Annotated in this window: 48 protein-coding genes and 1 pseudogene (1 of these 49 running past the window's edge); 20 read left to right on the forward strand and 29 right to left on the reverse strand. The window is 71.1% G+C overall.

Going from position 1 to position 57,671, the window contains the following annotated elements:
• A pseudogene (locus tag H291_RS34060) lies at nt 1-265 on the forward strand (hydrolase); the annotation flags it as partial.
• Between the two features lie 148 nt (nt 266-413).
• Here the strand turns inward: H291_RS34060 and H291_RS0103090 are convergent.
• Together H291_RS0103090 and H291_RS0103095 are read right to left on the reverse strand one after the other, a co-directional pair.
• Complete coding sequence (locus H291_RS0103090; protein ID WP_020013517.1) at nt 414-605, reverse strand: YbdD/YjiX family protein; 192 nt, start codon at nt 603-605, stop codon at nt 414-416.
• Nucleotides 602-2,785 carry a carbon starvation CstA family protein gene (locus tag H291_RS0103095; protein WP_084467694.1) on the reverse strand — a complete coding sequence of 728 codons (2,184 nt, stop codon included), beginning with the start codon at nt 2,783-2,785 and terminating at the stop codon, nt 602-604. The genes H291_RS0103090 and H291_RS0103095 overlap by 4 nt, the downstream gene beginning before the upstream one ends.
• A gap of 267 nt (nt 2,786-3,052) precedes the next feature.
• On the opposite strand from H291_RS0103095, the gene H291_RS0103100 reads away from it, so the two are divergent.
• Entirely contained in the window at nt 3,053-3,871 is an 819-nt protein-coding gene (locus H291_RS0103100) for a CPBP family glutamic-type intramembrane protease (protein WP_020013519.1), read from the forward strand.
• A 51-nt stretch (nt 3,872-3,922) separates the two neighbouring features.
• On the opposite strand, the gene H291_RS0103105 is transcribed toward H291_RS0103100, so the two are convergent.
• Nucleotides 3,923-4,702, reverse strand: a complete 780-nt coding sequence (locus H291_RS0103105) for a DUF305 domain-containing protein (RefSeq protein WP_020013520.1) — start codon at nt 4,700-4,702, stop codon at nt 3,923-3,925.
• Nucleotides 4,703-4,939: 237 nt separating this feature from the next.
• Nucleotides 4,940-6,313 carry an LVIVD repeat-containing protein gene (locus H291_RS0103110; protein ID WP_020013521.1) on the reverse strand — a complete coding sequence of 458 codons (1,374 nt, stop codon included), beginning with the start codon at nt 6,311-6,313 and terminating at the stop codon, nt 4,940-4,942.
• Between the two features lie 281 nt (nt 6,314-6,594).
• Between H291_RS0103110 and H291_RS0103115 the strand changes: the two genes are divergently transcribed.
• Complete coding sequence (locus H291_RS0103115) at nt 6,595-7,311, forward strand: DUF305 domain-containing protein (protein WP_020013522.1); 717 nt, start codon at nt 6,595-6,597, stop codon at nt 7,309-7,311.
• Between the two features lie 132 nt (nt 7,312-7,443).
• Here the strand turns inward: H291_RS0103115 and H291_RS0103120 are convergent, their stop codons facing one another.
• From H291_RS0103120 to H291_RS0103145, 5 genes are all read right to left on the reverse strand, one after another.
• Nucleotides 7,444-9,378, reverse strand: a complete 1,935-nt coding sequence (locus tag H291_RS0103120; RefSeq protein WP_020013523.1) for a hypothetical protein — start codon at nt 9,376-9,378, stop codon at nt 7,444-7,446.
• 299 nt (nt 9,379-9,677) lie between these two features.
• Nucleotides 9,678-10,832, reverse strand: a complete 1,155-nt coding sequence (locus H291_RS0103130; protein WP_020013525.1) for an ROK family transcriptional regulator — start codon at nt 10,830-10,832, stop codon at nt 9,678-9,680.
• A gap of 53 nt (nt 10,833-10,885) precedes the next feature.
• Entirely contained in the window at nt 10,886-11,752 is an 867-nt protein-coding gene (locus H291_RS0103135; protein WP_020013526.1) for a carbohydrate ABC transporter permease, read from the reverse strand.
• Nucleotides 11,749-12,651, reverse strand: coding sequence for a carbohydrate ABC transporter permease (locus tag H291_RS0103140; protein ID WP_232215977.1), 903 nt, complete (start codon nt 12,649-12,651; stop codon nt 11,749-11,751). Before H291_RS0103140 ends, H291_RS0103135 begins: the two co-directional genes overlap by 4 nt.
• Before the next feature lie 45 nt (nt 12,652-12,696).
• Nucleotides 12,697-14,109 carry an ABC transporter substrate-binding protein gene (locus H291_RS0103145; RefSeq protein ID WP_020013528.1) on the reverse strand — a complete coding sequence of 471 codons (1,413 nt, stop codon included), beginning with the start codon at nt 14,107-14,109 and terminating at the stop codon, nt 12,697-12,699.
• 60 nt (nt 14,110-14,169) lie between these two features.
• Here H291_RS0103145 and H291_RS28420 point away from each other — a divergent pair, with 60 nt between their 5' ends.
• On the forward strand, nt 14,170-15,555 hold the full coding sequence (locus H291_RS28420) for an MGH1-like glycoside hydrolase domain-containing protein (RefSeq protein WP_020013529.1): 1,386 nt from the start codon (nt 14,170-14,172) through the stop codon (nt 15,553-15,555).
• 36 nt (nt 15,556-15,591) lie between these two features.
• On the opposite strand, the gene H291_RS0103155 is transcribed toward H291_RS28420, so the two are convergent.
• From H291_RS0103155 to H291_RS28430, 7 genes are all read right to left on the reverse strand, one after another.
• Nucleotides 15,592-16,011 (reverse strand): hypothetical protein, encoded by a 420-nt coding sequence (locus tag H291_RS0103155; protein WP_157236688.1) that lies wholly within the window; start codon nt 16,009-16,011, stop codon nt 15,592-15,594.
• Between the two features lie 280 nt (nt 16,012-16,291).
• Nucleotides 16,292-16,741: a 50S ribosomal protein L9 gene (gene rplI, locus H291_RS0103160; protein WP_020013531.1), complete on the reverse strand. Its 450-nt coding sequence runs from the start codon at nt 16,739-16,741 to the stop codon at nt 16,292-16,294.
• A gap of 17 nt (nt 16,742-16,758) precedes the next feature.
• On the reverse strand, nt 16,759-16,995 hold the full coding sequence (rpsR, locus tag H291_RS0103165; RefSeq protein ID WP_020013532.1) for a 30S ribosomal protein S18: 237 nt from the start codon (nt 16,993-16,995) through the stop codon (nt 16,759-16,761).
• A gap of 79 nt (nt 16,996-17,074) precedes the next feature.
• Nucleotides 17,075-17,623 carry a single-stranded DNA-binding protein gene (locus H291_RS0103170; protein ID WP_020013533.1) on the reverse strand — a complete coding sequence of 183 codons (549 nt, stop codon included), beginning with the start codon at nt 17,621-17,623 and terminating at the stop codon, nt 17,075-17,077.
• A 110-nt stretch (nt 17,624-17,733) separates the two neighbouring features.
• Nucleotides 17,734-18,024 carry a 30S ribosomal protein S6 gene (rpsF, locus tag H291_RS0103175; protein WP_020013534.1) on the reverse strand — a complete coding sequence of 97 codons (291 nt, stop codon included), beginning with the start codon at nt 18,022-18,024 and terminating at the stop codon, nt 17,734-17,736.
• Nucleotides 18,025-18,238: 214 nt separating this feature from the next.
• Nucleotides 18,239-20,701 carry a transglycosylase domain-containing protein gene (locus tag H291_RS28425; protein ID WP_051109372.1) on the reverse strand — a complete coding sequence of 821 codons (2,463 nt, stop codon included), beginning with the start codon at nt 20,699-20,701 and terminating at the stop codon, nt 18,239-18,241.
• A gap of 327 nt (nt 20,702-21,028) precedes the next feature.
• A complete protein-coding gene (locus H291_RS28430) occupies nt 21,029-23,482 on the reverse strand; it encodes a transglycosylase domain-containing protein (protein WP_157236689.1) in 2,454 nt (817 codons plus the stop codon).
• 447 nt (nt 23,483-23,929) lie between these two features.
• On the opposite strand from H291_RS28430, the gene H291_RS0103190 reads away from it, so the two are divergent.
• Nucleotides 23,930-24,577: a PadR family transcriptional regulator gene (locus H291_RS0103190; protein WP_026365346.1), complete on the forward strand. Its 648-nt coding sequence runs from the start codon at nt 23,930-23,932 to the stop codon at nt 24,575-24,577.
• Nucleotides 24,574-25,665 (forward strand): inositol-3-phosphate synthase, encoded by a 1,092-nt coding sequence (locus H291_RS0103195; protein ID WP_020013536.1) that lies wholly within the window; start codon nt 24,574-24,576, stop codon nt 25,663-25,665. The genes H291_RS0103190 and H291_RS0103195 overlap by 4 nt, the downstream gene beginning before the upstream one ends.
• Before the next feature lie 108 nt (nt 25,666-25,773).
• On the opposite strand, the gene H291_RS0103200 is transcribed toward H291_RS0103195, so the two are convergent.
• Nucleotides 25,774-29,784, reverse strand: a complete 4,011-nt coding sequence (locus H291_RS0103200; RefSeq protein ID WP_020013537.1) for a carboxypeptidase regulatory-like domain-containing protein — start codon at nt 29,782-29,784, stop codon at nt 25,774-25,776.
• A 479-nt stretch (nt 29,785-30,263) separates the two neighbouring features.
• Here H291_RS0103200 and H291_RS32190 point away from each other — a divergent pair, with 479 nt between their 5' ends.
• The gene (locus tag H291_RS32190; RefSeq protein WP_020013538.1) at nt 30,264-31,049 is read left to right on the forward strand and encodes a winged helix-turn-helix domain-containing protein; all 786 of its coding nucleotides are present in this window, start codon (nt 30,264-30,266) and stop codon (nt 31,047-31,049) included.
• Nucleotide 31,050: 1 nt separating this feature from the next.
• Here H291_RS32190 and H291_RS0103210 read toward each other — a convergent pair whose 3' ends face one another.
• Nucleotides 31,051-32,394: an MATE family efflux transporter gene (locus tag H291_RS0103210; RefSeq protein ID WP_020013539.1), complete on the reverse strand. Its 1,344-nt coding sequence runs from the start codon at nt 32,392-32,394 to the stop codon at nt 31,051-31,053.
• A gap of 373 nt (nt 32,395-32,767) precedes the next feature.
• Between H291_RS0103210 and dnaB the strand changes: the two genes are divergently transcribed.
• Both dnaB and H291_RS0103225 read left to right on the forward strand, forming a co-directional pair.
• A complete protein-coding gene (dnaB, locus tag H291_RS0103215) occupies nt 32,768-34,132 on the forward strand; it encodes a replicative DNA helicase (protein WP_020013540.1) in 1,365 nt (454 codons plus the stop codon).
• 232 nt (nt 34,133-34,364) lie between these two features.
• On the forward strand, nt 34,365-35,525 hold the full coding sequence (locus tag H291_RS0103225; protein ID WP_020013542.1) for an AI-2E family transporter: 1,161 nt from the start codon (nt 34,365-34,367) through the stop codon (nt 35,523-35,525).
• 148 nt (nt 35,526-35,673) lie between these two features.
• Here the strand turns inward: H291_RS0103225 and H291_RS0103230 are convergent, their stop codons facing one another.
• Nucleotides 35,674-36,612: an alpha/beta hydrolase gene (locus H291_RS0103230; protein WP_020013543.1), complete on the reverse strand. Its 939-nt coding sequence runs from the start codon at nt 36,610-36,612 to the stop codon at nt 35,674-35,676.
• 104 nt (nt 36,613-36,716) lie between these two features.
• Between H291_RS0103230 and H291_RS0103235 the strand changes: the two genes are divergently transcribed.
• On the forward strand, nt 36,717-37,604 hold the full coding sequence (locus tag H291_RS0103235) for a helix-turn-helix domain-containing protein (protein ID WP_026365347.1): 888 nt from the start codon (nt 36,717-36,719) through the stop codon (nt 37,602-37,604).
• Nucleotides 37,601-37,960 (forward strand): DUF2255 family protein, encoded by a 360-nt coding sequence (locus tag H291_RS0103240; RefSeq protein WP_020013545.1) that lies wholly within the window; start codon nt 37,601-37,603, stop codon nt 37,958-37,960. Before H291_RS0103235 ends, H291_RS0103240 begins: the two co-directional genes overlap by 4 nt.
• A gap of 49 nt (nt 37,961-38,009) precedes the next feature.
• Here H291_RS0103240 and H291_RS0103245 read toward each other — a convergent pair whose 3' ends face one another.
• The 6 genes from H291_RS0103245 to H291_RS0103270 all read right to left on the reverse strand — a co-directional run bounded on the left by H291_RS0103245 (nt 38,010) and on the right by H291_RS0103270 (nt 45,535).
• The gene (locus tag H291_RS0103245; RefSeq protein WP_020013546.1) at nt 38,010-38,882 is read right to left on the reverse strand and encodes an alpha/beta fold hydrolase; all 873 of its coding nucleotides are present in this window, start codon (nt 38,880-38,882) and stop codon (nt 38,010-38,012) included.
• A 29-nt stretch (nt 38,883-38,911) separates the two neighbouring features.
• Nucleotides 38,912-39,328, reverse strand: a complete 417-nt coding sequence (locus tag H291_RS0103250; protein ID WP_020013547.1) for a VOC family protein — start codon at nt 39,326-39,328, stop codon at nt 38,912-38,914.
• A gap of 161 nt (nt 39,329-39,489) precedes the next feature.
• Entirely contained in the window at nt 39,490-40,098 is a 609-nt protein-coding gene (locus tag H291_RS0103255) for a DinB family protein (protein ID WP_020013548.1), read from the reverse strand.
• Nucleotides 40,099-40,153: 55 nt separating this feature from the next.
• Complete coding sequence (locus H291_RS32195; RefSeq protein ID WP_020013549.1) at nt 40,154-41,284, reverse strand: RDD family protein; 1,131 nt, start codon at nt 41,282-41,284, stop codon at nt 40,154-40,156.
• Between the two features lie 39 nt (nt 41,285-41,323).
• A complete protein-coding gene (locus H291_RS0103265) occupies nt 41,324-42,439 on the reverse strand; it encodes a mannonate dehydratase (protein WP_232215979.1) in 1,116 nt (371 codons plus the stop codon).
• 111 nt (nt 42,440-42,550) lie between these two features.
• Nucleotides 42,551-45,535, reverse strand: coding sequence for a glycoside hydrolase family 2 TIM barrel-domain containing protein (locus tag H291_RS0103270; protein WP_020013551.1), 2,985 nt, complete (start codon nt 45,533-45,535; stop codon nt 42,551-42,553).
• Nucleotides 45,536-45,715: 180 nt separating this feature from the next.
• On the opposite strand from H291_RS0103270, the gene arfA reads away from it, so the two are divergent.
• Nucleotides 45,716-47,227, forward strand: a complete 1,512-nt coding sequence (gene arfA, locus H291_RS0103275; RefSeq protein WP_020013552.1) for an arabinosylfuranosidase ArfA — start codon at nt 45,716-45,718, stop codon at nt 47,225-47,227.
• A gap of 202 nt (nt 47,228-47,429) precedes the next feature.
• On the opposite strand, the gene H291_RS28445 is transcribed toward arfA, so the two are convergent.
• The 3 genes from H291_RS28445 to H291_RS0103290 form a co-directional block, all read right to left on the reverse strand.
• The gene (locus tag H291_RS28445) at nt 47,430-48,740 is read right to left on the reverse strand and encodes an ABC transporter substrate-binding protein (protein WP_020013553.1); all 1,311 of its coding nucleotides are present in this window, start codon (nt 48,738-48,740) and stop codon (nt 47,430-47,432) included.
• Nucleotides 48,741-48,802: 62 nt separating this feature from the next.
• Entirely contained in the window at nt 48,803-49,603 is an 801-nt protein-coding gene (locus tag H291_RS0103285; RefSeq protein ID WP_020013554.1) for a carbohydrate ABC transporter permease, read from the reverse strand.
• Between the two features lie 4 nt (nt 49,604-49,607).
• Entirely contained in the window at nt 49,608-50,477 is an 870-nt protein-coding gene (locus H291_RS0103290) for a carbohydrate ABC transporter permease (protein ID WP_020013555.1), read from the reverse strand.
• Nucleotides 50,478-50,722: 245 nt separating this feature from the next.
• Between H291_RS0103290 and H291_RS28450 the strand changes: the two genes are divergently transcribed.
• The 3 genes from H291_RS28450 to H291_RS0103305 are packed head-to-tail and all read left to right on the forward strand — an operon-like array spanning nt 50,723 to nt 52,585.
• On the forward strand, nt 50,723-51,712 hold the full coding sequence (locus tag H291_RS28450) for a LacI family DNA-binding transcriptional regulator (protein ID WP_033325605.1): 990 nt from the start codon (nt 50,723-50,725) through the stop codon (nt 51,710-51,712).
• A 41-nt stretch (nt 51,713-51,753) separates the two neighbouring features.
• The gene (locus H291_RS0103300) at nt 51,754-52,245 is read left to right on the forward strand and encodes a nitroreductase family deazaflavin-dependent oxidoreductase (RefSeq protein ID WP_020013557.1); all 492 of its coding nucleotides are present in this window, start codon (nt 51,754-51,756) and stop codon (nt 52,243-52,245) included.
• 10 nt (nt 52,246-52,255) lie between these two features.
• Nucleotides 52,256-52,585 carry a TfoX/Sxy family protein gene (locus H291_RS0103305; protein WP_020013558.1) on the forward strand — a complete coding sequence of 110 codons (330 nt, stop codon included), beginning with the start codon at nt 52,256-52,258 and terminating at the stop codon, nt 52,583-52,585.
• Between the two features lie 4 nt (nt 52,586-52,589).
• Here H291_RS0103305 and H291_RS0103310 read toward each other — a convergent pair whose 3' ends face one another.
• Entirely contained in the window at nt 52,590-54,002 is a 1,413-nt protein-coding gene (locus H291_RS0103310) for an aminotransferase-like domain-containing protein (RefSeq protein WP_020013559.1), read from the reverse strand.
• Between H291_RS0103310 and H291_RS0103315 the strand changes: the two genes are divergently transcribed.
• The 5 genes from H291_RS0103315 to H291_RS0103335 all read left to right on the forward strand — a co-directional run.
• Nucleotides 54,001-54,930, forward strand: a complete 930-nt coding sequence (locus H291_RS0103315) for a DMT family transporter (RefSeq protein WP_033325607.1) — start codon at nt 54,001-54,003, stop codon at nt 54,928-54,930. The genes H291_RS0103310 and H291_RS0103315 overlap by 2 nt on opposite strands.
• A 64-nt stretch (nt 54,931-54,994) precedes the next feature.
• Nucleotides 54,995-55,357: a DUF3817 domain-containing protein gene (locus H291_RS0103320; RefSeq protein ID WP_020013561.1), complete on the forward strand. Its 363-nt coding sequence runs from the start codon at nt 54,995-54,997 to the stop codon at nt 55,355-55,357.
• A gap of 59 nt (nt 55,358-55,416) precedes the next feature.
• Nucleotides 55,417-55,923, forward strand: coding sequence for a hypothetical protein (locus H291_RS0103325; protein ID WP_020013562.1), 507 nt, complete (start codon nt 55,417-55,419; stop codon nt 55,921-55,923).
• A gap of 22 nt (nt 55,924-55,945) precedes the next feature.
• Complete coding sequence (locus H291_RS0103330; protein ID WP_020013563.1) at nt 55,946-56,764, forward strand: MerR family transcriptional regulator; 819 nt, start codon at nt 55,946-55,948, stop codon at nt 56,762-56,764.
• A gap of 426 nt (nt 56,765-57,190) precedes the next feature.
• Nucleotides 57,191-57,671 carry the 5' portion of an FBP domain-containing protein gene (locus H291_RS0103335; protein WP_020013564.1) on the forward strand. Its footprint extends 26 nt past the window's final position, so only the first 481 of its 507 coding nucleotides appear in the window; the start codon lies at nt 57,191-57,193; its stop codon lies off the right edge, out of view.

Genomic DNA, 57,671 nt, shown 5'->3' on the forward strand with positions numbered 1-57,671 from the left:
GGGCAGGGGCGTGCTGCTCAGCGGCGACACGATCTTCGCGAACCCGGACCGGACGTCGGTGTCGTTCATGCGCAGCTACCCGAACCGGATCCCGCTGTCGGGGCCCGTGGTGCAGCGGGTCGCGAACCACGTGGCGCGGTTCGAGTTCGACCGGCTCTACAACAACTTCCGGGGCGTGATCCCGGTGGACGCCCGGGCGATCGTGCTGCGCTCCGCGGACCGGCACGCGGCCTGGACGAGCGGCGCCAACGACCACCTGACGTAGGCGGGGCAGGGGCGGGCGGTAAGGCGTGATCAGGGTGGTCGGTAGAAAGTCAGGTGGTCGGCAACCCGGGTTGCCGACCACCTGACTTTCTACCGATCACTCGCCCGCCGGCGGAGCCAGCCGCTCGCACGGCCGGCCGCTCACCGGCTCAGCAGCAGCGGGCGCCCGGGTTCGCGTCCTGGGCCGCGTACCGGTCCCGCCAGAACTCCCGGACGGTCGGCACCGCGGCGTCCGGGTGCACACGGCGCAGGTGCGCCACGTACCGCTGGTAGTCGCTCTCGCCCAGCACGCCGGTGACGTACCAGGTCAGGGCGCGCCAGCCCCGGCGGAGCGAGCTCACGCGTGCGTCCCCGTCCTGAGCTTGTCCGGGTTCTCCTCGTAGTAGGCGGTCCACTGGGCCGCCACCTCCTTCTCGGCGTCGGACGAGATCAGGCCCGACGGCGCGAACGTCGCCGACTTCGCGTCCGGTTCCTCGGTGGTCGGCAGGCCGCCCGCCCGGATCGCCTTGACGCACACCCACAGCGCCACGAGGGCGACGACCAGCACGAGCACCGCGAAGACGATCGACAGCGTGCCCTGCAGGAACGTGTTGCGGATGACGGCGTCCATGGCGGCCGGGTCGGCCGCTGTGCCGAACGACGTCTCGCCCGCGGCGCGCGCCTCGCGGAACGCGTTGTGCTGCGCCCAGTACCCCAGGCTCGGCTCGGGCGAGAAGATCTTCTGGTACGACGCCGTCATGGTCACCGCGAGGTCCCACAGCAGTGGCACCGCGGGGATCCAGGCCCACTTGAGGTAGCCCTTCTTGACCACGACCACGGTCACCAGGGCGAGCGCCATGGCGGCGAGGAGCTGGTTGGCGATGCCGAACAGCGGGAACAGCGTGTTGATGCCGCCCAGCGGGTCGGTCACGCCCATCAGCAGGATGGCGCCCCAGAGGCCGCAGACCACGATCGAGCAGATCCACGCCCCCACGCGCCACGACGGGTCGCGGAACTTCTTGAGCGGGCCGCCGAGGTTGCCCAGCGTGTCCGAGAGCATGAAGCGGGCCACGCGCGTACCGGCGTCGACCGTGGTGAGGATGAACAGCGCCTCGAACATGATCGCGAAGTGGTACCAGAACGCCGTCATCGCGGAGCCGCCGAGGAACGAGCCCAGGATCTGCGCCATGCCGAACGCGAGGGTGGGCGCGCCGCCGGTGCGGGACACGATGGACTCCTCGCCCACGCTGTCGGCGGCCGCCTGGATCTCCTGGCCCGTGACGGGCGGGCCGGCGAGGCCCAGGCCGTTCACGTAGTCGGCCGCCGAGCCCGGCTCGCCGCCGGTCAGGGTGGCCGGCGCGTTCAGCGTGAAGTACAGGTGCTGGTCGATGGAGATGGCCGTGACCAGCGCCATGATCGCCACGAACGACTCGGTGAGCATGCCGCCGTAGCCGATGAGCCGGAGCTGGCTCTCCTTCTCGACCAGCTTGGGCGTGGTGCCCGACGAGATCAGCGCGTGGAAGCCGGACAGGGCGCCGCACGCGATGGTGATGAACAGGAACGGGAACAGCGAGCCGGCGAACGCCGGGCCGTTGCCCTCGATGGCGAAGCTGGAGATGGCCGGCGCCTGGACGGCGGGCTGCGCCACGATCACGCCCACGGCGAGCAGGATGATCGTGCCCACCTTCATGAACGTGGACAGGTAGTCGCGCGGCGCGAGCAGCAGCCACACCGGCAGCACGGAGGCCAGGAACCCGTAGCCGACGATCAGCCAGGCGACGGTGACCGGCTCCAGCGTGAACGTCTCGGCACCCCAGGGGGTGTCCGCCACCCAGCCGCCCGCGACGATCGCGAGCACGAGCAGCACCACACCGATGATGGATACCTCGGACACCCTGCCGGGGCGGATGTAGCGCAGGTAGACGCCCATGAACAGGGCGATCGGGATGGTCATGCCCACGGAGAACACGCCCCACGGCGACTCGGCCAGGGCGTTGACCACCACGAGGGCGAGGACCGCCAGGATGATGATCATGATGACGAAGACGCCGATCAGGCCTGCCGCGCCGCCGATGGAGCCCATCTCGTCGCGGATCATCTGGCCCAGCGAGCGGCCGCGGCGGCGGGTGGACAGCCACAGGACGAGGTAGTCCTGGACGCAGCCGGCCAGCACGGCGCCGATGATGATCCAGATGGTGCCCGGCAGGTAGCCCATCTGGGCCGCGAGCACCGGGCCGACCAGCGGGCCGGCGCCCGCGATGGCCGCGAAGTGGTGGCCGAACAGGACCCGGCGGTCGGTCGGGGCGTAGTCCTGACCGTTCTCGTGCTCCTCGCCCGGCGTCGCGCGGTCGTCCCGCGGGCGCACCACCTTGTACTCGATCAGGCGGGCGTAGAAGCGGTACGCGACCACGTAGGTGCCGACGGCCGCGACCACGAAGTACGCGCCGTTGACCGACTCCCCGCGCACGAACGCGACCAGCGCCCACGCGACCGCCGCGACGACGCCGATCGCGGCGAAGATCAGCTTCTTGCCTGTGGTCATGGGTCTGCGGTCGATGACCGCGACCGGGGGGAGGTCCGGATCGTTCCGGACCAGCTCAACGTGCTCGGGTGAGCGCACGGCGGCCTCCTTGCCGGGGTGGCCGGCCCATGGCGGGCCGGATGCTGGGTGAAACCTGACTGCGCACCGACTCTAGTTCCCCCGCATCAAGAAGAACCAGGCCCGATCCCCCGGACTTGACGTGCCAGACGTACAGATCCCTCCTGTGACCTGTAGGTCTGACACGTGAGGTGTGGGAGTGTCATCCCCGTGACCCTCACCCTGCCCGCCCCGCTCCTCGGCCCGGCGCGGCTCACGGCCGCCTTCCTCGTGTCCGCGTCCGCGATCCTGCTGTTCGCGATCCACATCCGACCGATCGCGTACCTGCCGCTGGTGCTGGGTATCGCGCTGGGCCTGTGGGCCGACCGGGCGCTGGGCCGCGACCTGGCGCTGATCGGCGTGGGCATGGGGATCATCTCGCTGATCTCGCTGAAGGCCGACCTGTCCGACGCCGGGATGCTCCGCTTCACGCTCGCGCTCGGCGGGTCGGTGCTGGTGCCGTGGGCGCTGTCCCGGTTCGTGTTCAAGCAGGACACGATCCGGTTCCCCGTGGCGACCGGCCAGCGCTGGACCCGCGGGCAGTGGGTCTACCTCGCCCTCGTGGTGCTCATCGGCTACCTCGTGCTGCCGTTCTACTTCCTCGGCTCGGGCGCGTACCTGAACTGGCCCGACCTGGACGGGACGCAGGACATCTGGCGGCTGTTCGTGGGCGTGAACGCCGTGGGCATCTGGGACGAGCTGTTCTTCATCTGCGTCGTGTTCGCCCTGTACTGCAAGCACTTCCCGATGTGGCAGGCCAACGTCCTGCAGTCGATGATCTTCGTGTCGTTCCTGTGGGAGCTCGGCTACCGCGAGTGGGGGCCGCTGCTCACGGTGCCGTTCGCGCTGGTCCAGGGCTGGATCTTCGCGAAGTTCAAGTCGCTCAGCTACGTCGTGGCGGTGCACCTGCTGTTCGACGCCGTGGTGTTCGCCGTGCTGGTGCACGGGCACCACCCGGAGCTGTTCGACATCTTCGTCACGGCGCCCTGACCGGGGGACGGCGCCGCTGCCGGCCCGGCCGGGCGCCGCGGCGCCGTCCGGCTAGCTCGTCTGGTCGTTCGTCTGGCCCGGTCCGCCGACGGCGGCCAGCAGGTCGCGCACGTCCTCGACCTCGACCCGGATCGCGTCCGCCTCGGACTGCGCGAGCGCCATGGCCTCGGCGTCCGTGCCGCCCTCGATCTCCTTGTCGGCCGGCTGCAGCCCGCCGTAGTGGTGCTCGACGAGCGCCGCGAGCAGCGCGATGTCGAACTCCGAACCGTCGAGCCGAGCCATGGCGTCGATCTGCTCGTCGGTGAGCATGCCGTGGTTGCCGCCCTCGTGCGAGTGCGCGGTGGCACCGGCCCGGGGCCCGCTGCCGTCGTCGGGCACCTCGGTCTTGAGACCGCCCGCGGCGAGTGCCAGGGCCTCCCGGCCCGCCGCGGGGACCGGGATGTCCCGGGCTTCCAGCCAGGCGGCGAGCTCGTCGACCCGGCCCGCGGACGCCTCGCCGACCTCGACGGCGAGGGCGAGCACGTCGTCGTCGGTGGACCGGCCCGGGGCGAGCGCCGCGAGCTGCACGGCCTGCGCGTTGTGCTCGATCGCGACGGCGGCGTAGCCGGAGTCGGCCTCGGAGTACCCGGCGGCCTCCTGCTTGGCAGGGACGAGCACGCCGAGCCAGAGCAGCAACGCGAGCACGACGGCGAGGCCGCCCGCGAGCACGGCGCCCATGATCCGCAGTCGTCGCCCCAGCCCGTAGGCCGACGACGGCGTCGTCGGCTCCTGGTCGGAGACCTCGCCCGACGGCGGGGCGGTGTCCTCGGTCGTCGAGTCCTGGGGCGTCATGTCCGGGAGGTTCCCATACAAACCACCGTACGCGCCATCACGGAAAACCCTCATGCGGTCAGTCACCAGCAACGACCGGGCCTGATACTCCCCTTCGAGGCCTAAGTTTCTTCGCTCTGAGCCGACCGAAAGCGAAGAAACTTAGGCCTCGAAAGAGGACCCCGGGACGGCCGAGGCCCACCAGCAACGATGTGCCGGTGGGCCTCGGGGTGTCAGACGTCGGAGACGGCTGTCGGGTCAGCGCCCGAACGACTCCTGCATCTGCGGGTTGAGCGACTTCTGCTTGACCCGCTCGGCCTTGCCGTCGATCGAGTCGTCGATGTCGAACGTGTCGAAACCGATGCCGAGGTCGTTCGAGTAGGCGTAGCCGTTGTAGTAGTACGTCGACCAGGTGCCGCCGCTGCTGACGCCCTCGCCGCGGTCGAACCAGGCGAGCTCACGCGGACGCTCCGAGTTGGTGAAGTCGAACACCGACACACCACCCTGGTACCAGGACTGGACCATGATGTCCTTGCCCTTGACTGGGATCAGCGAGCCGTTGTGCGCCACGCAGTTCTCGTCGGCCGTGTTGATGCGCGGGATCTTGTAGTACGACTTGAGCTCGAGCTCCTTCTTGCCGTGGCGCCCGCGCTCGATGTCGTAGATGCCGTTGGCGCCCAGCTCCGGCGCGTACTCGCCGGTGCAGGTCGCGAGACCGCCGCCGCCGAGCTCGTCGGTGAAGACCACCTTGGTGGCGTCGTTGTTGAACGTGGCCGAGTGCCAGAACGCGAAGTTCTCCGTGTCCCGCACCTGGCTGATCACCTTCGGACGCTCACGGTCCTTGATGTCCATGAGGATGCCGTCACCCATGCACGCACCGGCGGCCAGGTCGTACTTGGCGTAGGTGGTGATGTCGTGGCAGCCGCTCGTGGTGGAGGCGCTGCGGCTCGGGTCGCCGGGGTAGCCACCGTCCGGGAAGAGGACCGGCGTGGCGACGACCTTGGCCGACGTCGGCTTCTTCACCGGGATCTTCACGATCGAGATGAAGTCGTGCGGCGGCTGGCAGTCCGGGAACGTCGCGTTGGGCGAGTAGGACGACACGTAGGCGTAGAGGTCCTTGCCGTTCTTGGACGGCGCCAGCGAGTGGGTGTGCGAGCCGCAGGAGGTCTCGACCGACTTGATGTACTTCGGGGACAGCGGGTTCGAGATGTCCCAGATCTTGATGCCCTCCCATGCCGCCTTCTCGGTGGCGGGCAGGGACGTCGAGGCACAGGAGTCGTCGCTGCGGGACGAGTCCGTGGACAGCACCAGGATGTCCTTGTAGACCGAGACGTCGTTCTGCGAGCCGGGGCAGTAGACCTGCACGACCTGCTCCGGGTTCTCCTTGTCGGAGAGGTCGTACACGGTGAAGCCGTCGTAGTTGCCGGCGAACGCGTACTTGCCCTGGAACGCGATGTCCGAGCCGGTGCCCTGGAGCGCGCCGTTCTTGGGCTGGTTGCTCAGGTGGGTCATGTTCTCGGACGCGGTCTCGCCCGGCGGGACGTCCGGAGCTGCGACGTCCGCGGCGACGGGCGCCGCGAAGGCCGTGGCCGCGATCATCGCGGCCAGGGCGGCGCCGGCGGCGCCCCGCACACGAGGTCGGGTAAAGGTTGGACGACGCACGGGCGTCACACCTCCTAGGTCGGTTGTGGGCAGTGTTGCTCACAGGGACCTCTCAGGACCAGGAGTTTCGGGATCTTTAACATGGTGGTGACAAAGCGCCACCTAGCGGCGCGGAAGCGACATCAGGCTTGGTGTCCGCATGTGATGACCTGTTGGTAGATTCCGGCGCCAACGTCCTCCGATGGTCTGCGGCCACCCAGCGCATGACCGAACGATGACGCGGACTTCAGCCCGTACGAGAGGATCCGCCCGTGAAGACGCTGACAGGTGCCGGACGACGATCGCGCGTCCGGACGGTCGCGATCGGCCTGGCCGTGCTGGCGCCGGCCCTTGTGCTGTCCGCCTGCGGGCCCGACGAGGAGCCCGAGGAGGTCTCGAAGCCGAGCTCCGTGGTGGTGCAGCCCGGCAAGCCGGGGGAGGCGGCCCAGACCATCGCGCCCGAGGACTACGAGGGGGCGCCCAACGCCGAGGCGCCGTTCTCGAAGGCGGACGCCGAGTTCCTCACCGACATGATCTGGCACCACGGGCAGGCCATCGACATGTCGGTGCTGGCGCCGGAGCGCGCGGAGTCCGAGCAGATCAAGACCTTCGCCACCCGCATCGACGTGGTGCAGGGCAGCGAGATCAAGCTGATGTCCGACTGGCTGGAGGAGAACGACTACCCCGTCCCGGTGACCGCCGAGAGCGGTGACGGCTCAGGTCCGCGAGCGCCGGAGCACGGGCACGACGCCGACATGCCCGGCATGCTGAGCGAGGCCGAGATGGCCGAGATGGAGGACGCGTCCGGGACCGAGTTCGACCGGCTGTACCTCGAGGGCATGATCAAGCACCACGAGGGTGCGCTGGCCATGTGCAAGGACGTCGCCGCGGCGGGCAGCGAGGAGCGGGTCCTGGAGCTGGCGAACAACATCGCCGCCGACCAGATGGCGGAGATCGACCGGCTGGACCAGATGCTCGACGCGCTGTGACGCGCTGACCCGGCTCGCCGGCCCGTGACACGACGACCTGGGACATGACGATCGCCGGGAACGGAGCAGGCGCTCCGTCTCCCGGCGATCAAGGGTGATCGGCGTCGGCCCCACCAGGCCGCCGCCGACCGGTCAGATGCGGCGCCGACCCAGCAGGATCAGGCCGGCGACGGCCAGGAGCACACCGAGTGCCGCCGCGATGATCACGCCGACACCGATCGCACCCGCCGGCGCACCGTCCACGCTGGTGCGGAGCACGCCGGTGCCGTCCGACAGCTGCGCCGTACCGGACGCGACGTCGGACGTGCCCGCGGCGAGCTTCACCGAACCGTCGGCGAGCTGCTGCGTGCCGTCGGCCAGTGTGACCGCGCCCGCGGCCAGGGTGTGCGTACCGTCGTCGAGGGCACCCGTGCCGTCGTTGAGGTCGCGTGCACCGTCGCGGGCGTCCTCCAGGCCGTCGCGCACCTTGACCGAGCCGTCGGCCAGCTTCTGCGACTTCTCGACCTTGGGGACGACGCGGTCGCGCACCTCGATGATGCCGTCGAGGAGCTGGCCGGAGCCGTTGTGGAGCCGGCCGACACCGGTGACGAGCGCCGGCGTCTGGCCCGCCAGCGTGGCGTTGCCGTCGGCGAGCCGGTTCGCGCCGGAGACGAGCTTGGGCACCCCACTCTTGAGCGCGTCAGCACCGGCAGCGAGCTCAGCGCTGCCAGCCGCCGCACGCTCAGCGCCTCCGACGAGCCGGGCGCTTCCCGCGTAGGCCGAACCGACGCCCGCCACATACTGCTGAATTCCGGGAACGAGCTTTCCGGTGCCAGCATGCAGATCTGCCGCACCACCCTTGAGCTGCTCCGAACCCGCTGCAACACGAGCCGCGCCCACGGCGAGCGGCTCGAGCCCATCCGACACCAGCTGAACACCGCCGGATACCTGCGCAGCGCCCGCGGCCACGGACTGAGCGCCGTTGGATACGCCCGTCGCCCCCGCAGACAGGGTGCCGAGAGACGCGGCGAGACCGCCCGCGCCGTCACGAGCCTGCGCCGCTCCGGCGCTCACCTGCCCTGCACCGTCAGCCAGGCTGTCCGACGACGCAGCGAGCGCCTCGAGCTGCGCCTTCAGGGTCGGGTCGTCAGTGGCGCCGGCAAGCTGCGTCAGCTTCTGCTGCAGAGCTCGGTTGCCACCCTGGACCTGGTCCGCCCCGGAGACGAGGCCACCGATCTTCGTCGAGAGAGTACCAGCACCGCCCTGCGCAGCAGCAACGCCTCCGGCTACCGCGGCCGCGCCGTCTGCCACGCTCTTTGCTCCTGCCGCCGTGTCGCCAGCGCCTTTGACGAGCGCGGGGGCGCCCGCCTTTAGCTGCTGAACGCCCGCGGCCACCTGGTCCGCTCCCTCGTCCAGAGCCACAGCACCCGTCGCGAGGGCACCTGCTCCTTCCTGGACCGAACTCGTCCCGCCAAGAATCGCCTTGTTGTTGGCGGCAAGCTGCGACAGCCCGGAGTTGAGCTCCTTGTTGCCGCCGTAGAGCTGGGCGTTCCCATCGGCGAGCCGGTTCGCCCCGTCGATCAGCTTGGGCGTCCTGCCGCTCAGCGTCATCAGGCCGGTCTGCAGCTCCGCGGACCCGTCCGCAAGCCGCTCCGCACCTTCAGCCAGCGCCGGCGCCTTGGTGTTGAGCTCGCCGAGCCCGTCGTTCAGCTTCGTCTGACCGGCAGTCAGCCGCAGCGACGCGTCCGCCAGGTCCGCGACATCCGACGCGGTCTCGGCCGTACCGTCCGCGATCTGCTTGGACCCGTCGTGCAGCTTGATCACGCCCGCGCGCAGCTTCGCGGAGCCCGCGTCGAGCTCCGCGGTTCCGGCGGCGAGCTTCTCCGCGCCCGGCACCACGTCGTTCTGCACACCGTTGTTGAGCTCGGTGGCACCGGCGCTCAGGTCGCCGACACCCGAGACCAGCTCGGCCTGGACGCCGTCGTTCAGCGTGCTCGCGCCGTCGTCGAGCCGGACCGCGCCGTCCGCGACGCTGCCCTGGAACAAGAGCATGAAGGCCGTTGCCACGATGGCACCGACCAGCAGCATGGCTACGCCTACCGCCGCGAGGATCGTCGGCCCGGGTCCTGATCGTGGTCTCGGTGATGCATGAAGCTGCGTCATCGGTTCGCCTCTCGTTCTGCGGGCTTCGTCGCCCCGCGGAAGTTGTCGGACCGGCGCCCCTGCCCGCCGGGCTCGCCGCCGTTGGCGAGCACGAAGCCCGTGGTGGTGGGCATCTGCGCAGAAGTTACCCGGGCGTTCAGTCCTGCGGAACGCTTTTACTGATCACAACTCAGTAAAGGAGAGAAGATCACCCGCTCGCCCGAAACGGTTCTACTGACCCGAAGTCAGCCGAGCCGGGCGTCGACCGCCTCGGCCGAGAACCGGTCGTCGACGGCGACCCGCGCCAGCCCGACGAGCACGGCGTCCGGCCCCAGCGCGGCGGCCCGGATCCGCAGCCGAGCGGTCGCCCGCGGCTGCGCGCCCGCGTACACACCGGCCCGGATGCCGGCGATCACCGCCGGCACGGCCAGCTCGCCGGCCACGACCAGGTCGGCCGGGTTGAGCACCCCGATAACCACGGCCAGCACGCGCCCGATCAGCCCGGCGGCCCGCTCGAGCTCGGCCGTCACGAGCGGGTCGCCGCGCTCGGCGAGCGCCCGCAGCCCGGCCAGCGAGCCGACGTCGGACCCTGCCTCCCCGAGCCGGCGCAGCAGCGCCGTGCCGCCCGCCTCCGCGGCGAGGCAGCCCCGGCGACCGCAGCGGCAGACGGCGTCGCCGCCGACGTCGACGTGACCGATGTCGCCCGCCCCGCCGTCGGTCCCGCGGTAGGTGCGGCCGTCGATGACGAGCCCTGCCCCGAGGAACCGCGACACCTTGACCAGCACGAACGGCTCCGGCTGGCCCTCCCGGCCGGAGCCGAGCTCGGTGAACTCGCCGTACGCCGTCGCGTCGGCGTCGTTCTCCAGGTGCACCGGCACGTCGAACCGGGCGCGCACGGCCTCGACCACGGGCCACGCACCCCAGCCGGGCATGACCGGCGGGTCGGACAACCGGTGGTCGTGCGGGTCCACGGGGCCGGGCACCGACAGCGCGACCCCGCCGACGGAGGCCGGCTTGATCCCGGCGTCGGCCAGCAGCGTGTCGAAGCCGTCCAGCAGCTCGGGCAGCACCGTCTCCGGCCCGGCGGCAAGGTCGACGGCCAGCGGCATCCGTGCCAGCAGCGTCCCGTGCGGGTCGACGACGGCGAGCTCCCCTCCTTCGAGCTCCAGCGCCGCCACGAGCACCAGCGAGTCTGTCGGGTCGAACACGAACCGCTCCGAGCGCCGTCCGCCGGTCGCGCCCGCGTCGCCCTGGGCGCGGACGATGCCCGCCGCCACCAGCGCGTCCATGCGCTGCGCCACGGTGACCCGCGACAGCCCCGTCGCCTCCAGCACCTGGATGCGCGTCGTCGCCCGTCCGCTCCGGATGAGCTGCAGGATCTCGCCCGCGCCTGCTGCCACGTTCTTCCTCAGTTCTTTCCCGGGCCGACCAGCCCTCGCTCTTCCCGGGCGGATCAGCCCTTGTCGGCCCCCGCGGTGAGTCCCTCGGTGAGGGCGCGCTCGGCCACTCCATACAAAATCACGATCGGCACGGTGAGGAGCACGCTGCCCGCCATGAGAACCGTCTTCGACACCTCCTGACCGTCCGCGAGGCGGGTGAGGCCGAGGGAGACCGTCCACAGATCCTGCTTGGCCGAGAGGAACAGCAGCGCGAAGAGGAACTCGTTCCAGGCGATCATGAACGAGTACAGCGCGGTCGACATGATGGTCGGCATCGCGAGCGGCACGGTGATGCGGGTCAGGATCTGGAAACGGGAGGCGCCGTCGATCACTGCCGCCTCGTCGATCGACTCGGGGATGCCCGCGAGGTAGTTGCGCAGCATGTGCACCGAGACGGGCACCGTCAGCGCGATGTACGCGATGACCAGCCCCACCAGCGACGACCCGAGGCCCAGCACCTGGAAGCCGACGAACACGGGCACCGCGATGATGATCGTCGGGAACAGGTACACGGCCAGGAACAGCCACGAGACCTGCGAGCGCCCGGCGAACCGCAGCCGGGTGAGCGCGTACGACGCCGGCACCACCAGCGCCACGGTCAGCGCCGACGCCGCCACGGCGACTATCGCGGAGTTCCGCATGAACCGGCCGAACCCGTACCCGCCGTCCTCCTCGGAGGCCAGGACCGCGCGGTAGGTCTCCGTGGTGATCCGGTCGAGCTGCGGCAGCACCCGCAGCGGGTCGCGCAGCAGATCGTCGATGCGCACGAAGCTGAGGCTCAGCATGTAGACGAACGGCAGCACGGTGGCCGCGACGAGGGCGACGATCACCACGACGCGCAGCACCCGCAGCACGCTGCTCTGCACGGACACCGCGCTCATCGGTTCTCCTCCCGCTGCCGGGCCGTCAGGCGCAGATAGATCGCCAGCGCGACCCCCAGGAACACGGCCATCACCGCGGCGGTCGCGCTGGCGCCGCCGATGTCGCTCGACCCGGTGAGCTGCTCGAACACCCGCACCGAGGCCACCTGCGTGCCCGCGGCGCCGCCGGTGAGCAGGTAGACGTCGTCGAACTCGTTGAAGGCCATGACCATGCGGAACAGCACCAGCAGGGCGATCGTGGGCAGCAGCTGGGGCAGCACCACGAACCAGAACTTCTGCAGCGGTGTGGCGCCGTCGACCACGGCAGCCTCCTCGATCTCCTTGCTGAGGCCCGTCAGCGCCGCCCCGAGGAAGAGGAACGCGAACGGGAAGTACCGCCAGATGTCGTAGACGATCACGGTGCCGAGCGCCGTGGGCGCGGCCGAGAGGAAGTTGACCGGGTGCTCCCAGCCGAGCACCTGCGTGCCGAACGCGTTGACCACGCCGTACTGCGGGTTCAGCGCGACCTGCCACACGAACGTGGTGGCCACGACCGGCGCCACGTACGGCAGGAGCATGACGGCGCGCAAGGGCGCGCGGAACCGGAACCGGTCCCGGAACGCGAGCGCCGCCACGAGGCCCACGGTGATCGACCCAACGGTGGTCGCCACCGAGTACTGGACCGTGGTGACCAGCGCCTGCCAGAACGCGGGCGACGTGAGCACGTCGGCGTAGTTGTCGAGCGTGAGCTCGTTGAACAGGCCGTTGCGCGCCACGTCCACGTAGCGCGCGTCCTGGAACGACAGCACCACGGTCCAGACGATCGGCACCACGATGATCGCGGCCACGACCAGCACCACCGGCGCGACGAGGGTGATCCCGTCGCGGTTCTCCCGCCCGCGCAGCTTCGAGGTCGGCACACCCGGCACCGGGCGGAGCCGGCCCTCTCTGACCCGCGCCACGGGTCAGTCCCGGCCGGCGATCTCGGCCACCGCTTCCTGCATGGCCGCCTGCGCCTGCGCGGCGTCGACGCTGCCCGAACCGAGGTCGGCCGCGGCCTTGGCGAGCGGCAGCTCGCTCGTGATGGGGCCCAGGATGGCGCCCTGCCCCTGCGGCAGCGCCCAGCGGTCGGCGGACGCCGGGGCGGCGGCGAGGGTGTCGGTCACCTCGGCGGGCCAGACGTCGGAGAACGTCTGCCGGGAGTCGATGCCGATCTCCAGCCCGGACCACGCGTCCGTGTACTCGGTGGGGCTCTCCGCCGTGCCGGTGCGCACCGGCACCTTGCCCTCGGGCGCCATGGCCAGCCAGTCCACGTAGGCGTCGGACATCATGTACTCGACGAAGTCCGCGGTCTCGGGGTCCGCCCCGTCGGTGATGCCCCAGGACACGAACTCGACGTAGCCGGCGGCGTTCCCGCCGTCGCCGCCCGCCGACGGCCCCTCCACCACGGGGACCACGCCGGTGTTCTCGGCGAGCCAGCCCGGGTCGTCCGCGCACTCGTCGCACGACGGCGTGAACTCCTCCCGCAGGCCGGCCATCTCGTCCAGCAGGAACGACGACCACACGGTCATGGCCGCCTGCCCGGCGAAGTACGACGCGCGGGTGGACTCGACGCCCTGCGAGCCCTCCGGCGAGAAGTCGGCGGCCAGGGCCCCGTACAGGTCGATCGTCTCGGTGCACGCGGGGCTGTCGAGGGTGGCCTCCCCGGCGTCGTCCACGAGCTCGCAGCCGTTGCCCTGCGCCAGGAACTCCAGCGTCTGCTGCGTGAACGGGTCGGCCGCGTCCGTGGACAGCGTGATCCCGTACCGGCCGTCGGCCGACAGCTCCTCGGCCGCCGCGCGCAGGTCGTCGTACGTGGCGGGCGGCTCCAGGCCCGCCTCCTCGAACAGGTCGGTGCGGTAGTAGACCATCATCGGCCAGGCGTCGGACGGGACGGCGAGCAGCTCGTCGCCGTCGCTGGTCAGCTCCAGGGCCTCGGGCGTGAAGGTGTCGGCACCCAGCGCGTCGACCACCTCGGCGGCCGCGTCCCGGTCGAGGTAGCCGTCCCGGTCGAAGGACCGGACCAGCCCCGGGCTGATCGCGTTGACGACGTCGGGCATGTCCTCGCCGGAGAGTGCCGCGGCGGACAGGAGCTGGGAGACCTGGTCCTCCTCGACCGGCACCAGCTCGGTCTCCAGGCCGGAGTCCTCGGCCCAGGCGTCCATCGCGGCCTGCTGGATCGCGAGGCGCTCGGGCTGGGTCTCGACCGTCCAGACGGTGACCGTCCCGTCCGACTCGGGACCGCCGCTGCCGCAGGCGGTGAGCGTGAGGAACGCTGCCACGGCGGTGCCCGCCGCGATCGTGAGGCGGGCCGTGGCCGCGCGGTGGTGCCGGAGCATGACTTCTCCTCGTCATCGAGTGAGTAGATCTGGCACTTATGTCTAACCTACTGTCGAAAGATGCACAAGGACTTTGAGGAAGATGCGGTCGACGCCGCCGCCCGCGTCCTGGACAGGAACTGGACCGGCCGGCACACCGTCCCGGCGACCGGGCTGTACCCCCACCAGTGGAGCTGGGACTCGGCGTTCGTCGCGATCGGGACGCGGCACCAGGAGCCGGTACGCGCCCGGGCCGAGCTGCTCGCCCTGCTCGACGCCCAGTGGGCCGACGGGCGGGTGCCGCAGATCGTCTACGACGTGAGCCGCGACGACGACTACGCGCCCGGGGCAGCCTTCTGGGGTGCGGCGACCTCCGGGCTGGTGCAGCCGCCCGTGCACGCCTGGGCCGCGTGGCTGGTGCACTGCGCGGACCCGGCCGGCTCCGCGCGGGAGGGATTCCTCGCGCGGGTGTACCCCCGGCTCGCGCGCTGGCACGGGTACCTGCACGGTCCCCGCGCGGGCGGCGTCGGGCTGCCGGTGGCCAAGCACCCGTGGGAGACCGGGACCGACAACTCGCCCCTGTGGGATACCGCGCTCGAACGGGTGCCGCCGCAGGCGCGCACGCCCGTGCGGAGGCCCGACCTGCGGCACGCCGGGTCCGGCGAGCGCCCCGGAAGCCGGGACTACCGCCGCTACTACCGGCTCGCCGAGACTTACCACGACGCAGGCTGCGCTGATGACGTGCCGGTCGGGTTCGCCATGGTCTGCCCGCTGTTCAGCACGCTGCTGGCGGTCTCGGAGATTGCCCTGGCAAGGATGGCGGAGGCGCTGCCCGACGGCGGCGGCGACGCGCGAGCCGGCGCGCACGAGGCAGCCGCGGCCCGTGTGATCGCCGCGATGGACGAGCATCTCTGGGACGACGACCTGGGCCTGTACGTCGCGCTGGACGACACGACGGGGCAAACGGTCCCGCGGGCGACCGTCAACGGTCTGGTCCCGCTGCTGCTCGCCGGCGTTTCGACGCGCACCGGTGCCAGCACGACGACAGGTGCAACTGCGGACAGGAGGGCGGGCACCGCCGCGGGCGGACGGGCGGGCCTGGCGCCGGGCCGCAGCGAACGGCTGCTCGCGACGCTCGCCGCACCGGGGTTCCTCGGCGGGGGACCGTACCTGCCGAGCACCTCGCGCGACGACCCCGCGTTCGACCCAGCCCTGTACTGGCGGGGGCCAGCGTGGTTCAACACGTCGTGGGTGCTCCTGCGCGCCGTGCAGGCTCTGGGCCAGGACGAGCCAACAGCCCGCCTGCGCGAGCACTTCGCTGTGGCCGCGCCCGGGAAGTTTCCCGAGTACGTGGACCCCGACACAGGGGCCGGCCGCGGGACGCGCCAGTTCTCCTGGACCGCGGCGCTGACCCTGGACGTGCTGCTCTCGGACGAGTCGACCGTGCTCCCGGGGCCGGGATGCTGATTCGTCGCAGGGGCACGACGTAGCCGGACCGCTACCTCACTGGTCGCGGCATTCCTCGGGAATCTTCAGCGAGTCCGGCGAGGCACCTCCGAACGGAGACAGCTCGTAGGTGTGGCACGGGTCGTAACCGTCGGGGGCTTCGAGATGGACGACTATCCGGTACCCCTCGCCGAACTCCCCTCCCCACTCGACCGACAACGTATCGCCGAATATCGCGTCTATCTCCGACCGGTCCAGACGGCCCTGTCCCGCGCGTTCCTCCAGCTCGTACTCGAACGCGTCGACCTGGTGCTCGTAGTACTGCACGTTGACCCCGCCGCTGGGGTCCATGAGCCCTGAACCTGGCATGAGCCGTAAGAAGAGCGCCACCCCCAGAGCAACCAGCAGGGCGAGCGAAAGGAGCACCACGATCGCCCATACCGGCCAGCCAAGCCTCATCGCACGACGACGGGTCACGGCACCACACTCTCCAGGGATTCGATCGAAGACGCCGGTCCAGAGCGCGATGCTCCGCTCACGTTCGGAGACCGGGCTCGATCGCACACGCTATACCTGGCCGCCGGTGGGACATCTACCCAGCGATTGCGCCCGAAAACAGCCGTGTTTCGGGCCTAATCGCTGGGTAGAAGCGCACCTTCGTGCGACGGAGCCGAGCCGCCCCGGCACAGCAGAAAGCCCCGGCTCCCACAGGGGAACCGGGGCCTTCTCGCGATCAGGCGATCAGCCGAGCCGAAGCTCAGCCGGCGACGACCTGGACGCCGATCTTGGCCGACACCTCGGGGTGCAGGCGGATCGACACCGTGTAGTCACCGGTCGTCTTGATGGACTGACCGATCTCGATCTTGCGCTTGTCGACCGACGGGCCACCGGCAGCGGCAACCGCACCGGCGATGTCCGCCGTGGTCACCGCGCCGAACAGACGGCCACCGGGGCCGGCGTTCGCCGTGACGACGACCGGCTTCGCGGACAGCGAGGAGGCCAGGGCCTTCGCGTCGTCCAGCGAGGCGATCTCGCGGGTCTTGCGAGCCTTGCGGATCGCGTTGATGTCGGACTCGGCGCCCTTGGTCCAAGGGGTCGCCAGCGAACGCGGGATGAGGAAGTTACGGGCGTACCCGTCCTTCACCTCAACAACGTCGCCGGGCTCGCCCAGGCCGGTCACCTCGTGGGTCAGGATCAGCTTTGCCATTGTTCTCGATCCCTTCCTCAGCGAGCCGTCGACGTGTACGGCAGCAGGGCCATCTCGCGGGCGTTCTTCACGGCCTTCGCGATCTGGCGCTGCTCCTGGACGGAGACGCCGGTGACGCGACGGGCACGGATCTTTCCGCGGTCGGAGATGAACTTGCGCAGCAGCGCCGTGTCCTTGTAGTCGATGTTGGCGATCTTCGCGGACTTCAGCGGGTTGATCTTCTTCTTGGGCTTGCGCACCACAGGCTTCGCCATGGTGTTGCTCCTTCGTCAGGTGCTGCTCACTTCGCCTGGCGGGCTGCATGAGCACAAAAGGTGAACTGGGGGGTGCCGATCAGAACGGCGGGTCGTCCGAGAACGAGCCGCCCGACGACGCCGGGCCTGCCGTGGCCCACGGGTCGTCATTGCTCTGACCGCCACCGGAAGAGCTGAATCCTCCGCCGGAGCCGCCGCCCTGCTGGCCGCCGCCTCCGTTGTAGCCACCACCGCCGCCGCCACCGAAGCCGCCGCCACCGGACCGCTGGGCCCGGGTGACCTTGGCCGTGGCGTAGCGCAGGGACGGACCGATCTCGTCCACCTGCAGCTCCACGACGGTGCGCTTCTCGCCCTCACGGGTCTCGTACGAGCGCTGGACCAGGCGACCCTGCGCGATGACGCGCGTGCCCTTGGTCAGCGACTCCGCGACACTCTCCGCGGCCTCGCGCCAGATCGAGCAGCGCATGAACAGGGTCTCCCCGTCCTTCCACTCGTTGCTCTGGCGGTCGAAGGTCCGCGGGGTCGACGCCACCGTGAAGTTGGCGACCGCCGCACCGGAAGGGGTGAAGCGCAGCTCCGGGTCCCCGGTGAGGTTCCCGATCACTGTGATGACAGTTTCACCAGCCATGCCAATTCCTCGATTCAGTCGACGTTCCGTACGCGTTGTCCGGGCTCGCGGTGAATGCAACCACGAACCACTGACACTCGCGCGGGCGTTGGAGGTTCAGATCCGACGACTTACTTGTCGCCGGTGCGCAGGATCTTGGTACGGAGGACGACCTCGTTGAGGCCGAGCTGCCGGTCCAGCTCCTTGGCGGTGTCCGACGTCGAGGTGAAGTCGACGACGGCGTAGATGCCCTCGGACTTCTTCGCGATGTCGAACGCGAGGCGGCGACGGCCCCAGATGTCCACCTTGTCGACGGAGCCACCCTCGGTCGAGATGACCGACAGGTACTTGTCGAGCGACGGGGCAACGGTGCGCTCCTCGACCTCCGGGTCCAGGATCACCATCAGTTCGTACTGACGCATGTGTATACCCACCTCCTCTGGTCTCAGCGGTCACGGTCGTTCCGTGACAGGAGGGTTCACAGCAAGGGTCAAGCCTACCTGGCATGTGCGCGACGACGGAAACGAGCGCGGGAGACCCCTCTCACACCTCCGCGGGGCCGGTGCCGGGCCCCGGGAACGCCCGAGGGGCCGCCTCCCGCAGGAGACGACCCCTCGACCATCGGCAGCCGGACGGCTACGGGCTGCTGTTCCCGTTGCCGCCACCGCCGCCACCACCGCCGCCGCCTCCGCCACCGCCGGTCGGCTCGCCGGTCGGGAGACCGACGTCCGGACCCGACGAGACGATCAGCTGCACCGGGCTGCCCGACTCCACCTGCGTGCCCTCGCCGGGGCTGACGTCGATGACGGTGCCCTGCCGGACGTCGTCGGACGGCTGGTACTGGACGACCGGTTCGAGGCCGGCGCCCTGGAGCTTGCCGCGGGCGCTGCCCTCGCTGCTGCCGATCAGGCCGCCCGGCACATTGGTGGCCTCGGGCTGCTCAGGTCCGGTCGAGACCTCGACCCGGATGCCCGAGCCGCGCGGCACCTCCTGCCCCTCCTTCTCCACGGAGAGCACGGTGCTCGGCGGCTGGTCGCTCGGGACCTCCACGAGCTGCGGGTTCAGCCCGGCGCCGGAGATTGCGGCCGCGGCGGCCGCGAACTGCTGGCCCACGAGCCCGGTCGGGACCATCACCATCTGGTCCTCCGAAGGCGTCGGCGACGGGGTCGGCGTGGGCGACGGCTTGGGGGCCGGCGGCACGTAGGGCGGGAACTCCTCGACCTCCATGCCCTTCGTGATCTCCTGCATGTACTGCGTCCAGGCTGTGACCGGCCAGGTACCACCGGTCAGGCTGCCGCCGGCCCACTGGCCGAACGGCGTGATGGTCTCCTCGCCGCCCTTCTCGCTGGTCTGGTAGAGACCCACCACCGTCGCGAGCTGCGGGATGTAGCCCGCGAACCAGGCCGACCTGTTGTTGTTCGTGGAGCCGGTCTTGCCGGCGACGGGGCGCTGCTTCCCGTCCGGGCCGAGCAGCTCCTTCGCGGGGACTCCGGAGCCCTCGTTGACGACCTGCTCCATCGCATAGGTGGCCTTGGCCATCACGACGGGGTCGATGATGTCCTTCTTGGTGTTCTCGCCGCTGAACTGCCAGACGTCCTCCTCGCCCCGCTTCACCGACGTCAGGATGTGCGTCTCGTGCCGTGTGCCCTGCGCCGCGAACGTGGCGTAGGCGCCCGCCAGATCCACCGGGCGCACGTTGGACGTACCGAGCACGTTGGACAGCTCGTCGTTGGTCGCTTCCTTGGGGATGCCCGCCCGGATCGCGACGTCCTGCGACTTCTTCGCCCCGATCTCGACGTTGAGCTGCGCGTAGACGGTGTTCACGGAGTTCGCCGTGGCGTCGACCAGGTCGATGTCGCCGTACGACTCACCGCCTGATCCGGCGGGACCAAAGTTGGTGAGCTCCTTCTCCGTCTCGACCCCGTCCACCTGCTCGGTCCAGCCCGGGATCTGCATCGGGCTGTTGCCGTTGTAGTACTCGTTGAGCTCGTGATCCTCCTCGAGCGCGCCGATGAGGGTGAACGGCTTGAACGTCGAGCCACCCTGCGCCTTGCCGTCCGTGGCGGAGTTGAACTGGACCTCCTCGTAGTTCTTGCCGCCGTACAGGGCGCGGATCGCGCCGTCCTTCGGGTCGATCGACACGATCGAGACGCCCAGCCGCTTGGAGGCGGCACCCTCGCCCTTGTACGGGATGGTGTTCGCGGCCTTGACCGCGGCCTTCTGGAACTTCGAGTTGATCGTCGTGTGGATCTCATAACCGTTGGTCATGAGCTCCTCCTCGCTGATGTTCGCCCCGTCGGGGTCGGCGAGCTCCTTGCGGACCTCCTCGAGCAGGTAGCCCACCTGGCCGGCGCGCGAGGCCGGCTTGTACTCGATGGGCTCGGGGAAGGTGGCGGACTTGCGCTCCTCCTGCGTGATGTAGCCCATGTCGGCCATGTTCCGCAGCACACGGGCCCACTTCTGCTCCGCGACGGCCTTCGACTCCTCGCCGAAGCGCGGGTCCCAGTACGACGGCGACGGGATGATGCCCACCAGCATCGCGGTCTCCGAGACGGTGAGCTCGGCCGCCGGCTTGTTGAAGTACGCCTTCGCCGCGGCCTCGAACCCGTAGGCGCCGCGGCCCAGGTAGATGCTGTTGACGTAGCCCTCGAGGATCTCGTCCTTCGTCTTCTCCTGGTCCACCTTCAGGGCCAGGATGATCTCGCGGAACTTGTCCGCGTAGGAGGACTGGCCCGGCTCGTAGTACGTGTTCTCCACGTACTGCTGCGTCAGCGTCGACGCGCCCTGGCGGCCGCCGCCGGTCACGTTGCTGATGGCCGCGCGGACGATACCCAGCGGGTCGACGCCCATGTGGTCCTCGAAGCCCTGGTCCTCGGACGCGATGACGGCCTGGCCGACGTACGGGGGCAGCTCGTCGAGCTTGCGGATCGTGCGGTCGACCGCCGCGAACTTCCCCATCACCTTGTTGTCGGCGTAGTAGACCGTGGTGGTCTGCGAGCCGATCGACGCGCGCGCGTCGGGCACCGGCCAGCCGATCCAGCCGGCGGTGAACACACCGACCCCGAGCGACAGCAGGGTCAGCCCGGTGCCGACGACCACGCGCCACGACGGGATCCACGCGCGCAGGCCCGTGCGATGCGGCCGCGGGTAGTTCCAGATGCCACGCCGGCGTCGGGGCGTCTGCGGCCAGATCGGAATCGGAGAGGGACTCCTGTTCGCCACGTCTTCCTCGTTCCTCGAATCAGTTCAGTGGGCGCACTGAACCGTCGAAACGATAGAGGATCGATGTTCGTAGCAAGTAGCACAAACGCGGTTTCTCTGTGTACGGCCCGTGTCCGCGACACGGGTCACAAAGGCTGCTGCCGGCGCCGATCGGGCCTTTTCACCCGGTATTTCACCCGACGCCGGCGGCGCCCCCGGAGACCGCTATCCGAAGATCCCGCCGCCGTCCTCAGACGGGTCGTCGGTCGGGTCTTCGCCGGGTCCCGTGGACACCACGAGGGTCACGTCACTGCCCTTCGGCACCTCCGTACCCTCGCCCGGGTCCACCGAGATCACCGAGCCCTCCGGCACGGTGTCCGACGGCGCCTCCTGCACGACCGGGTTGAGCCCGGCGTCCTGGAGCGCCTGCTCGGCGTCGCCCTGATCCTGGTTGGTCAGGCCCCACGGCACCGACGTGGTCTCCTCCTCCGCGCCGGAGCCGTTCGAGACCTGGACCTGGATGCTGGTGTTCCGCTCGACCTCCTCGCCGGCGCGGTCGACGGCGAGGACCGTGCCCGGGGGCTCGGGGCTGTCCACGTCGACCTGCACCGCGACGAGCTGGAGGTTCGCGAGCGTGGCGGAGGCATCCGTGAACTGCTGGCCCACCAGGTTGTCGGGCACCACGACCATCTCCTCGGCCTCCTCGGAGGGGCTCTCGGACGGCGTCGGCGAGATGGAAGGCTCGGGGACCGGCATCTCGTAGGGCGGGAACTCGACGACGTCCATGCCCTCGGTGGCCTTGGCCATGTACTCGGCCCAGGCCGTCACGGGCCAGGTACCGCCGGTCAGCCCGGTGAGGCCCATCTCCTTCCACTCCCCGAAGGGCGTGATCTGCTGGTACTCACCCTTGCCGTCGCGGGCCTCGCGGTCGTACTGGTACAGGCCGACGACGGTGGCGAGCTGCGGCACGTAGCCCGCGAACCAGGCCGACCTGTTGCTGTTCGACGTGCCGGTCTTGCCCGCGACCGGGCGGGGCGTGACGCCGTCGGGGCCCACGAGGTGCGAGGCCGGCTCGCCGGAGCCCTCCTGGACCACCTGGGTCAGGGCGTAGGTGGTGGCCGCCATCACCTCGGGCTCGAACTCCGTCTCGGAGGGGCCGCTCCACTGGTGAAGCGTCATGTCGCCGTCCTTGACCTCGGCCACAAGGTGGGGGGTCGTCCGGGTGCCCTGCGACGCGAAGGTCGAGTAGGCGCGGGCGATGTCGATGTTGTGCACGCTCGCGGTGCCGAGCACGTTGGCGAGGTTGGGGGCGACGATCTCGTTGCCCGCGGCGTCCGTCTCGGGGATGCCCGCGCGGGTGGCGACGTCCTTCGTCTTCGCCGGGCCCACCTCGACGTTGAGATGCACGTAGGCCGTGTTGACCGAGTTCGCCGTGGCGTCGAGCAGGGACACGTTCGGGTAGCTCTCGCCGTAGGGCGGCTGGCCGAAGTTGGTGAGGACCGCCTGCTCCTCCTCACCGGTCTCGGCATTCCGGTTGTTGTAGCCCTCGATCTCCTGCGGGGACGTGCCGTCGTAGGTCTTGGTCAGCGGGATGCCCTGCTCGAGGGCCGCGACCAGGGTGAAGGGTTTGAACGTAGAACCCGCCTGGGCGATGTCCTGCGTCGCCGAGTTCGTGGGGTAGGTGCCGTAGTCCGGGCCGCCGTAGAGCGCCCTGATCGCGCCCGAGGACGGGTCGATCGAGGTGAGCGACGCGCGCGTGTTCTCGTCGGCGTCCTTGGGCAGCGCCATCGTCTCGGCCGCGGCCGCCTGCATCTTGCGGTCGATCGTGGTCTTGATGGAGAACCCGCCGGTGGTGAGCTGGGCCTCCTGGATGTTCGCCCCGTCCGGATCCGCGAGCTCCTTGGCGACCGCTTCCAGCAGGTACGCGGTCTGCGGGTTGCCCGAGCCCTGCGTGTACTCCTTGAGCTTCGGGAACTCCGCCGCGGCGCGGTCGTCCTTCGTGATCACGCCGGACTCGAGCATGAAGTCGAGGGTGCGGCCCCACCGCGCCTTGGCCTGGGCCTGGGCGTCCTCGCCCTGCCGCGGGTCCCAGTAGGTGGGGTTCGGGATGATGCCCGCCAGGAACGCCGACTCGGAGATGGTCATCTTCTTGGCCGAGTGCCCGAAGTACGCCTGGGAGGCGGCCTCGATGCCGTAGGCGCCGCGTCCCAGGTAGATGGTGTTCATGTACCCCTCGAGCACCTCGTCCTTGGACTGCTCCTGGGTCACCTTGAGCGCGAGGATCGCCTCGCGGAACTTGTCCGCGTAGGTGGCCTCGCCCACGCCGATGTAGTAGTTCTCCACGTACTGCTGCGTGAGGGTCGACGCGCCCTGCTGGGCGCCGCCGGTCACGTTGTTGAGCGCAGCGCGGGCGATGCCCAGCGGGTTGATGCCCATGTGGGTACGGAAGCTCTGGTCCTCCGACGAGATCACGGCCTCGGCGACGTACGGTGGCAGGTCCGCGAGCGCCACGATGGTGCGGTTCTCGGCCGCGAACTTCCCCAGCGGCTTGCCGTCGGAGTAGTAGACCGTCGTGGTCTCGGAGCGCACGGTGTTCAGCTCGCCGGGGACGGTGATGTCCACCCAGGCGGACAGGACGACTCCCGCGGCGAGGGACGTACCGGCCAGCAGGGTTCCCACGACGAACCGCCACGACGGGACCCACGCGCGGATCCCGGTGCGGTACGGCCGGGGATAGTTCCAGATTCCCTGCCGGCGCCGGGGCGTCTGCGGCCAGATCGGAGAGGGACTCCAGTGCGACACGACAGCCTCTTCCTCGTTCGGACTCGGGGCCCGTCGGTGTGCGATGCGCACGTGCCGGTCGGACCACCCGAAACCATAGGGGATTCACCCTCTAGCGCAGTAGCCACATCCGCCGCACCGACGCAACCGGAAGATTTCAGCGCATGGTCAACGCAGTCCGTCTGCCCTCACTTCACATTTCTTCCACTTCTTCGATGGAACCCCTTGCCGGGCGCAGCGGATTGCGCCCCGCCGGGACCGTGCTTATCCTCCGATGTATCGACTCGATACATCGTGCCGAAGTATTTAACCCGGCCTGCCGGGTCATCCAGGAGGGAGGTCGCCGTGCGTAGTCGGTCCGACGTGCTGGAGACCGCCGTCCTCGGCCTGCTCAACGAGTCCCCGTTGCACGGCTACGAGCTGCGCAAGCGGCTCAACCTCGTGCTCGGCTCGTTCCGCGCCTTCTCGTACGGCACGCTCTACCCGGCCCTCAAGGGCCTGGTCACCCGGGGTCTGATCGCGACCACCGAGAGCGACCCGACGCCGCCGTCGCCCCGCAAGGTGAAGGCCGGGATTCCCGGCCGGACCGCCAAGCCCATGCCCCTCGGCCGCCGTCGTGTGGTCTACGAGCTGACCGCCGAGGGCAAGGAACACCTCCAGTCCGTGCTGGCCACCGCCGGCCCCGCGGCCTGGGAGGACGACAACTTCGACGTCCGGTTCGCCCTCTTCGGGCAGACCGACGCCGATACCCGCCTCCGCGTGCTGGAAGGCCGGCGCACCCGGCTGACCGAGCGCCTGGAGGCCTTCCGGGAGTCGACGACGCATCCGCGGTCGAGGCTCGACGAATATGCGCTGGAGCTGCGGCGCTTCGGGCTCGAGAAGGTCGAGCGCGAGGTGCACTGGCTCGACGGCCTCATCTCCACCGAGCGGGGACGCGCCGCGGCGCAGAGCCGCTCACCACAGCAGGAACAAACGAAGAAGGAGCGAGGATGACCTCCATCCGCGTGGGCATCGTCGGCGTAGGCAACTGCGCCTCGTCCCTGGTCCAGGGCGTGCACTACTACCGTGACGCCGACCCGGCGAGCACCGTCCCGGGCCTTATGCACGTGCAGTTCGGCGACTACCACGTGTCGGACCTCGAGTTCGTCGCGGCGTTCGACGTGGACGCGAAGAAGGTCGGGTTCGATCTGGCCGAGGCCATCAACGCGTCCGAGAACAACACCATCAAGATCGCGGACGTGCCGCCGACCGGCGTGACGGTCCAGCGTGGCCCGACCCTCGATGGTCTGGGCGACTACTACCGCGCCACGATCGACGAGTCCACGAAGGAGGCCGTCGACGTCGTCGCAGCGCTGCGCGCCGCCGAGGTCGACGTGCTGGTCTGCTACCTGCCGGTGGGCTCCGAGGAGGCCGCCAAGTTCTACGCGCAGTGCGCCATCGAGGCGGGTGTCGCGTTCGTCAACGCCCTGCCCGTGTTCATCGCGTCCGACCCGGAGTGGGCCGCGAAGTTCGAGGAGGCCGGCGTGCCGATCGTCGGCGACGACATCAAGTCGCAGGTCGGGGCCACCATCACGCACCGCGTGCTGGCCAAGCTGTTCGAGGAGCGCGGCGTCGTCCTGGACCGCACCTACCAGCTCAACGTGGGCGGCAACATGGACTTCAAGAACATGCTGCAGCGCGACCGCCTCGAGTCGAAGAAGCTCTCCAAGACGCAGGCCGTGACGTCCAACCTGACCGGCCCGCTGGCCGGCAAGAAGGAGGACCGCAACGTCCACATCGGCCCGTCCGACTACGTGGCCTGGCTGGACGACCGCAAGTGGGCGTACGTGCGGCTCGAGGGCCGCGCGTTCGGCGAGGTGCCGCTCAACCTGGAGTACAAGCTCGAGGTGTGGGACTCCCCCAACTCCGCGGGCATCATCATCGACGCGGTGCGGGCCGCCAAGATCGCGAAGGACCGCGGCGTCGGCGGCCCGATCCTGTCGGCGGCGACGTACTTCATGAAGTCGCCGCCCGTGCAGATGGAGGACACCGCGGGCCGGGCCCAGCTGGAGGCCTTCATCCGCGGCGACATCGAGCGCTGACCCGGCGCAGCTGACGCGCCAGGCGCCCGCCCGGACGTCCGTCCTGTCGAGACCCAGACCTCGACAGGACGGACGCCGGACGGGCGCCCCGTTTCGCGGGACCGCCTGCTACAGCGCGGTCAGCCCGAAGTTGTAGACCGTCGTCTGGCCCGCGACGATCTGGGCCTTCTTGGTCGCCGGGACGAACCCGTCGGCCGAGACGGTCACCTGCAGCGGGGCGTTGGACTTCTGCATCCAGTACGAGTACGTACCTTCGGCATCCGTCCGCAGCACCACGTCGTACGAGACACCGTCGAGGGCCACGACCGCGTCCTCGATCGGCGCACCGCCGCCGCTCACCGTGCCCGTGATCTTGCCCCAGCCCGCGGGCGCCTTCACCGACATGGTCGCCGTCACCGGGGTGACGTCGTACGGCGTGTCGTTCCCGATGTTGATCGACGCCGTGTAGGTGCCCGGCTGGTCGACGGCGGCCGTGATGGTCGCCACCGCGGTCACGCTCTTGCCCGGAGCCAGGGTGAACGACGGCGGCTGGACGTCCAGCCACTCGACGCCACCACCGCTGCCGGCCACCTCACCGGTCACGTCGATGACCAGGTTGGAGTCCGGGAAGCCCAGGCTGTCCGCCGTCGTCGGCTCCGGGGTGCCGCAGCCGTCCGAGGCGAGGTAGGTCGGGCTCGTCTCCGCGGCGGGGTTGCCACCCACGTAGATGGCCGTACCCGCGACCTCGACCACCAGGATGTCGTCCGGCGCGATGGTCGCCGAGGCGTCGATCGGCACCGTGTACCAGGAGCCGAAGTCGTCGGTCACGGTGACCTGGCCCGACCCGATCGGGGTCAGGTTGGCGTACGTGAACGCGCCCGAGAGCGTGTAGAGGGTGACGGTCGCCGTGGTCGACGGCGTGGCCACCTCCTGGATACCGAACGTGACACTGGTCGGCTGGAAGCCGGCCGTGATGCCGAAGTCGCCCGGGGTGTAGGTGCGCAGCAGCTTGGTGACGCCCGACGGGCAGGCCACCGAGCTCGCCGCGACGATCTCGTGCGAGGTCGAGTGCGACAGGACCACCTCGTCGGCGGCCACGTCCGGGTAGGCCGCCGCGGCGACCTCACCGGTCGCAGCACCTGCGGAGGCGCTGCTGCGCAGGCCGTCGGCCTTGGTGCCACCGGACGAGAACGGCAGCTTGGCAGCCGTCGCCTTGCCCTGGACACCCTTCACGACGCCGCTCGTGGAGGCGGTGTCGCCACCGAGGACGACGTACTCGCCGCCGCGCGCGGCCAGGTCCACCTCGGCCGGCGCGGAGCCGGTGTTGGTGATCTTGATGTTGCGCGACGCGGAGCCGCCGATCGCCAGGCTGGCATCGATGGCGGTCTTCGACACCGTCAGCTTGCCGGCCTTGAGCTGAGCGCTCACGGTGACGTCGGAGCCCTCGTCGGTGACGGTCGCGCTCTTGGTGGCCGACTGGTAGTCGTCCGCCGCGATCTCGACCGTGTAGTCACCGAGGCTCACGAGGGTGGAGTAGGTACCGTCCGCCGCGGTGGTCGCGGTGACCTCCGCGCCGTCCGCCGAGGTCAGGGTGACGTCGGCGCCCTCGATCGGCTCCTGGGTGTTGTAGTCCTCGACCACGCCCGCCACCGAGGCGACAGGCGGGGCGTCGAACGCGATCGACAGGCCCTCGGACAGCACCGCGGAGTTGTACGAGAACTGCGTGGCGACGGTTCCGCTCGCGTTCTCCACACCGATCGTGGCCGAGTTGCCCTTCGCGCCGGCGGAGTCGGCCACGGCGCCGTACCCGAAGGTCACGTCACCGTTGGCCAGCATCGTCACCGAGAAGTTCAGCCGGTCGGACTCGGCGTCGTACTTCCGGATGTTGCGCCACTCCAGCACGTAGGCGTCCACGCCGTCGACCGTGGTCGTCGCCGAGTACAGGCCGGCGGCCGAGTCGAGGTTGAGGTCGTCCCAGTAGGGGTAGAGCGCCGCGTTGGGGACGGCCGCCGACGGGATCGTCGTGTTGGCGTACGAGGTGGTGGCGGCCAGGAAGTTGATGTGGCCGTTGGTCGTCACGAACGCCCGCGAGTACTCCTCGCCGTAGAACGGGAAGGAGAACGGCAGGTTCACGGACGTCGACGCGTCGTCGCCCGACAGGGTGACGCGGGTGTCGCCCTGGCGGTAGTCGGCGGTCGTGACCGAGCACGAGTAGCCGCCGGCGTCGACGTTCGGGACGATCGCGATGTCCACGTCCTCCGCGCCGTCGACCACGAGCTCTCCGTCGTACGGAGCGGCGCAACCGCCCAGCTGGACGGACAGCGAGTAGGTGCCCTCGGGCACGTCGGCGAACTCGAACGTGCCGTCCGCACCGGTCGTGGCCGGCTCGAACGGTGAGCCGCGGAGCGTGACCGGCGTGCCGGCGACCGGCTCACCGGACCCCTCGAGCTCGACCGTGCCCGTCACGGCGTGCCGCGGGGCCGACTCCAGGGTGATGGCGACCGTCTCGGTCGCGTCCACGTCCACCGTCACCGCGGCGGGCGCCGAGGTGAGGTAGCCGAAGGCCGAGGCCGACACGCTGTAGTCACCCGCGAGGACCGCGGCCGACCAGGCGCCGGACTCGTCCGTGGAGACCGTACGGTCCCGCTCGCCGTCGACGACGACCGACGCGTTGGCGATCGGCGCACCGGAGGCGTCCGCGACGGTGCCCGAGAGGGTGCCCGTACCGGCCGTCGGAGCGGCCTCCACGAGCGCGGCGACGTCGAGCTTGCCCTCGCCCCAGACGTTGTTGCGCTCCGGGGTACCACCGCACGAGAGGTCCTCGGTGTCGATGGCGGTCTCGTCGAGGAGCGCGATGGTGCCCTCGATGTCACCGACCAGCGACGGAGCGGCGCTCCACAGCAGCGCGATGGCGCCCGCGAGGTGCGGGGTGGCCATGGACGTGCCGCTGAAGTTCGCGTAGCCACCACCGGGGATGGAGGAGCGCACGTTCACACCGGGGGCCGCGATGTTCGGCAGCAGGGTGCCGTCACGCCCCGGACCACGCGCCGAGAACGACGCGATGGCACCGTTCACGTCGAACGCGCCGACCGAGTAGGTGTGCGTGAACGTGCCGGGGAACCGGCCCGTCTCACAGGCCGGACCCTCGTTGCCGCCCGCCCAGGCACCGAAGATGCCCGCGGCGTTCCAGGCCTGCGTCTCGGCGCTCATCCAGTCCTGGGGCAGGTTGACGCCCGGCGGGATGCCCCACGAGTTGCTGACCACGTGCGGCCGCTTCGACGGGTCCGCGTCGCTGCCGTCCGCGCGGGTCGGAGCGAGGAACCACTGCGCGTTCGCGAGGTAGTCGTCCCACTCGCAGCCGGCGTTGTCGATGCAGTTCGACGCGATCCAGGTGGCGTCGGGCGCGACGCCGATCTGGTTGGCGCCCGTGCCGCCGACGATGGTGCCCATGGTGTGGGTACCGTGCTGGCCGGAGTCGCAGGGTGCGCCGCCGTCACAGGTGTCGGGGATGTCGAAGTAGTTGTAGTCGTTGTCGTACGTACCGTCGGCGTTGTAACCGCGGTACTTGCTCTGCAGCGCCGGGTGCGTGGCGTCCACGCCGGTGTCGAAGTTCGCCACCACGATGCCGGCACCGGTGTAGCCCTGCTCCCACACCTCGGGTGCGTTGATCGCGTCGAGGCCCCACTCGACGGCGGCCGCCGACTTCTCGCCGGACGCCTTCTTCTCGACCGGCTGCTCGTTCTGCATCGTGATCTGCTCGTGGATGCCCGCGACCGTGCTGTTGGTCGCGAGGCTCTCGGCGAGCTCGAGCGAGCCGTCGTCGACGAAGATCGCGTTGTTGATCCAGTAGCTCCGGAAGTTGGCGCCGGCCGCCGTCAGCTCCTTGGCCACCGAGGCCTGGGACTTCTTGGCCGTGGCGTGCAGCGCGTCGTAGACGAACTGGCCGCGCTCGTCCCAGTCGGCGATGTCCTCGGCCGGTGCCAGGTCCGCCTCGTCGGTGAACTGGATCCAGAAGTCCGCGGTCTTCTTGTCCTCCAGCTGGGCGAGGACCTTGGCGCTGAGCTTCTCCTCGGGCTCGTCGGCGGCGGCAAGGGTGGTCGTCGGGACGGTCTGGGCGAACGCTGCCGGAACAACGGTCACCGCTGAGGTTGCCAGGAGCGCGAGCGCCGTTGTGACGGCGGTCGTCGCCCTCCCTGCAATTTTCCTGCGACGGTACATGGGGCCTCCATGCTCGGGCGCACCCGCTGCAGTTCCACGGGAGCGCGCGACGGCGATCCACTTGCTGTGGACCGCGTCCTACCGTCGGCTGGACGCCTCCTGGGAACAAGGTCGATTCACGGTCGAGCGAAGGTCAGTTTCTGGTCAAGACACGGACCGAGTCGGGTGCCTCTTCCTGTCAAGAGCCGTGAATCATTTTCACCCCAAGAACGCCAAACTTCACCCTATATGCAATCAAGTGGCGCAATACCGTCACGCGGGCGGGAATGCGCCATATCCCGCACGCAACGGGTAGGTAACGAAAAATTGACCCAAGCGGTACGACTCGGGGGCAAACTGGCGCGCGCCGGCCAGGTTTAACCCGGTCCGCGCCTGAACGGTCGACCATGGAGGGCGAGTCAATGAAGCACGACCCCGCACCAGGATCCACCCCCGGCCTCGTCGTCTGCGTTGGCCTCCCCTCCGACCAGATCATCGAGATCGCCCGGCTCCTGCGCGGCCAGGCCACGGTGCTCGCCACGCCCGACGCCGACGGGGCGCGCGCCGTGCTCACCCCCCAGACCGCGCCGCGGCGTGCCGGCGACGCGCCCTGGCGCGGGCTCGGCACGCAGCCCGAGCGGTTCGACAACCCCGGCCCGGCGGACGAGCACGCCTACGGCCGGCACCTCTCCGGGCACCCGAGCGACCGGCTCCCGGACAACCTCACCGACCCGGCGGTGCATCCCGCCGCGGAGTTCCTGCCGACCGTCGTGCCCGTGGCGACCGTCCCCGCGCCGGCACGGCCGGCGACCGGCGCGCTGCCGATCACCGCCGGGGCGCCGCGTCCGGCCACCGGCCCGCTCCCGGCCGTCACGGGCTCGATCCCGATGGTCGCGCCACCTGCCCTGGACCCGCTGGTCGCGGGGCCGTTGCTCGTCGACCTGGCCGGCCGCGAGGTCACGGCGCTGGGCCGGCGCGTGTACCTGTCGGCACGGGAGTTCGACCTGCTCGCGACGCTCGCGCTCGAGGCAGGGCGTGTGTGGTCGTTCGCCGAGCTCACCGCGCGGGTGTGGCAGCTGCCCTACCTCGGGGACTCGGACCCGGTGACCTCCGCGGTGAAGCGGCTGCGCAAGCGTCTGGCGCCCGTGCGCGACGTCGAGGTCGCGTCGGTGCGCGGGGTGGGCTACCGGCTCAAGATCTGGCCGTGAGTCACGCCCCCGTCACCAGCCAGCGGTCGCCCCGCGCGCGCCACCCGGTCGTCACCGCGCGGGCGGCCATGAACACGCCCGCGAACGCGAGCCAGAGCCAGGCGAGCCCGTGCGCGCCGTCGGGCGCCCAGGCGCCGACCGCGAGTGCGAACGGGAGGTAGGCCACGAGCGTCGCCATGCCCGCCCAGGCGAGGTAGCGGCCGTCGCCGGCGCCGATCAGGACGCCGTCGAGCACGAAGACCCAGCCCGCCATCGGCATGAGGAGGCCGCACACGGCGATACCTAGGGCGATCGCGACCCGCACGTCGGGGTCGGGCGAGAAGAGCGGGGCGATCCACCAGCCCGCCGCCGCCAGGAGAAGGCCGATCGCGCCGCCCGCGCCGACGCCCCACTGCAGGCAGCGGCGCAGAACCTGGCGCACGTGGCCGACGTCGCCGGCCCCGAGTCCGTGCCCCACCAGGGCCTGGGCCGCGATGGCGAGCGCGTCGAGCGCGAACGCCGCGAGGCCCCACAGGGAGCTCACCACCTGGTGCCCGGCGAGCGCGACGTCGCCCAGGCCGGTCGCGACGACGACGGTCACCAGGATCGCGGCGCGCAGGCTGAGCGTGCGGATCACGAGCGGGACGCCGGCCCGGGCGCCCGACAGGATGCCCGCGCGGTGCGGGCGCAGGCTCGCACCCCGGGCCCGGGCACCGCGCACCACGATCGTGCCGAGCACGACGGCCATGAGCAGCTGCGTGATCGCCGTGCCCAGGCCCGACCCCGCGATCCCCAGGCCCACCCCGTAGACGAGCGCGATGTTCAGCACCGTGTTGAGCACGGCCCCCGCCGCTGCGACGACGAGCGGCGTGCGGGTGTCGCGCAGGCCGCGCAGGACGCCGGTCGCGGCCTGGACCAGGAGCATGCCCGCGAGCCCCGGCGCGGACCACCGCAGGTAGGTCACGGCGTGCCGCGCGACGTCGCCGTCGGCGCCCAGCGCGGACACCGTGAGCGGGGCGGCGAGCAGCAGCACGACGACGAGCACGGCGCCGATCCCCAGGGCGAGCCACATCCCGTCGACGCCGGACTGCAGCGCCGCCCGCTCCTTGCCCGCGCCGGTGAGCCGCGCCACGGACGCCGTCGTCGTGTACGCGAGGAAGATGCACAGCCCCACGAGCGTGAGGAGCACGTTGCTCGCGAGCGACAGGCCCGCGAGCTGGGCGGTGCCCAGGTGGCCGACCACCGCGCTGTCGACGAGGACGAAGACGGGCTCGGCGATGAGGGCGCCCAGGGCGGGTACCGCGAGGGCGAGGATCTCCCGGTCGATGGACCGCGGGAGAGCGGGAGTGTGGCGAGGCTCGCCCAACTTTCTTTCCTCCACAGGCTGGGGGTTGCGTATACGCAGGTCAGAGGCCATGTCGATGTTTTACACAGGGGTTATCCACAACTGGGGACAGGGTTGTCCACCAACTTGTGCACAGCCTGGGCCACCTTTCCACATGGATGTGCACAGGCCCGTCCACAGGTCTCGTTGCACTCGGGTGCGCGGAGGCTTAGCGTCAGCGGAGCTTGCTTGCTGGTCTGATGTCCGTGGGGACTGTCGTGCACGACACAAGGGCGTGTCGCACGTGATGTCCCGAGAGTGTCGGTGGCGAGGAGTAGAACAGGTGTAGGACATCGGTCCGACCGCACGTCCGACGTGTGACCGGACCACACGGATCAGGAAAGCGGAGGCGCGGATGTCGATCGAGGAGCTCGAGTCGAGCTACTCCGGCGGGAGCCCCGGCCTCGACCGTACGCCGCCGCAGGACGTCCCGGCGGAGATGAGCGTGTTGGGCGGCATGCTGCTGTCCAAGGACGCGATCGCCGACGTGATCGAGCAGATCCGCGGCAACGACTTCTACCGGCCGGCGCACGAAGCCATCTACGACGCGATCATCGACCTGTACGGTCGCGGCGAGCCGGCCGACGCCATCACCGTGGTCGCGGAGCTGCAGCGCCGGGGCGAGCACGCCCGCGTGGGCGGCGCCCCGTACATCCACGACCTCATGGCGGGCGTGCCCACGGCCGCCAACGCCGGGTACTACGCCAAGATCGTGCGCGAGCGCGCCATCATGCGCCGCCTGGTGGAGGCCGGCACGCGCATCGTGCAGATGGGTTACGCCACCGACGGCGGCGAGGTCGACGACGTCGTCAACAACGCGCAGGCCGAGGTCTACGCGGTGACCGAGCGGCGCGCGTCCGAGGACTACCTGCCCCTGGCCGAGATCATCGGCCCCACCTTCGACGAGATCGACGCCGCCCAGGGCCGCGGCGAGGGCCTCACCGGCGTGCCGACCGGGTACTCCGACTTCGACCGCCTGACCAACGGCCTGCACGGCGGCCAGATGATCGTCGTCGCCGCCCGACCCGCCGTCGGCAAGTCCGTCCTCGGCATCAACGTCGCCTCGCACGCAGCCATCCACCACGAGATGGCGTCCGTCATCTTCTCCCTGGAGATGAGCCGCAACGAGATCGTCATGCGTATGCTCGCGGCCGAGGCCCGCGTGCCGCTCACCAAGATGCGCAGCGGCAACATGGACGACGGCGACTGGCAGAAGCTCGCCGCCACCATGGGCAAGGTCTCCGACGCCCCGCTGTTCATCGACGACTCGCCGAACATGTCGCTGATGGAGATCCGCGCCAAGTGCCGGCGCCTCAAGCAGAAGCACGACCTCAAGCTGGTGGTCATCGACTACCTCCAGCTGATGTCGTCCGGCAAGCGCGTCGAGTCGCGTCAGCAGGAGGTCTCCGAGTTCTCGCGCTCGCTCAAGCTGCTCGCGAAGGAGCTTGAGGTGCCCGTGATCGCCATCTCGCAGCTGAACCGTGGCGCCGAGCAGCGCAGCGACAAGAAGCCGCAGATGTCCGACCTCCGTGAGTCCGGCTCCATCGAGCAGGACGCCGACGTCGTGATCCTGCTGCACCGCGAGGACGCGTACGAGAAGGAGTCGCCGCGCGCCGGCGAGGCCGACCTGATCGTGGCCAAGCACCGTAACGGCCCCACCGACGTGATCACCGTGGCCTTCCAGGGCCACTACCAGCGCTTCGTCGACATGCAGGTGTGAGCCGCGGCGTCAGGTGAACTGCTGGAGGCCGATCGTCGCCTGGAGCTCGATCTGCCCGGCGCCCTCGCTGCCCGGCGCGGCCGTGTAGACGAGCAGGCGCAGGTCGCTGTCCTCGCAGCGCACGGGCGGGTCCGCAGGCCGACAGGCCGCGGCTCCTCCGCGCGACCGGAGTCCGAGCGCACTAACGTCGGCAAGTCAGGCACCTGCCGGACCCGAACGAGGAGGACAGCAGATGGGTCTCTTCAGCCGACGTACACCGCCCCCTGCCGACCCGGGCGTCGAGGCGCTGCCGCCCGCCGTCCCCGCCGAGAGCAGGGCCTCCCGGTTGTGGTCGGACGGCTTCGGCCGGGTCGGCACCCGGTCGCTGCAGATCCTCGCGATCCTCGCGGTCGTCGCCGTGGTCGTGTTCGTCGGCACGCGCCTGACCCTCGTGGTGATCCCCGTGCTCATCGCGCTCGTGCTGGCGTCCGCCATCTTCCCGCTCGTCTCGTTCCTGCGGCGCCACCGGTGGCCGTCACTCCTCGCGACCTGGGTCTCGCTCCTGGCGCTGGTCGCGCTGCTGTCGGGGATCGTCTGGCTCGTGGTGCGCGCCGTCGTCGACCAGTGGGGCGAGCTGCAGGCCCAGGCGATCGAGGGTTTCGACTCCCTGCAGACCTACGTCCAGGACCTGCCCTTCGACTTCGGCAACGAGCAGATCGCGTCGCTGCGCGACGCCGCCGTGAATCTGCTGCAGTCCGACGCCGTGGGCTCGGGCGCCATCGCCGGCGTCTCCCAGACCGCCGACTTCGTCGCGGGCTTCTTCATCATGATCGTCGTCCTGTTCTTCTTCCTGAAGGACGGCCCCGCGATGTGGGAGTTCGTGCTGCGCCCGTTCGAGGGGCACCGGTACGAGCGCGGGCAGCGTGTGGGCACGGCGACCGTCACCACGCTGGGCGGCTACGTGCGCGGGACGGCGATCGTGGCCCTGGTCGACGCCGTCGGCATCGGGATCGGCCTGGCGATCGTGGGCGTGCCGCTCGTGATCCCGCTGTCGGTGCTGGTCTTCCTGCTCGCCTTCATCCCGCTGGTCGGCGCCACGGTGGCCGGCATCCTCGCGGCGCTGGTCACGCTCGTCGCGGTCGGGCCGATCGAGGCGCTGATCGTCGTCGCGATCGTCGTCGCCGTGAACCAGCTGGAGGGCGACTTCCTCCAGCCGATCGTCATGGGCCGCACCCTGCGCCTGCACCCGCTCGTCATCCTGTTCGCCCTGACGGCGGGCACGGTGCTCGCGGGCATCACCGGCGCCGTGCTGGCCGTGCCGATCGCCGCGTCGCTCTGGCGGGCGATCCAGGTGTGGGACGGCCCGGACCTGCCGGCGCGGTTCGCGCGCCAGAAGCGGGCCGAGACGGTCTGACCCGTCAGCCCGACCGGAGGTGATGTCGCTGCCGATACCGCTGGCCGACTCCCGAGGTTCTGTTCAAGCCACGATGTTGCAGCGTTTCAAGCTGGCTCCTACGGGCAGGAGCTCGTGGTCTGAACAGAACCTCGGCCGCAAAGGAGCACTAGACCCCGCCGAGCTCCCTCCCGAAGAACTCGGTGAGCTTCTCGACGGCCGGGCCGACGTGCTCGGGCCGGTCGTAGAGGTCGACATGGCTGGCGCCCTCGATCCAGTGGAGCTCCTTGGGCTCGCGCGCGTCGGCGAAGGCCAGGGTGCCCATGTGCCTGGTGACGGCCTCGGTCCCCTGGACGATGAGCAGCGGCCGTGGCGCGATCAGGCCGGCGAACCGGAACTGGTCGGACGTCGCGATGCGGTCGACGCTCGACCACGTGAACTCCTTCGCGGAACGCGGGTGCGCCCCGCGCTCGGTGCGGTAGTACTCGAAGCCCTCGAAGCCGTGCCGGCCGCCGAGCGCCCGGGCCTCCTCCGCGGTGTCCGGGAAGACAGGGAACATGCCAACGGGCTCGCCGTGCGCCTCGGCGGTGCGGGCCGCCGCGGCGGCGTCGAGCATCCCCTGGACCACGGCCGGGTTCTGGGCACCGTCGGCGCCCTCCCGGAACTGGCGTCCGACGTCGACGCCGCTGACGGTGGCCAGCGCGCGCACCCGGTGGTCGCCCGCCGTCGCGGCGATGCCGTAGCCGCCCGAGGCGCAGATGCCGAGCATCCCGATCCGGCCGGCGTCGACCTCGGGGCGTGTGGTGAGAAAGGAGACGGCGGCCTTGAGGTCCTCGACGCGGTGCGCCGGGTCCTCCAGCCCGCGCGGCAGGCCGCCGCTCTCGCCCTGGTAGGCGGCGTCGAAGGCGAGGGTCACGAAGCCCTGCTCGGCGAGGCGGGCCGCGTAGGTGCCGGCGGTCTGCTCCTTGACCCCGGTGCCGGGGTGGCCGACGACGATCGCCGGCAGGGGCGCGGCGGCGTCGGGAGCGTCGGCATCGCGTGCAGGAAGGTAGAGGTGGCCGGCGAGGGGGATGCCGGCGCTGTCGAAGGTGACGTCCGTTCGGTTCATGCGACCAGGTTCCTGCGGCGGCCTGCAGCGCAACAGCAGCGGGTTCTTCCCTGGGAAGGATCCTTCCCTCCCGCACGCGGTCGGACCCTCGCAGAATGGTCGTCATGACCCCGCACGTCGACCCCGACGAGCTCGGCGCGTTCCTCAGGGCGCGCCGGGCCGAGCTCAGCCCGCACGCCGTCGGGCTCCCCGAGTCCACGAGGCACCGCAAGGTGCCGGGCCTGCGTCGCGAGGAGGTGGCCCAGGTCGCGGCGATCAGCGTCGACTACTACACGCGCCTCGAACAGGGCCGGGTCGCCGCGTCCGCCTCGGTGCTCGCCACGCTCTCGGCCGCGCTCCGGCTCGACGAGGACCAGCAGCGCTACCTCTACGAGATCGCCGGCAAGGCCGACGCCCGGCCCCGGCGACGGCGCGCCCGGCAGACCGTGCGCCCCGCCATGCGCCGGCTGCTCGACCGGCTCACCGACACCCCGGCGATCGTCCTCGGCAAGCGCATGGACGTGCTCGCCTGGAACTCGGCGGCGGCCGCGCTCTTCGTCGACTTCGGCGCGGTCCCCGCCGCGCGGCGCAACTACGTCCACCTGCTCTTCAGCGACCCGACGATGCGGGCGCTCAACGTGCGGTGGGAGCACGACGCGCGGGAGGCCGTCGCGGCCCTCCGCATGGAGGCCGCCACCGATCCCGACGACCCCGACCTGGCCCGCCTCGTCGGCGAGCTCGCGGTGCTCGACCCGGACTTCCGGCGCTGGTGGGCCGAGCACCGCGTGAACAGCGCGACCTACGGCACCAAGCAGTACCGGCACCGCGTGGTCGGCGACCTCACGCTCGACTGCGACACCTGGTCCAGCCCCGACGGCAGCGGCCAGCGCCTCATGGTCCTGACAGCGGAGGCCGGCTCGCCGTCCGACGAGGCGCTGCGGATCCTCGCCTCCTGGACGGCGACCTCCGCAGCACCGGACGCGACCGACGCGGCGACGGGGACGGCACGATGACGCCCTGGACCCCGGCCACGCTGGCCGCGCTGCGCGACACGTTCTCGCTGCACCTCGCCGCCGGGCCCGCCGGCCCGGACGCCCCCGAGGTCGAGGTCGGCATGGTGCTCGCCGACGGCGACCTGTACGTGCGACCGCAGCGCGGCACGACGTCGCGGTGGTACCGCGCCGCGATCGGCCACGGCACCGGGCGAATTCGCGTGTCCGGCGAGACCGTCGCCGTGCGATTCGAGGCCGCCGGGCAGGATGCCGGCACCGCGGTCGACGCCGCGTACCGGAGCAAGTACGGCGAGCTCGCGGCATTCGCGGTCAGCGCACCGTCGCGTCTGGCGACGCTGCGCATCACACCGGCGTGACGCCACGGCGTCAGCCCGCGGCTCAGCCTGCTGCGGGCTCCTCGCCGACCTACCCAACAGCCGCCCCGGCCGCCGGACCCGCCGCCAGGCCGGCCAGCACCTCGGCCGCCGCCCGCGGCCGGACCAGCCACGACAGGTGGCTCGACTTCAGCGTGTGCACGTCGTACGGGTTGTCGGGCGTGAGCGCGTCCGCCTCGCGGATCATCCGGTCCTGCATGGCGGGCGGGATGCTCGTGTCCTCGCTGAGCCGCACGTAGGTCCGGGGGATCGTGCCCCAGGTGGCCGCCTGGACCCGGTCGTCCGGTGTGCCGGCGTCGAGGTTCTCGTCGGGCTGGAACGTGTTGAGGAACGTGCGGAACTCGTCGTCGGTGCCGTCGGCGTGGAACGCCGCCTTGAGACCGGCCAGCACCGCCGGGTCCGCCGTGCGGAAGTTGCCGCGCAGCAGCCCGAGCTCGGCGGGGTCACCCGCGAGCACGGCCGCGAGCGCCATCTGGTCTGTGTCCGCCATCTCGGGTCCGGCGTAGTAGCCGCCCACGTCCAGGTCGACGGGCGCCCACGCGGAGACGTAGACGATCCGGTCGACCAGGTCGGGGCGGGCATTGCCGACCGCGGTGAGCGTCATGCCGCCCCGGCTGTGGCCGACCAGGATCACCGGACCGTGCTCCTTGGCCCGTTCGAGGACCTCGACGACGCGCGCCACGTTGTCGGCGAGCGTCACCCCCTTGATGCTGCCGGGAGTCGTCGCGAGACCCGGCAGGTCCTGCGGCGCCTGGTACGCGGCCGGGTAGGTCGCCTCGAACCCGTGGCCGGGCAGGTCGACCGCCGCCGAGCGGTGCCCGAGCAGCGCGAGCTCGGCCTGCAGCGGCGCGAACGAGAACGAGTTGGCGAAGGCGCCGTGGACCAGCACGAAGGTGGGTGACATGGCGCCTGATGCTAGTCGAGCGGGGAGCCTCAGCCACCCGGATTTTCGAGGAACGCCTCCATCCCGCCGCCGTCCGCGAGCCCGATGATGTTGCCCGCGGGGTCGGTGAACCAGGCGCCGTCGCCCCCCTCCATGAAGCCTCGGACGATGCCCTTCTCGTCCTGCTCGAAGCCCTCGTAGTGCTGGAACGGCACGCCCTTGGCGGCGAGCTCGTCCACGACCTCGTCGACGTCGTCGACCGTGAGGTGCATGACCGTGAACGGGGCCGGGACGTGGTCGTCCTTCTGGTAGACGAACACGGCGGCGCCGTCGCCGAGGTCGAGCACGATGCCGGCCCCTTCGTCCAGGGTTGACACGCTCAGCCCGAGCGTGTCCGCGTAGAACGCGCGTGCCGCGTCCATGTCGTTCGCCGCGAACGTCGGCAGCACGTTTCGCACGTTGACCATCGCTGTCTCACTCCTTCGTGATCGCCGGCTGCTGCACGGCGGGGCCCGTCGGGAGCGCCGGACACTTCCAGGTTGCCACCGCCGGGCGCGGGCGCAAGGGCCCAAGGGCCTTCGGCGCGGACATCACCCGCGGGCCCCGTCGGCGCATGGGCGGACGCCGCCTACTGGCCCACGCGCCCGTCGACGCGCTCGCGCAGGATGTCGGCGTGGCCGCAGTGCCGCGCGTACTCGACGATCTGTCCCAGGACGGCCTCGCGGAGCTGGAGATCCGCGCCCTCGGGACCGAAGTCGGAGTCCCCGGTGTTCCCGGTGCTGAGGTCGGTCACGCCGTCGAGGTAGCGGTCCGTCGCCTCCGTCTCGGTGCGCCAGTGGTGCCAGGCGTCGTCGACGACGGCTGGATCGGCGATCGCTCCGGTCCAGTCGGCCTCGCGGTCGTCCTCGGTGCGGTACAGCTCGGGTGCGTCCTCGCCCGTCATCACGCGGCGCAGGTGTCGCTCGCCCGACGCCAGGTGCCGCAGCAGCCCGAGCAGGGACATGGTGGACGGCGGGGCGGAGCGGCGGGCGAGCTGCTCGGCATCGAGCCCCGCGCACTTCATCTCCAGCGTGAGCCGGTAGTAGCGCAGGTACTCGAGCAGCATGCTGCGCTCGTCGGTGACCGGGGCGTCGTTCTCCCGCGGGTCGTCGTCGGGGTCGGTCCACATGTCAGGGAAGACGGTGGCAGTCGTCCAGCGGGTGGTCTCGGGCTCTTCGGCCTGTTCGTGGGGCTCCATCCGTCCAGGGTGGACCCGTGCCCCGGCCGTCGGCCACGGGAATTCCGGGGCGAGGTCAGTCCCGGGGAGCCTCGGTGTACGTCACGGGGCCACCGCACGACGCCACGACGTCGCCGTCGGCGAGCAGCCGGACGTCGATCCACGGCTCGTCGCCGAGCACGGTGAGCGCGGCCTCGGCGTCGGGGTCGGGGTCGGTGACGTCGACCCGGACGTCGTGCGTGTCCCCGTCCGCCGCGATGGTCCGGGTGTGCGTGAACCCTGCGTTGTCCGACGAGGAGCCGGCGTCGCTCGTCCCGATGTCCCAGGACCGGGAGATCAACACGTCCTCGCCGTCCCCCGCGCGGGCGTCGAGCTCGACCCGGTATCCGGTGTCCCGGGCCGACGGGTCGCTGGTCCAGGTGAGGATGGCGCCCGGGTGCGTCGTGCGGGTCTCCCGGACCGTCCACAGCCGGCGGTCCCGGTTGATCGACACGGATCCGGCCGGCCTGATCTCCCCGGCGACGAGCGTCGGCTCGGGTGTCTCGACCTCGCACAGGGGCGAGTGGTCGGCAACGTCGGCCGAGCTGCCGCTGCTGATCGGCACGTACCCGTAGCCGAGCCCGAGCACGCAGACCACGACCGCGGCCGAGTAGAGGGCGATGCGCGGCCGCCGCGGGAGGTCCAGCACCTCGCGCAGCACGACGGTCCGCACGATCGAGTCGGCGAACGTCTGGCGCTTGGCGTGCCAGACCGGTCGCAGGTAGCCGATGAGCAGGATGGCGTCGAGCAGGTGGAGCACCCACCGGGCGAGCGTCCGCCCGAGGCCGGCGGGCCGGTGCTCGTCCTCGCGGACGACGCGGATGCCCGTCACGAGCTTGCCCGGCGTCCAGCCCGTGAGGGCCTGGAGCAACAGCAGGAGCACCAGGGCGGCGACCGGGACGAGCACCAGCGGCCCGCCGGAGCGGGCCGCCTCGGTCGTCCCGCTCCACACGGGGACGAGCATCGGGGCGTTGAACCCGGCCCCGAGCGCCAGCCAGGCCACTCCGGCCAGGATCGCGTTGTCGAGGAGGGCCGCGACGACGCGCTGCCCCCACGAGGCGTACTCCGCCTCGACGACGGCGCCCGCCCCCGGACCGTCGACGTCCGGCGCGACCACCACGCCGGACGTCGTTCCCCCGCCGACCCCCGACCCCGCGCTGCTCACCATCCCAGGATCATGTCAGCGAGGGCTCAGGTTGGCCATGAATCAGCCTTGGTAGCGGTACGCGTCCCACGCGCCGAGCAGGTACTGGATGCCCAGCGCCCGGTCGTAGAGGCCGTACCCGGGGCGCGGTTTGTTCGTGGTGTTCTCGTCCCAGAGGTGCCGGCCGTGGTCGGGCCGGATGTAGCCCTCGTAGCCGGCCTCGGCGTACGCCTTCATGATCCCGGTGGTGTCGACGCTGCCCTCGCACGCGCGGTGCGCCACCTCGGTGAAGTCACCGTTGTCGAAGTGCTTGATGTTGCGCACGTGCGAGAAGTGGATGCGGTCCATGAACGTCTTCACCGCGTCGACGGGGTCCTGCTCCGGGTTGGCGGAGAAGCTGCCCAGGCACAGGGTGAGGCCGTTGTACGGGCTCGGGTTCAGGTCGAGCACCCGCGCGAGGCCCTCCTTGGTGGAGACCACGCGCGGCCAGCCGAACACGTCGAAGGGCGGGTCGTCCGGGTGCACGCCGAGCTTCACGTCGACCTCCTCGCAGGTGGGGATCACCGCGTCGAGGAAGTACTTGTAGTTGGCGTACATGTCGTCGTGCGTCACGCCCTCGTAGGCGGCGTTCAGCTCATGGAAGCTCGCCAGCCGCTCGGGCTCCCAGCCCGGGAGGGTCAGGCCGTGGGTGTTGGCCTCCATGTCGGCGATCAGGCTCTCGGGCGACATCTTGTCGACCACGGCCTTCTCGTAGAACAGCGCGGTCGAGCCGTCGGGCAGCGGGTGCCACAGGTCGGTGCGCAGCCAGTCGAAGACGGGCATGAAGTTGTAGCAGACCACCTTCACGCCGGACTGCCCGAGGCGGCGGATCGTCGTGATGTAGTTCTCGATCGCCTCGTCGCGGCTCAGCCCGAGCACGGTACGGCCGAGCTTGATCGACTCGTGCACGTTGACGGACTCGACCACCTCGGCGTCGAAGGTCTTCGTGATGCCCTTGGCACGCGCCTCGTCGGACATGCCGGTGATCCTGGCGATCTCGGCGTCGATCTCCGCCTGCTCCCACACCTCGCCGGCCTGCTTGTCGTGCAGACTCCACACGATGGTCTCCACGCCAGGGATCTGGCGCACGTGATCCAGCGTCACGGTGTCGTTGCCCTCGCCGTACCAGCGGAAGCCCATCTTCACAGCGGTTCTCCTCGTCGTCGTTGTCCAGCCGCTCTTGTATACATCATGCCCGCCCCGGCGAGCGGGGCGGGCATGATGCTCACTCAGTGGTTCGTGAGACGCGGCTCAGAGGGTCGTGAACCGCAGCCGCATCCGGACCGGCGCGACGTGCAGCTGCGCGTTCGGCAGCACGCCCGGGCCGCAGGCCGCGCTGCCGACGCCGTGCTGCGCGGCGTCGAGGTGCAGCCAGAGCTTGCCGTCCGGCACGAGCTCGTGCGGGTGCGCGGCCCGGTCCAGCGCCTCGTCCGACCACGGGCGCAGCGACAGCTCGAAGCCGACCTGCGACTGCGTGCCGACGGACACCTCACCGGCGTCGATCCGCAGGCCGGTGCCGTCCGCGAAGGACAGGACGGCGCTGGTGACCCCGCGCCGCGCGCCGTTCTCCTGCGGGTGGGTGTACCGGGTCTGCCAGTCGGCGACCGAGTGCTCCCACGCCCCGCCGAGCGCCGCCGCCCGCGAGTCCGCGTACGACTCGTCCGGGCCGAGGCCGGACCAGCGCACGCCGGCGTCGGCCGCCCGCGGCTCGTCGAGCGCGAGCAGCAGGCCGAGCCGAGCGACGCTCTCCGGCCAGCGACCCTCCGGCTGGATGTCGACGAGCAGGTCGACGGCGTCCGGCGCGTCCGTAGCCGGCTGCCACGTGTAGCGCGTGGCGAAGCCCGCGCGCGTCGTCGGGCCCGCGAGGCGCGCGTCGATCTCCAGCGCGCCGGCCTCGCTCACGGCGACGCCGGCCTTGCGCTCGGCGAGCAGGTGCATGCTCGTGCTGCGCCACACCTCGGCGTCGGACAGCCCGCGCCACATCCCCGCGCGGCGGTCGTTGTCGGTCGGCGCCCGCCAGCCGTCCACCCGGAAGGTGTGCACCTCGCGGCCCGCGAGCGAGCGCAGGTCGCCCCGGCGGTCGAACCGGGCGGGACCGGCGGAGTACCCGCCGTCGGCCTCCACGATCACGCGGCCCGACGGCGCCGCCAGGGGCGCCGGCTCCACGAGCAGGAGCTGCCCCGCGCCGAGCACGAACCCGGTCTCCAGCCAGGGCTCCTCCAGCGCGTCCGCCTTCTCCTGCACGGCCCGCAGCGTCCACCAGACGGGCGCGTCGCCCGGCTCCGGCAGGGTCAGGTCGGCCGGCGGGCGGACGACGGCCTCGGCCCCGGCCGCGAGCGCCAGGTCCAGGACACCGGAGGCCAGCTCCTCCTCGCCGCGGTGCAGCGTCCAGCGCAGCTCGGCGTGGCTCGTGTCCCGGAACGCGTAACGGTTACGCACCAGCAGGGTGCCGTCCGGCTGCGCGTCGATCCGGACCGGCGCGAACACGGCCGCCGTCTCCAGCAGGCCCGGCGACGGCGTGCGGTCGGGCAGCAGCAGGCCGTCGGCGATGAACGTGCCGTCGTGGAACCGCTCGCCGAAGTCGCCGCCGTACGCCGCGAACAGGTTGCCGTCGGCGTCCGCGCGGGTCAGGCCGTGGTCGATCCACTCCCAGATGAACCCGCCCATCAGGCGCGGGTACCGGTCGAACAGCGCGTCGTAGTCGGACAGCCCGCCCGGGCCGTTGCCCATGGCGTGCGCGTACTCGCACTGCAGGAACGGCATGCCGCGGCGGCGGGCGTCGGCGTCGGCGCGCTCCAGCGCCGGCTCGATGCCCTGCCCGATCAGGTCCACGTGCCCGGACTCGGCGTACATCCGCGAGTAGACGTCGACGTGCTCGCTGGACCAGTCGCCCTCGTAGTGGATCGGGCGGCTCGGGTCGAGCGCGCGGACGGCGTCGGCCATGGCGGGCACGTTGATGCCGCCGCCCGCCTCGTTGCCGAGCGACCACAGGATGATGCTCGCGTGGTGGCCGTCGCGGCGCACCATCCGGGTCACGCGGTCGACGAGCACCTCGGTCCAGTCCGGGTCGTTGACCGGGTTGCCCTCCCAGCCGCGCTCGTCCTCGAAGCCGTGCGTCTCCAGGTCGTTCTCGTCGATGACGTAGAGGCCGTACCGGTCGCACAGGTCCAGGAAGTGCGGGTGCGGCGGGTAGTGGCTCGTGCGGACGGCGTTGATGTGGTGCCGCTTCATGAGCAGCACGTCCTCGAGCATCCGCTCCGGGGTCACCGAGCGCCCGCGCAGCGGGTCGAACTCGTGCCGGTTGACGCCGCGCAGCTTGACGGGCCGCCCGTTGACGAGGAACACGCCGTCCTCGATCGAGACGGTGCGGAAGCCCACGGCGAGCGTCACCGTCTCGGTGTCCGTCGTGACGACGACGTCGTAGAGCCGCGGCCGCTCGGCGCTCCACGGCTCGACGGCCACCTGGATCTCCTCGCCGGAGGCCGCGTCGACACCGAGCTCCGGCACCGTCACGCGGGCGGCGACGGCGTCCCGGCCGGCGCCCACGGTCGCGGCGTCCACGCGCAGCGTGCCCGTCCCGGTCGTGTGGTCGTAGGCGGCGTGCACGCGGACGTCGTCGAGCGCGCCGGCCGGACGGTGCTCCAGCGAGACGCTGCGGAAGACGCCGGAGAGCCACCACTGGTCCTGGTCCTCGGCGTACGACATGGCCGACCACTTGGTGACCCGCACCGCGAGCAGGTGGTCGGTGCCGGGCCGCAGCCGGTCGGTCAGGTCCACCTCGGTGGGCAGGCGCGAGCCGTGCGACGTGGCGAGCAGCTCGCCGTCGAGCGCCACCTGGAACCAGGAGTCCACGCCCTCGAAGCGCAGCAAGGTGCGGCCACCCTCGGGCCAGTCGGCGGGCAGCCGCAGCGTGGTGCGGTACTCGCCCGTCGGGTTGTCGTCGGGCACGTGCGGCGGCTCGATCGGGAACGGGAAGAGCTTGTTGTTGTACTCGGGCACGCCGTAGGGCCAGGAGTGCGGGGCGCCGGCGAGCTGCCAGTGCCCGGGCACCGCCAGGCGGTCCCAGTCGTCGCCGGGTTCGGCCAGGTCGACGCCCGTGTCCGGGTGCGGGAACAGCCGGAACCGCCAGTCGCCGTCGAGGGACACCGTCGCGGCGCTCGACGCGCCGGCCGGCGGCCGGTACCGCGGTGGGACGACGCCGTCCGGGACGGCAACGGTCTCGTGGGTGATGGTCATGACTCCTCCAGGCGGCGTCGGTCGGGGAAGCGCACGATCGAGAGCGCCTGGCGCGACGCTACACCCGGGTGCGTTCAACGTTGAACTATACTGGCCACCGCCGTTGGACCAAACGCCGCCCTGGGCCGTTTGGTCCAACGCTGAACTATGACCGTTCCACTGGAAGGACAGTGACTACTCGTGCACTCCGCCCGCCTCGCGATCGACCCATCGTTCGTCGTCGGCCCCGTGCGCCGCGGCACCTTCGGGAGCTTCGTCGAGCACCTGGGACGCTGCGTCTACACGGGCATCTACGAGCCCGGCCACCCCACCGCCGACGAGAACGGGTTCCGCGGCGACGTGCTCGGCCTGGTGCGGGAGATGGGCGTCAGCACCGTCCGCTACCCGGGCGGCAACTTCGTCTCGGGCTACCGCTGGGAGGACGGCGTCGGCCCCCGCGAGGAGCGGCCGACCCGCCTGGACCTCGCCTGGCACTCGATCGAGACCAACGAGTTCGGCCTGAACGAGTTCATGGCCTGGACCAAGGCCTCCGGGACCACGCCGATGATGGCGGTGAACCTGGGCACGCGCGGCATCGCCGAGGCGCTCGACCTGCTCGAGTACAGCAACCACCCCGGCGGCACGGAGCTGAGCGACCTGCGCCGCGAGCACGGCGTCGAGGAGCCGCACGCGATCCAGCTCTGGTGCCTCGGCAACGAGATGGACGGCCCGTGGCAGCTCGGGCACAAGACCGCCGAGGAGTACGGGCGGCTCGCCACCGAGACGGCGCGCGCGATGCGCCAGCTCGATCCCTCCGTGGTGCTGGTCGCGTGCGGCTCCTCGGGTTCGAGCATGCCGACCTTCGGCGAGTGGGAGCGCACGGTCCTCACCGAGGCGTACGACGAGGTGGACATGATCTCGGCGCACGCCTACTACCGCGAGGAGGACGACCTCGGGTCGTTCCTGGCCAGCGCCGTCGACATGGACTACTTCGTGGCCTCGGTGGCCGCGACGGTCGACGCCGTTGGCGTGGCCCGCAAGTCGGCCAAGAGGATCGCCATCTCGTTCGACGAGTGGAACGTCTGGTACCACCAGGAGGAGGACCCGATCAAGGCGTCGGGCGGCCGCTGGGACAAGGCGCCGCGCCTGGAGGAGGACGTCTACACCGTCGCGGACGCCGTCGTCGTGGGCAACCTGCTGATCTCGCTGCTGCGCAACACCGACCGGGTGCACTCCGCCAGCCAGGCGCAGCTCGTCAACGCGCTGGCGCCGATCGCCACCGAGCCGGGCGGCCCGGCCTGGCGCCAGACGACGTTCCACCCGTTCGCGCTCACGTCACGCCACGCCGCGGGCGAGGTGCTGCGGGTCGCCATCGACTCCCCGAGCTACGAGAACAAGCGGTTCGGGTCCTCGGACCTGGTGGACGCGGTGGCGACCTGGGACGCGGACGGCTCGGCGCTGACCGTCTTCGTGGTCAACCGCGCGCAGGACGAGGCCACCCGGATCGAGGTGCCCGTGGGCGCGTTCGGCGCCGTCGAGGTGGTCGAGGCCCTGACGCTGGCGAACGACGACCACCACTGGCGTGCGTCCGCCGAGGACTCGACGTCGGTGCTGCCGACGTCGAACACCACGGCCCGCGTCGAGGACGGGACGGTCACGGTCGAGCTCCCGCCGGTCTCGTGGACGGTGCTGCGCCTGCGCGCGACGCGCTGAGTGCCGCCGCCCGCCGAGCCGGCGGGCTGATGTGCTCTTCAACCCAGCGATTGGGCCCGGAACCGTGAGGTTTCCGGGCCCAATCGCTGGTTAGCGCTCACGTGTTGGTCTAACCAGCGATTGTGCCCAGAACACGCCGTGTTCTGGGCACAATCGCTGGGTAGTGCAACGGCAAGGTGCAGCGGGCCGCGGCCCGCCCCGGCTAGCTGTTGAGCGTCGCCAGCTCCTCGGCCGGGTCGGCGCCGTTCGCGATGTTCTGCAGCACGACACCGAGGTCGTTCTCCAGCCCGTCGTTGTCGGCCGAGACCAGCTTGCGCGGGTACTCGGCGGCAGCCAGGGAGTCGGTCACCTGCTGCACGCTCTCGAGCGCGGTCTCGCTCTGGTCCTCGGCCAGCTCGGCGCTCACGTCGTTCGCGGCCGGGAAGCCCTGCAGGGTGTCGACCCAGATCTGCTGGCCCTCGCCGACGGCGAGGAACTCGGCGAACTTGGTCGCGGCCTCCAGCTTGGGCCCCTCCAGGTCGGCGCTCAGCGCGAGCGCGTAGTCCACGCCGCTGGTCGACGTCGCCTCGTTGTCACCGATCGTCGGGAACGGCGCCATGCCGAGGGTGTCGTCCTCGACGGCGCTGCCCGGGGTCTCGGCGTTGCCCGCCAGCGTGGCGCTCACGTGCCACGAGCCGGTCGGCATGGCCAGCGACTTGCGGGCCAGCAGGTAGTCGTCGCGCGCGGACGGGTAGGTCGTGGTCGACGTCGCCGCCTGCTGGAACACGCCGTCGTCGAACAGCTTCTGCCACGCGGTCGCGGCCTCGACCAGGGTGTCGGACTCCCACGGGATCTCGCCGGCTGCCGCGTCGTAGATCTCGCCGCCGTCGCCGTACTGGTTGCTCAGCCACACGAAGAAGTCCGCGGCGTGCCAGGTGTCGGCGGCACCCATCGCGAAGCTGCTGTAGCCCGCGTCCTGCGCGGCCTTGCTGACCTCGACCAGGCTCGCGTAGTCGGTCGGCAGCTCCAGGCCGAGCTCCTCGAACAGGCTCTCGTTGTAGAGGTAGAACTCGCTGCCCGCCGTGAGGATGGGCAGCGCCTTCACCTCGCCGTCCGACGTCGTCGTCTCCTCCAGGAGCTCGGGCTTGACGCCGTCGATCCAGTCGGCCGCGAACTCGTCGGTGCCCAGCGCGTACTCCGCGTAGTCGTCGAACGACGACGTCGTCTGGATGCCGTACATGTCCGGCACCTCGCCCGCGAGGATGAGGTTGTCGAGCTCGCTGAGGTAGTCGCTGGCGCCGTCCGCGCCCTGGAAGTCGATCTTGATGTCGGGGTTCTCGGCCTCGAAGGCGTCGACGATCGGCTGCCACTGCTCGAGCGACGGGATCCAGGTGCGGTAGGTGAGGGTGACGGTCCCGTCCTCGGCGACGCCGTCGTCCCCGCCGCCGGCGCAGCCGGCGAGCAGGACGAGGGCGGACGCCGCACCGGTGGCGGCGAGCAGACGACGGGGGACGGCACGAGGCGATCTGAACATTGATCCTCCTTGATGGTGAACAGTGCTGGTGCGGGCCGTTGGAACGGGTCGCGGGGGTTTCTTCAGCTCTTGACGGCGCCGGCCGTGAGGCCCGACTGCAGGTAGCGCTGGCTGAAGAGGTAGACGATGACCGAGGGGATGGTCATGAGGATCAGGCCCGCGTACAGCTGGCCGATCTGCTCCTGGCTCATGCGCTCGAACTGCAGGAGCGCGATGGCCTGGGTCACCGGGTACTTCTCGGGCGACGAGATGAGCAGGTTCGGGAGCAGGTACTCGTTCCAGGAGTACACGAACGAGAGCACGCTGACGTTGGCCAGCAGCGGGCCGCTGAGCGGCAGGAAGATGCGCCACAGGATCCCGAAGGGGCGGGCGCCGTCGATGGTCGCTGCCTCGACGAGCTCGGTGGGGATGCCGTCGAAGTGGTTCTTGGTCAGCAGGAGCATCGTCATCACGTTGAACGCGACGAGCGGGATGATCACGCCGAAGTAGCTGTCGCGGAGCCCGAGGCTGTTGATCGAGAAGAACAGCGGGGTCACCACGGACGCGACGGGCACCGCGAGGCACGCGAGCAGCGCCCGGTACAGGAACACCCGGCCGGGGAACCGCATCCGGGAGAACGCGTAGCCGCCCAGGCAGGAGATGACGACGATGACCACCGTGGACCCGCCGGCCATCAGGAAGCTGTTCCCGATCGCCGACCAGTAGTTGAACTGGTCGTGGTTCAGGACCGCGGTGTAGTTGCCGACGCCGCCCACGGCGAACGACTTCTGGATCGCGACCACGATGGGGTAGGTCCACATGATCGCGAGGATGCCGAGCACCCCGTACATGGCGCCCCAGGCGAGGAGCCTCTTGCGCTTCATCGGTTCAGTTCTCCCGGTTGCTGAGACGCATCTGGACGACGGCCAGGGCGAACGCGACGACGAGGATGACGATGCCGATCGCGGACGAGTAGCCGGCCTCCCGGTCGAGTCGCGCCTGGTAGAGGAAGGTGCTGAGGAAGTGGGTCGAGACGCCGGGCCCGCCCTGCGTGGTCAGCCACACGGAGTCGAAGGTCTTCAGCGAGCCGACGATGCCGAGGGTGATCAGCACGCTCGTGGTGCCGCGCAGCGACGGGATGGTGATGCTGAACAGGCGGCGCCACCACCCGGCGCCGTCGAGCTCGGCGGCCTCGTAGAGCTCGTCGGGGATCGCCATGAGGCCCGCGAAGTAGACCATCATCGAGAAGCCCATCCACGAGAAGACGTTGATGGCCGAGATGGACCAGACGCCGAGGTCGGCGCCGAGCCACTGGATGGTCTCGTTCGCGCCGAGCAGCCCCAGCGCGCGCAGGGTCTCGTTCAGCGCGCCGTAGTTGGCCTCGAGCATGTACTTGAAGACGGTCGCGATGATGGCGGGAGCCATCGCGATGGGCGCGAAGAACAGCGCCTTGAAGAAGTTGCTCCCGGGGATCCGCTCCTTGGCGATCACGGCGATCAGCAGACCGAGGACGGCCTGCAGCGTGACCGTGGCGATCATGAACTTCACCGTGTTGCCCAGGGCGATGTAGAAGGTCCGGTCCTGGAACAGCTCGGCGTAGTTCGCCAGCCCGATGAACTCCATGCGCGTCAGGCCGTTCCAGTCGGTCAGGCTCGCGTAGACGGCGAACCCGATCGAGAAGTACAGCAGCACGCCGGCGATGATCACGATGGGCGCCACGTAGAGGTAGGGCGCCCAGCGGCCGCCGAACGATCTCATTGCAGTCGACTCCTAGTACAGCGTTGAACTATTGGCCGGCCCTCAGCATTGTCGGCTGTGGGACAGGGGCTGCCGCCTCCGGATCGTCGGGGTTTAGTTCGACGATGAACTGAGCGGCGGAGGTCAGGCTAGCACAGGCATAGGATGTCCCCTGCGCCAGCAAAGCCGCCTGGAATCCGGGGGCTTCCGGGGCCCGGGTGAATGCCCGTGGCGCCGGTCGCCGGCGCACACCGAGGGGAGACTTTGTGGGACGGGTGCGACTGGCCGACGTCGCCGAGCGGGTCGGCGTGAGCACGAAGACGGTCTCGAACGTGGTCAACGGCACGGGCTGGGTGAGCGAGCCCGTGCGCAAGCGGGTGCTCGACGCGATCGACGAGCTGGGCTACCGCCCGAACCTGGCCGCGCGGCAGCTCCGGAGCGGGTCGAGCGGCCTGCTCGGGCTCTGCGTGCCGAACCTGGGCGAGCCGTACTTCGCCGAGTTCGCGTCGGAGTTCGTCAGCGCGGCGCAGCGGCGCGGGCTCACCGTGCTCGCGACGCAGACCAAGGCCGAGCGCTCGGTCGAGCTCGCGATGCTGGAGAGCACCAACCTGCCGGCGCTGGACGGCCTCGTCTTCAGCCCGCTCACCCTGACACCCGAGGACGTCGCGAACCGGCGCAGCACCGTGCCGCTCGTGCTGATCGGGGAGCACGGCGAGGCGCTGGCCTCCGACCGCGTGGCGCACGTGGGCCCGGACAACGTGGCCGCCGCCGAGGCCGCCACCCGGTACCTGATCGACCGGGGCCGCAAGCGCATCGCCGTGATCGGCATGCAGTCCCACGTGGCCGACACCGCGACGGTGCGCTTCGAGGGCTACCAGCGGGCCATGCGGGCCAGCGGCCTGGAGGTCGACCCGAACCTGCTGGTAGAGGTCCAGCGGTTCAACCGTGCCGAGGGCTCCCGCGCGATCGAGGAGCTGCTGGCCCGCGGGGTCCCGTTCGACGGCGTGTTCTGCTTCAACGACTCCCTGGCCTTCGGCGCCCTGTTCACCCTGGCCGTGCAGGGGGTGACGGTGCCCGACGAGGTGCTGGTCGTCGGCTTCGACAGCATCGACGAGGGCCGGTACACGATCCCGCCGCTGCCGTCGGTCGACTCCGGCGTCGCCCGGTCCAGCGACACGATCCTGGACCTCCTGGCCGGACCCCGGTCGGAGCTGCGCGGCCGGATCACGGTGCCGTTCGAGCTCGTGGAGCGCTGACTCCGGGGGCGACCGGCGCGATCCGGGCCCACGATGGGCAGATGGCCAGCCTGCTGCACGCCGTCCGCTCCCTCGTCGCACCGCTGACGCGCACGCGGGTGTTCCGCGCCGTCGGCCCCGTGGTGCTGCCGCCCGCCGAGCGGGCGCTCGCCTGGTGCTCCGGCGGCCGGCTGCAGATCAGCGCGCTGCTGGTGCCGTCGCTCGTGCTGCACTCGACCGGGGCGCGGTCGGGCCGGCGCCGCGACACCTACCTCATGTACACGCCCGACGGGCGGGGCAGGGGGATCGTCGCGGGCTCGTCGTTCGCGCAGGGCCGGCACCCCGCGTGGACCTACAACCTGATGGCCCACCCGGACGCGAGCATCAGCGTGCACGGGCGGCGCATCCCGGTCCGCGCCACGCTGATCGAGGACGGCGAGCGCGACGCCGTATGGGCCCGGATCGAGCGGCAGTGGCCGGGCTACCGCCAGTACGAGCGGACGTCCGGCCGGGTGGTGCGTCTCTTCCGGCTGGAGCGGCCGGAGCGGGCGTAGCGTCGGCGGCATGGCATACGACCTGGTCCTGGCCGACGAGATCCGGCACGCCCTGGCCGACGAGGACGGGCTGTCCGAGAAGCGCATGTTCGGCGGGCTGTCGTTCCTGGTGGGCGGCAACCTCGCCGTGGCGGTGCGCGGCGACGGGCTGCTGGTCCGGGTGGGTGCGGACGCCGCCGAGGAGCTGGCGCGCACCACGGCCGCCTCGCTCGCGGTGATGGGCGCCCGGACCATGGCGGGCTGGCTGGACGTCCCGGCGGACGCGGTCGGCTCCGAGCAGGAGCTCGCCGTGTGGGTGCGGCGCGGGGTGGCCTGGGCGCGGACGCTGCCGGCCAAGTAGCGCTTCAGCCCCGCTGCCGCGCCAGCATCTCGCCCAGCACGCGTGCCCCCTCGGGGAACGCGCCCGGGTTCGGGCCCGAGTAGTTGAGCCGCAGGTAGGCGCCCGTCGGCTCGGCCGGGAACCACTCGTCGCCCGCCGCGATGATCACGCCCGCCGCCTCGCAGTCCCGGACCAGCCGGTCGAGGTCGATCGTGTCGGGCAGCCGCACCCAGAGGTTGAGGCCGCCCTGCGGCACCGCCTCGACGCGCGCGTCCGGCACGTGCTCGCGCAGCGCACCGAGCAGCAGGTCCCGGCGTCCGGCGAGCTGCTGGCGCAGGCCGCGCAGGTGGGTGCGCCAGCCGGGCTGCGTCACGACGTCGAGCGCGACGGCCTGGAGCATGCCGCTCACGTACATGGACTCCGCCTGCGCGCCGGCGAGGATGCGGTCGCGGGCCGGGCCCCGCGCGACGAGCCCGGCCACGCGTACCGCCGGGGACACGCTCTTGGTCAGCGAGCGCAGGTAGACCACGTGACCGGCGTCGTCGCGGGAGGCGAGCGGGACCACGTCCTCGGTGATGCCGAAGTCGTGCGCCCAATCGTCCTCGATCACGTACGCGCCGTGCTGCCGGGCCAGCCGGAGCACCTCGTCGCACAGGTCGGGTGACCAGCGGGCTCCGGTCGGGTTGGCGAAGTGCGGCTGCGCGTAGAAGGCGCGCGCCCCGGTCTGCTCGAACGCGCGCGCGAGCGCCTCCGGGTCCGGGCCGCCGGGGCCGCTGGGCACCGGCACCAGCTGCACGCCCACCTGCTCCGCGGCGAGCAGGGCGCCCCAGTACGTGGGCGACTCCACCAGCAGGGGGCGGCCCGCGCCGACCAGCGCGCGGAACGTGATGCTGAGGCTGCTCTGGCTGCCGGGGAAGACGACGACGTCGCTCGGCGCGGGCGGTGCGACGCCGACGGGCGCGGCGCCGCCGACCTCGGACGCGAACCAGGCCTGCAGCTCGGGCAGCCCGGCGGCGGGCGACCGGGTCACCGCGACGTCGGTCCTCGCCGCCCGTGTGAAGGCGGCACGGACCAGGCGCTCGGGCAGCAGCTCGCGGTCCGGGTAGCCCGAGTGCAGCGCGACGACGTCGTTCGGCACGGTGTGCTGCGCCCGGGAGAGCTGCTGGGCGGGCTGCGGCCGAGGGCCGAGCGCCGCCGTCTGCCAGCCGTGGTCGTTGGGACGGGCCGTCCGAACGGCCCGGACGAAGGTGCCGACGCCGGGCCGGGTCTCCACGGCGCCCTGCGCCACCAGGGTGCGCAGGGCCTTCTGCACGGTGACCGGGCTTGCGCCGTACCGCGTCACGAGCTCCCGGCTGGAGGGCAGCCGCGCGCCCGGCGCCGCGGCCGCGATCCACTCGCGCAGCCCGGCGACGATCCGACCACTGCTATCGTCATACATGACAGCCAACAGTAGCGCTACCCTCACTGCGCCCAGTCCGCTATCGACGTCTCGCGCCGGCCTCTGGTGGGGGCTCCTCGGGGTCCTGGCGTTCTCGTTCACCCTCCCGTTCACTCGGGTCGTGGTCGGCGGCGGCGCCATGTCGCCGCTGTTCGTGTCCTGCGGGCGCGCCGTGGTCGCGGCGGTGCTGGCCTCGGCCGCCCTCGCGATCACCCGGCAGCGCCGGCCGCGCGGCGTGCAGTGGGCGCGGCTCGCGGTGGTGGCCGCCGGAGTGGTGGTCGGCTTCCCGGTGCTGACGTCGTTCGCGCTCACCACCGCGCCGGCCGGCCACGCGGCCGTGGTGATCGCGCTGCTGCCCGCGGCGACCGCGGTGCTGGTGGTGCTGCGCGGGCACGAGCGGCCCCGCGCGTCGTTCTGGGTCATGGCGGCGCTGGGCGCGGTCGCGGCGATCACCTTCGCCTCGGTGCAGGGCGGCGGGCTGAGCGGACTGACCGGGTCGGACCTGCTGCTGCTCGCCGCCGTCGTCGCCTGCGGGTTCGGCTACGCGGAGGGCGGGCTGCTCGCCCGCGAGCTCGGCGCATGGCAGACCATCTCCTGGGCGCTCGTCCTTGCCGCCGTGCCGATGGCGCTGCTCACAGCGGTGTCGGTGGTGCGGCAGCCGCCGTCGGGCAGCCCGCTCGACTGGGCGCTGTTCGGCTACCTGGGCACGGTGAGCATGTTCCTGGGCTTCGTCGCCTGGTACCGCGGGCTCGCGATCGGCCCGATGGCGCAGGTCAGCCAGGTGCAGCTGGTCCAGCCGGTGCTCAACATCCTGTGGGCCGCGCTGCTGCTGCACGAGCAGGTCGGCTGGCCCACGGTGCTCGGCGGCGCGGCCGTGATCCTCTGCGCGGGCGTCGCCGTGCGGTCCCGGCTGCGGCAGCCGGGCTGAAGGGCGCCGTCCGGCGTCGGGCAGACTGGGCGCACACCCGCCCCACCTCCGGAAGGATCCCCGCATGCCCCCGATGTCCCGTCTGGGCCGCCTGTTCGCCGTCGTCGCCTGGATCGAGGCGTTCACCTGGGCCGGACTGCTGGTCGGGATGTTCCTCAAGTACGTCACCGAGACCACCGAGGCCGGGGTGTGGCTGTTCGGCCGCCTGCACGGCGGGGCGTTCGTGCTGTTCGTCGTGGTCACGCTGATCGCCGCCGTGCGGCTGCGGTGGGGCTGGTTCCGGACGCTCGTCGCGCTGGCCTCGGCGGTCCCGCCGCTGACCACGCTGCTCGCCGAGTGGTGGCTCAAGCGGACGGGCCACCTCGCGGATCCGGCCGAGCGGGACGCCGCTCGGGAGCCGGAGGCGGAGCTGCAGCCCACGCCCTGACGCGGCGTGGACCTGACGCCACTTGAACCTCACGCCGCGTGAGGGCTCAGCCTGGCGTCATGATCGACACCTACCCCGCATTCGACGTCAGCCCCGTCCCCGTTCCCGGTCCGGACGCCCGGGCCCCCGAGCCGTTCCACGGCATCTACGGCATGCCGATGTTCGTCTCGGTGCCCACTGCCGACCTGACGGCGTCCACCGACTTCTGGGTCCGGGGGCTCGGCTTCTTCGAGCTCTTCTCGGTACCCGGCCAGGTGGTCCACCTGCGCCGCTGGACGTTCCAGGACGTCCTGCTGGTCCCGGCGGACCGGCCCGCCGAGACGCCCGCGCTGAGCGTGAGCTTCTCGTGCGTGCTCGACCAGGTCGAGGGCATCGCCGCGGCCTGCGAGGAGGCGCTGCCCGGCAGCACCACGGGACCCCGGACGATGCCCTGGGGCTCGGTCGAGCTCGAGGTGGTCACGCCGGAGAACGCGCGGGTGGTCATGACGGCCGCCCGGCCGTACGACCCCGACAGCCCCGAGGCCCAGAACCTGCGGGACATGGGGATCGAGGGGCCCGGGGAGTGACCCGGCTGCGAGACTGGGCCGGATGACGTACGCGAGCGCCGCCGACGCGGTGCCGCCGGACGGGCTGACCGTCGGCGGCGCCGCGTCCGTCGTGGGCGTCACGGTGCGGACGCTGCACCACTGGGACGAGCTGGGCCTGGCCCGCCCGTCCCAGCGCACGCCCGGCGGGCACCGGCTGTACGACGCCGCAGACGTCGCCCGGCTGCACCGGGTACGCCTCTACCGCGAGCTGGGTCTGCCGCTGGCGGACATCGCCTCGCTCCTGGACGCGCCCGCCGACGACGCCGAGGAGTCCCTGCGCCGGCAGCGGGACGAGGTGCGCGAGCACATCGGGCGCCTGCAGCGGTCGGCGGACGCGCTGGACCGGATGATCGAGGCGCGCCGGTCCGGTGTGCTGCTGTCCGCCGAGGAGCAGGTGGCGATCTTCGGGCAGCAGTGGCGGCCGGAGTGGACGGCCGAGGCACGGGAGCGGTGGGGCGACGGCGAGCAGTGGGCGCAGTACGCCGAGCGTGCGGCGGACCGCGGGCCCGAGGACTGGCGCCGGATCACGGCGGACGTCGAGGCGCTCCACGCCGACCTCGCCGCGGCCCTCCGTTCGGGCGTGCCGCCGGGCAGCGCCGCCGCGAACGACCTGGCCGAACGGCACCGGGCGTCGGTCGGCGCCTACTTCGACTGCACCGTCCCGATGCACGTCTGCCTGGGCCGCACGTATGTCACCGACCCCGGCTTCCGCTCGTTCTACGACGGTCTGGAGCCGGGCCTGGCCGCCTGGCTCCGCGACGTCATCGACGCGAACGCCCGCGAGCGCGGCGTCGACCCGGAGACCGCCGTCTGGGTGTGAGGCGGGACGCACCACAAAGCACGTGTGCCACGCGGGGCCCGTGTGTAGCATCGAGAGGTCGGCCGTGCGGCGCAGCCGCGGCGGACCGGCCATCAGATGCGACAGCGGCATGAGGAGCGAGAGATGCGGGTACACACCGCGGGATGCGGGGCGGCCGCAGCGGCCTGCTCGGGCAGCGCCCGGACCCGCGTCACAGCTCTCTGATCCCGGCAGCACCACTCACCGCACCGGTCTTTTCCACAAGGCCGTCCACAGGGTGGTGCGCGCTGCCGGCGGACGTCGGAGGGCGGGCGCGGCATCGTCCCCTGCCCTGCCGCCAGCCGGCCCGGTGACCGATCCGCTTCGGTGACCGTGGCGCCGTCGTGCACCCGCGCGACCACGAACGCCGGCCGGTGGCCTCCGCACGACCGGAAGCCGAGAAACCTGATGAACCCCCTGACCGAGAAGCAGATCCGCGCGTCCTTCCTGAACGCGAGCAAGCGGGAGGCCGCGCAGGCGACCCTGCCCGACCTCGACGGCCTCGACTGGGAGCGCCTCGACTACCTCGGATGGCGCGACCGCAAGGCGCCGCTGTCCGCGTACGTAGTGCTCGAGCTCGACGGCGAACCGACCGGGGTGCTGCTGCGCTCCACCGACGCCAAGGCGGGCGGCAAGCGCACCAAGGGCGTCTGCGCCTGGTGCGAGGACGTCGTCGTCACCGACGACGTCTCCATGTACGTCGCCAAGCGGGGCGGCGCGTCCGGGCGCAACGGCAACACGATCGGCACGCTGATCTGCACCGAGTTCGTCTGCTCCCGCAACGTGCGACGCAAGCCCACGTTCACCGAGGCGGGCAACGACCCGGCCATGCGTGAGCTGATCATCGACCGCCGCATCGACGGTCTGCGCGAACGCGCCGCTCGGTTCG

Origin of the sequence: Promicromonospora sukumoe 327MFSha3.1 (genome assembly GCF_000385135.1) — a bacterium.
Classification (GTDB): Bacteria; Actinomycetota; Actinomycetes; order Actinomycetales; family Cellulomonadaceae; genus Promicromonospora; species Promicromonospora sukumoe_B.

Bases quoted from the DNA above. Each gene is read 5' to 3' on its own strand.
- H291_RS0103095 (WP_084467694.1), bottom strand. From the start codon at position 2,785: ATGACCACAGGCAAGAAGCTGATCTTCGCCGCGATCGGCGTCGTCGCG.
- H291_RS0103105 (WP_020013520.1), bottom strand. From the start codon at position 4,702: ATGACGCCCCAGGACTCGACGACCGAGGACACCGCCCCGCCGTCGGGC.
- H291_RS0103120 (WP_020013523.1), bottom strand. From the start codon at position 9,378: ATGCTGCTGGTCGGTGCCATCGTGGCAACGGCCTTCATGCTCTTGTTC.
- H291_RS0103135 (WP_020013526.1), bottom strand. From the start codon at position 11,752: ATGAGCGCGGTGTCCGTGCAGAGCAGCGTGCTGCGGGTGCTGCGCGTC.
- H291_RS0103145 (WP_020013528.1), bottom strand. From the start codon at position 14,109: ATGCTCCGGCACCACCGCGCGGCCACGGCCCGCCTCACGATCGCGGCG.
- H291_RS28420 (WP_020013529.1), top strand. From the start codon at position 14,170: ATGCACAAGGACTTTGAGGAAGATGCGGTCGACGCCGCCGCCCGCGTC.
- rplI (WP_020013531.1), bottom strand. From the start codon at position 16,741: ATGGCAAAGCTGATCCTGACCCACGAGGTGACCGGCCTGGGCGAGCCC.
- rpsR (WP_020013532.1), bottom strand. From the start codon at position 16,995: ATGGCGAAGCCTGTGGTGCGCAAGCCCAAGAAGAAGATCAACCCGCTG.
- H291_RS0103170 (WP_020013533.1), bottom strand. From the start codon at position 17,623: ATGGCTGGTGAAACTGTCATCACAGTGATCGGGAACCTCACCGGGGAC.
- rpsF (WP_020013534.1), bottom strand. From the start codon at position 18,024: ATGCGTCAGTACGAACTGATGGTGATCCTGGACCCGGAGGTCGAGGAG.
- H291_RS0103195 (WP_020013536.1), top strand. From the start codon at position 24,574: ATGACCTCCATCCGCGTGGGCATCGTCGGCGTAGGCAACTGCGCCTCG.
- H291_RS32190 (WP_020013538.1), top strand. From the start codon at position 30,264: ATGAAGCACGACCCCGCACCAGGATCCACCCCCGGCCTCGTCGTCTGC.
- dnaB (WP_020013540.1), top strand. From the start codon at position 32,768: ATGTCGATCGAGGAGCTCGAGTCGAGCTACTCCGGCGGGAGCCCCGGC.
- H291_RS0103225 (WP_020013542.1), top strand. From the start codon at position 34,365: ATGGGTCTCTTCAGCCGACGTACACCGCCCCCTGCCGACCCGGGCGTC.
- H291_RS0103230 (WP_020013543.1), bottom strand. From the start codon at position 36,612: ATGAACCGAACGGACGTCACCTTCGACAGCGCCGGCATCCCCCTCGCC.
- H291_RS0103235 (WP_026365347.1), top strand. From the start codon at position 36,717: ATGACCCCGCACGTCGACCCCGACGAGCTCGGCGCGTTCCTCAGGGCG.
- H291_RS0103240 (WP_020013545.1), top strand. From the start codon at position 37,601: ATGACGCCCTGGACCCCGGCCACGCTGGCCGCGCTGCGCGACACGTTC.
- H291_RS0103245 (WP_020013546.1), bottom strand. From the start codon at position 38,882: ATGTCACCCACCTTCGTGCTGGTCCACGGCGCCTTCGCCAACTCGTTC.
- H291_RS0103250 (WP_020013547.1), bottom strand. From the start codon at position 39,328: ATGGTCAACGTGCGAAACGTGCTGCCGACGTTCGCGGCGAACGACATG.
- H291_RS0103255 (WP_020013548.1), bottom strand. From the start codon at position 40,098: ATGGAGCCCCACGAACAGGCCGAAGAGCCCGAGACCACCCGCTGGACG.
- H291_RS32195 (WP_020013549.1), bottom strand. From the start codon at position 41,284: ATGGTGAGCAGCGCGGGGTCGGGGGTCGGCGGGGGAACGACGTCCGGC.
- H291_RS0103265 (WP_232215979.1), bottom strand. From the start codon at position 42,439: ATGGGCTTCCGCTGGTACGGCGAGGGCAACGACACCGTGACGCTGGAT.
- H291_RS0103270 (WP_020013551.1), bottom strand. From the start codon at position 45,535: ATGACCATCACCCACGAGACCGTTGCCGTCCCGGACGGCGTCGTCCCA.
- H291_RS28445 (WP_020013553.1), bottom strand. From the start codon at position 48,740: ATGTTCAGATCGCCTCGTGCCGTCCCCCGTCGTCTGCTCGCCGCCACC.
- H291_RS0103285 (WP_020013554.1), bottom strand. From the start codon at position 49,603: ATGAAGCGCAAGAGGCTCCTCGCCTGGGGCGCCATGTACGGGGTGCTC.
- H291_RS0103290 (WP_020013555.1), bottom strand. From the start codon at position 50,477: ATGAGATCGTTCGGCGGCCGCTGGGCGCCCTACCTCTACGTGGCGCCC.
- H291_RS0103300 (WP_020013557.1), top strand. From the start codon at position 51,754: ATGGCCAGCCTGCTGCACGCCGTCCGCTCCCTCGTCGCACCGCTGACG.
- H291_RS0103305 (WP_020013558.1), top strand. From the start codon at position 52,256: ATGGCATACGACCTGGTCCTGGCCGACGAGATCCGGCACGCCCTGGCC.
- H291_RS0103315 (WP_033325607.1), top strand. From the start codon at position 54,001: ATGACAGCCAACAGTAGCGCTACCCTCACTGCGCCCAGTCCGCTATCG.
- H291_RS0103310 (WP_020013559.1), bottom strand. From the start codon at position 54,002: ATGTATGACGATAGCAGTGGTCGGATCGTCGCCGGGCTGCGCGAGTGG.
- H291_RS0103320 (WP_020013561.1), top strand. From the start codon at position 54,995: ATGCCCCCGATGTCCCGTCTGGGCCGCCTGTTCGCCGTCGTCGCCTGG.
- H291_RS0103325 (WP_020013562.1), top strand. From the start codon at position 55,417: ATGATCGACACCTACCCCGCATTCGACGTCAGCCCCGTCCCCGTTCCC.
- H291_RS0103330 (WP_020013563.1), top strand. From the start codon at position 55,946: ATGACGTACGCGAGCGCCGCCGACGCGGTGCCGCCGGACGGGCTGACC.